This window comes from Bifidobacterium sp. LH_424 (assembly GCF_056356895.1).
In genome coordinates, this window is the sequence record NZ_JBKEVC010000009.1 from 1 (window position 1) to 57671 (window position 57671).

Annotated in this window: 46 protein-coding genes (1 of these 46 running past the window's edge); 28 read left to right on the plus strand and 18 right to left on the minus strand. The window is 65.2% G+C overall.

All coding sequences use genetic code 11. The features are described from left to right. Nucleotides 1-141: 141 nt before the first annotated feature. The 3 genes from AC1AYP_RS07865 to AC1AYP_RS07875 form a co-directional block, all read right to left on the minus strand. The gene (locus AC1AYP_RS07865) at nt 142-2361 is read right to left on the minus strand and encodes a M13 family metallopeptidase (RefSeq protein WP_476502798.1); all 2220 of its coding nucleotides are present in this window, start codon (nt 2359-2361) and stop codon (nt 142-144) included. 145 nt (nt 2362-2506) lie between these two features. Beyond that, a complete protein-coding gene (locus AC1AYP_RS07870; RefSeq protein WP_476502797.1) occupies nt 2507-2863 on the minus strand; it encodes a hypothetical protein in 357 nt (118 codons plus the stop codon). 133 nt (nt 2864-2996) lie between these two features. Continuing rightward, on the minus strand, nt 2997-3737 hold the full coding sequence (locus tag AC1AYP_RS07875) for a 3'-5' exonuclease (RefSeq protein ID WP_476502796.1): 741 nt from the start codon (nt 3735-3737) through the stop codon (nt 2997-2999). A 693-nt stretch (nt 3738-4430) separates the two neighbouring features. Here AC1AYP_RS07875 and AC1AYP_RS07880 point away from each other — a divergent pair. Next, nucleotides 4431-6803, plus strand: a complete 2373-nt coding sequence (locus AC1AYP_RS07880) for a GTP-binding protein (RefSeq protein ID WP_476502795.1) — start codon at nt 4431-4433, stop codon at nt 6801-6803. Between the two features lie 43 nt (nt 6804-6846). On the opposite strand, the gene AC1AYP_RS07885 is transcribed toward AC1AYP_RS07880, so the two are convergent. Beyond that, nucleotides 6847-7509, minus strand: a complete 663-nt coding sequence (locus AC1AYP_RS07885; RefSeq protein WP_476502794.1) for an alpha/beta hydrolase — start codon at nt 7507-7509, stop codon at nt 6847-6849. Between the two features lie 221 nt (nt 7510-7730). On the opposite strand from AC1AYP_RS07885, the gene AC1AYP_RS07890 reads away from it, so the two are divergent. Continuing rightward, on the plus strand, nt 7731-8960 hold the full coding sequence (locus tag AC1AYP_RS07890; RefSeq protein ID WP_476502793.1) for a trans-sulfuration enzyme family protein: 1230 nt from the start codon (nt 7731-7733) through the stop codon (nt 8958-8960). A gap of 48 nt (nt 8961-9008) precedes the next feature. Here AC1AYP_RS07890 and AC1AYP_RS07895 read toward each other — a convergent pair whose 3' ends face one another. The 4 genes from AC1AYP_RS07895 to AC1AYP_RS07910 form a co-directional block, all read right to left on the minus strand. Beyond that, a complete protein-coding gene (locus tag AC1AYP_RS07895; protein WP_476502792.1) occupies nt 9009-10295 on the minus strand; it encodes a MalY/PatB family protein in 1287 nt (428 codons plus the stop codon). A gap of 134 nt (nt 10296-10429) precedes the next feature. Further along, on the minus strand, nt 10430-11362 hold the full coding sequence (locus AC1AYP_RS07900) for a LysR family transcriptional regulator (RefSeq protein WP_476502791.1): 933 nt from the start codon (nt 11360-11362) through the stop codon (nt 10430-10432). 63 nt (nt 11363-11425) lie between these two features. Then, complete coding sequence (locus tag AC1AYP_RS07905; protein ID WP_476547413.1) at nt 11426-12589, minus strand: ATP-binding protein; 1164 nt, start codon at nt 12587-12589, stop codon at nt 11426-11428. A 124-nt stretch (nt 12590-12713) separates the two neighbouring features. Continuing rightward, complete coding sequence (locus AC1AYP_RS07910) at nt 12714-13604, minus strand: alpha/beta hydrolase fold domain-containing protein (RefSeq protein ID WP_476502802.1); 891 nt, start codon at nt 13602-13604, stop codon at nt 12714-12716. A 1312-nt stretch (nt 13605-14916) separates the two neighbouring features. Here AC1AYP_RS07910 and AC1AYP_RS07915 point away from each other — a divergent pair. The 8 genes from AC1AYP_RS07915 to AC1AYP_RS07950 all read left to right on the plus strand — a co-directional run bounded on the left by AC1AYP_RS07915 (nt 14917) and on the right by AC1AYP_RS07950 (nt 24860). Beyond that, complete coding sequence (locus tag AC1AYP_RS07915) at nt 14917-15951, plus strand: ABC transporter permease (RefSeq protein ID WP_476502789.1); 1035 nt, start codon at nt 14917-14919, stop codon at nt 15949-15951. Continuing rightward, nucleotides 15948-16895: an ABC transporter permease gene (locus AC1AYP_RS07920; RefSeq protein ID WP_476502788.1), complete on the plus strand. Its 948-nt coding sequence runs from the start codon at nt 15948-15950 to the stop codon at nt 16893-16895. Before AC1AYP_RS07915 ends, AC1AYP_RS07920 begins: the two co-directional genes overlap by 4 nt. Next, entirely contained in the window at nt 16892-18601 is a 1710-nt protein-coding gene (locus AC1AYP_RS07925) for a dipeptide ABC transporter ATP-binding protein (protein ID WP_476502787.1), read from the plus strand. The genes AC1AYP_RS07920 and AC1AYP_RS07925 overlap by 4 nt, the downstream gene beginning before the upstream one ends. A gap of 168 nt (nt 18602-18769) precedes the next feature. Continuing rightward, nucleotides 18770-20446, plus strand: coding sequence for an ABC transporter substrate-binding protein (locus AC1AYP_RS07930; protein ID WP_476502786.1), 1677 nt, complete (start codon nt 18770-18772; stop codon nt 20444-20446). A gap of 21 nt (nt 20447-20467) precedes the next feature. Continuing rightward, nucleotides 20468-21805: an amidohydrolase family protein gene (locus tag AC1AYP_RS07935; protein ID WP_476502785.1), complete on the plus strand. Its 1338-nt coding sequence runs from the start codon at nt 20468-20470 to the stop codon at nt 21803-21805. Between the two features lie 223 nt (nt 21806-22028). Further along, nucleotides 22029-23219 carry a glutathione S-transferase C-terminal domain-containing protein gene (locus AC1AYP_RS07940; protein ID WP_476502784.1) on the plus strand — a complete coding sequence of 397 codons (1191 nt, stop codon included), beginning with the start codon at nt 22029-22031 and terminating at the stop codon, nt 23217-23219. 106 nt (nt 23220-23325) lie between these two features. After that, the gene (locus AC1AYP_RS07945) at nt 23326-23931 is read left to right on the plus strand and encodes a GNAT family N-acetyltransferase (RefSeq protein WP_476547415.1); all 606 of its coding nucleotides are present in this window, start codon (nt 23326-23328) and stop codon (nt 23929-23931) included. Beyond that, a complete protein-coding gene (locus AC1AYP_RS07950; RefSeq protein WP_476502782.1) occupies nt 23931-24860 on the plus strand; it encodes a glutathione S-transferase family protein in 930 nt (309 codons plus the stop codon). The genes AC1AYP_RS07945 and AC1AYP_RS07950 overlap by 1 nt, the downstream gene beginning before the upstream one ends. A gap of 399 nt (nt 24861-25259) precedes the next feature. Here AC1AYP_RS07950 and AC1AYP_RS07955 read toward each other — a convergent pair whose 3' ends face one another. Continuing rightward, nucleotides 25260-26657, minus strand: a complete 1398-nt coding sequence (locus tag AC1AYP_RS07955; RefSeq protein WP_476547417.1) for an ATP-binding protein — start codon at nt 26655-26657, stop codon at nt 25260-25262. A 111-nt stretch (nt 26658-26768) separates the two neighbouring features. Continuing rightward, nucleotides 26769-28130, minus strand: coding sequence for an ATP-binding protein (locus AC1AYP_RS07960; protein ID WP_476547418.1), 1362 nt, complete (start codon nt 28128-28130; stop codon nt 26769-26771). 311 nt (nt 28131-28441) lie between these two features. On the opposite strand from AC1AYP_RS07960, the gene AC1AYP_RS07965 reads away from it, so the two are divergent. Continuing rightward, a complete protein-coding gene (locus AC1AYP_RS07965) occupies nt 28442-29200 on the plus strand; it encodes an SDR family NAD(P)-dependent oxidoreductase (RefSeq protein WP_476547420.1) in 759 nt (252 codons plus the stop codon). Nucleotides 29201-29208: 8 nt separating this feature from the next. Here AC1AYP_RS07965 and AC1AYP_RS07970 read toward each other — a convergent pair whose 3' ends face one another. Beyond that, complete coding sequence (locus AC1AYP_RS07970; protein ID WP_476547422.1) at nt 29209-29418, minus strand: hypothetical protein; 210 nt, start codon at nt 29416-29418, stop codon at nt 29209-29211. A gap of 353 nt (nt 29419-29771) precedes the next feature. On the opposite strand from AC1AYP_RS07970, the gene AC1AYP_RS07975 reads away from it, so the two are divergent. The 5 genes from AC1AYP_RS07975 to AC1AYP_RS07995 all read left to right on the plus strand — a co-directional run bounded on the left by AC1AYP_RS07975 (nt 29772) and on the right by AC1AYP_RS07995 (nt 34084). Continuing rightward, nucleotides 29772-30464 (plus strand): amino acid ABC transporter ATP-binding protein, encoded by a 693-nt coding sequence (locus AC1AYP_RS07975; RefSeq protein WP_476547423.1) that lies wholly within the window; start codon nt 29772-29774, stop codon nt 30462-30464. 77 nt (nt 30465-30541) lie between these two features. Then, complete coding sequence (locus tag AC1AYP_RS07980; protein WP_476547425.1) at nt 30542-31384, plus strand: transporter substrate-binding domain-containing protein; 843 nt, start codon at nt 30542-30544, stop codon at nt 31382-31384. Nucleotides 31385-31475: 91 nt separating this feature from the next. Then, entirely contained in the window at nt 31476-32198 is a 723-nt protein-coding gene (locus AC1AYP_RS07985; protein ID WP_476532645.1) for an amino acid ABC transporter permease, read from the plus strand. Nucleotides 32199-32248: 50 nt separating this feature from the next. Further along, the gene (locus AC1AYP_RS07990; RefSeq protein ID WP_476547427.1) at nt 32249-32947 is read left to right on the plus strand and encodes an amino acid ABC transporter permease; all 699 of its coding nucleotides are present in this window, start codon (nt 32249-32251) and stop codon (nt 32945-32947) included. Nucleotides 32948-33052: 105 nt separating this feature from the next. Beyond that, a complete protein-coding gene (locus AC1AYP_RS07995; protein ID WP_476547428.1) occupies nt 33053-34084 on the plus strand; it encodes a uroporphyrinogen decarboxylase family protein in 1032 nt (343 codons plus the stop codon). 176 nt (nt 34085-34260) lie between these two features. Here the strand turns inward: AC1AYP_RS07995 and AC1AYP_RS08000 are convergent, their stop codons facing one another. Further along, nucleotides 34261-35028, minus strand: a complete 768-nt coding sequence (locus AC1AYP_RS08000) for a VOC family protein (protein ID WP_476547429.1) — start codon at nt 35026-35028, stop codon at nt 34261-34263. 48 nt (nt 35029-35076) lie between these two features. Continuing rightward, nucleotides 35077-35880, minus strand: coding sequence for a pyrroline-5-carboxylate reductase family protein (locus AC1AYP_RS08005; RefSeq protein WP_476532642.1), 804 nt, complete (start codon nt 35878-35880; stop codon nt 35077-35079). Between the two features lie 282 nt (nt 35881-36162). Between AC1AYP_RS08005 and AC1AYP_RS08010 the strand changes: the two genes are divergently transcribed. The 7 genes from AC1AYP_RS08010 (at nt 36163) to AC1AYP_RS08040 (ending at nt 45780) form a co-directional block, all read left to right on the plus strand. Then, nucleotides 36163-37212, plus strand: coding sequence for a uroporphyrinogen decarboxylase family protein (locus AC1AYP_RS08010; protein WP_476547431.1), 1050 nt, complete (start codon nt 36163-36165; stop codon nt 37210-37212). A gap of 50 nt (nt 37213-37262) precedes the next feature. Further along, nucleotides 37263-38432, plus strand: a complete 1170-nt coding sequence (locus AC1AYP_RS08015) for an ABC transporter substrate-binding protein (protein ID WP_476502771.1) — start codon at nt 37263-37265, stop codon at nt 38430-38432. A 112-nt stretch (nt 38433-38544) separates the two neighbouring features. Beyond that, a complete protein-coding gene (locus tag AC1AYP_RS08020; RefSeq protein WP_476547433.1) occupies nt 38545-40359 on the plus strand; it encodes an ABC transporter permease in 1815 nt (604 codons plus the stop codon). A 9-nt stretch (nt 40360-40368) separates the two neighbouring features. Further along, the gene (locus AC1AYP_RS08025) at nt 40369-42195 is read left to right on the plus strand and encodes an ATP-binding cassette domain-containing protein (protein WP_476547435.1); all 1827 of its coding nucleotides are present in this window, start codon (nt 40369-40371) and stop codon (nt 42193-42195) included. Beyond that, nucleotides 42192-43433 carry an amidohydrolase gene (locus AC1AYP_RS08030; protein WP_476547436.1) on the plus strand — a complete coding sequence of 414 codons (1242 nt, stop codon included), beginning with the start codon at nt 42192-42194 and terminating at the stop codon, nt 43431-43433. Before AC1AYP_RS08025 ends, AC1AYP_RS08030 begins: the two co-directional genes overlap by 4 nt. A gap of 86 nt (nt 43434-43519) precedes the next feature. Then, the gene (locus AC1AYP_RS08035; protein ID WP_476547438.1) at nt 43520-44815 is read left to right on the plus strand and encodes an O-acetylhomoserine aminocarboxypropyltransferase/cysteine synthase family protein; all 1296 of its coding nucleotides are present in this window, start codon (nt 43520-43522) and stop codon (nt 44813-44815) included. A gap of 176 nt (nt 44816-44991) precedes the next feature. After that, nucleotides 44992-45780, plus strand: a complete 789-nt coding sequence (locus AC1AYP_RS08040) for a YggS family pyridoxal phosphate-dependent enzyme (protein ID WP_476502765.1) — start codon at nt 44992-44994, stop codon at nt 45778-45780. Between the two features lie 5 nt (nt 45781-45785). On the opposite strand, the gene AC1AYP_RS08045 is transcribed toward AC1AYP_RS08040, so the two are convergent. Continuing rightward, entirely contained in the window at nt 45786-46337 is a 552-nt protein-coding gene (locus AC1AYP_RS08045) for a type 1 glutamine amidotransferase domain-containing protein (RefSeq protein ID WP_476502764.1), read from the minus strand. A 429-nt stretch (nt 46338-46766) separates the two neighbouring features. Here AC1AYP_RS08045 and AC1AYP_RS08050 point away from each other — a divergent pair, with 429 nt between their 5' ends. The 3 genes from AC1AYP_RS08050 (at nt 46767) to clpB (ending at nt 51193) form a co-directional block, all read left to right on the plus strand. Continuing rightward, entirely contained in the window at nt 46767-47492 is a 726-nt protein-coding gene (locus AC1AYP_RS08050) for a DUF4190 domain-containing protein (protein ID WP_476547440.1), read from the plus strand. Nucleotides 47493-47563: 71 nt separating this feature from the next. Then, nucleotides 47564-48385: a fumarylacetoacetate hydrolase family protein gene (locus AC1AYP_RS08055; RefSeq protein WP_476547442.1), complete on the plus strand. Its 822-nt coding sequence runs from the start codon at nt 47564-47566 to the stop codon at nt 48383-48385. A gap of 111 nt (nt 48386-48496) precedes the next feature. Next, on the plus strand, nt 48497-51193 hold the full coding sequence (clpB, locus tag AC1AYP_RS08060) for an ATP-dependent chaperone ClpB (RefSeq protein ID WP_476547444.1): 2697 nt from the start codon (nt 48497-48499) through the stop codon (nt 51191-51193). Nucleotides 51194-51385: 192 nt separating this feature from the next. Here clpB and AC1AYP_RS08065 read toward each other — a convergent pair whose 3' ends face one another. The 4 genes from AC1AYP_RS08065 to upp all read right to left on the minus strand — a co-directional run bounded on the left by AC1AYP_RS08065 (nt 51386) and on the right by upp (nt 55509). Next, nucleotides 51386-52501, minus strand: coding sequence for a glycerophosphodiester phosphodiesterase family protein (locus AC1AYP_RS08065; protein ID WP_476547445.1), 1116 nt, complete (start codon nt 52499-52501; stop codon nt 51386-51388). A 206-nt stretch (nt 52502-52707) separates the two neighbouring features. Then, nucleotides 52708-54102: a glutamate--tRNA ligase family protein gene (locus AC1AYP_RS08070; protein ID WP_476547447.1), complete on the minus strand. Its 1395-nt coding sequence runs from the start codon at nt 54100-54102 to the stop codon at nt 52708-52710. Nucleotides 54103-54279: 177 nt separating this feature from the next. Continuing rightward, a complete protein-coding gene (gene rlmH / locus AC1AYP_RS08075) occupies nt 54280-54759 on the minus strand; it encodes a 23S rRNA (pseudouridine(1915)-N(3))-methyltransferase RlmH (RefSeq protein ID WP_476532632.1) in 480 nt (159 codons plus the stop codon). 108 nt (nt 54760-54867) lie between these two features. After that, entirely contained in the window at nt 54868-55509 is a 642-nt protein-coding gene (gene upp, locus AC1AYP_RS08080; RefSeq protein ID WP_034529067.1) for a uracil phosphoribosyltransferase, read from the minus strand. A gap of 287 nt (nt 55510-55796) precedes the next feature. On the opposite strand from upp, the gene urtA reads away from it, so the two are divergent. After that, a complete protein-coding gene (urtA, locus tag AC1AYP_RS08085) occupies nt 55797-57134 on the plus strand; it encodes an urea ABC transporter substrate-binding protein (protein WP_476547448.1) in 1338 nt (445 codons plus the stop codon). Between the two features lie 25 nt (nt 57135-57159). Beyond that, nucleotides 57160-57671 carry the 5' portion of an urea ABC transporter permease subunit UrtB gene (gene urtB, locus AC1AYP_RS08090; RefSeq protein WP_476502757.1) on the plus strand. Its footprint extends 373 nt past the window's final position, so 512 of the gene's 885 nt are visible here — the first part of the coding sequence; its start codon is at nt 57160-57162; its stop codon lies off the right edge, out of view.

Consider the following 57671-nt stretch of genomic DNA (forward strand, 5'->3'; position numbering starts at 1 on the left):
GAACACCAAACGACGCCAGAAACGACTCGGGGGACACACCCCGGAGGAATTCCGGAACATGTCCCCCACAGCCTGATCAGGTACCCTTAATAAACCACGTCCAGCAATCGGGGCGCAGTTCAGTCAGAGGGAGCCTAGGAATTACCAGATGCGCACGCGCTCTTCCGGTGCGAGATACATCTCGTCGCCCGGCTTCACGTCGAAGGCCTTGTAGAACAGGTCCACGTTCCTCACGATGCCGTTGGTGCGGCACTCGGCGGGGGAGTGGGGGTCGATCTGGAGGTACTGTTCGGCGAGTTCGTCGCGGTTCTTGGTGCGCCAGATCGAGGCGTAGCTCAGGAAGAAGCGCTGCAGGCCGGTGAAGCCGTCGAGCTCCGGCGCAGTGTCGAGCGACGCCGAGATCGCCGCGGCGGAACCATCCTCGGGGCGGCCGGCGGCCTTGTCCAGCGCGAACGCATACGCCTTCAACGCGATGTTCACGCCGCCCAGATCGCCGATGTTCTCGCCGATCGTCAGCGCGCCGTTCACATGCGGGGCCTTATCCGGCTCGTCCGCGTACTTCTCGGCGAGCTGCTTCGGCACGAACGCGTTGTACTGCTCGATGAGCGCCTTCGTGCGCTGCTCGAAGTTCGCCTTGTCCTCCGCGGTCCACCAGTCGTTGAGCTTGCCGTCGCCGTCGTACTGCGCGCCCTGATCGTCGAATCCATGACCGATCTCATGGCCGATCACCGCGCCGATGCCGCCGTAGTTGGCCGCATCCTCCGCATCCGGGTCGAAGAACGGGGGTTGCAGGATCGCCGCCGGGAACACGATCACGTTCATCGTCGGCTCGTAGTAGGCGTTCACCGTCTGCGGGTTCATCAGCCACTCGTCCTTGTCGACCGGCTTGCCGGCCTTGCCCAGCTCGTAGCCCATCACGTACAGGGCCACGGCCTTCATGTTGTCGGCGAACACCGCATCTTCGTGCACGTCCAGCGCCGCATAGTCGCGCCAGTGGTTCGTGTAGCCGATCTTCGGCGTGAACTTGGAGAGCTTCTCCAACGCCTTCGCCTTGGTCTCCTCGCCCAGCCAATCCGAATTCCTAATCGACACGCGGTACGCGTCGATCAGGTTCGCGACCAGCTGCTCCATGCGGCGCTTCGAGCTTTCCGGGAAGTGGCGCTTCACATACTCGCGTCCCACGTCCTCGCCGCAGACGCCGTTGACCATGCTCACGCCGCGCTTCCAACGCGCGCGCTGCTGCTTCTGGCCGGACAACACCTTGCCGAAGAAGTCGAAGTTCGTCCTGTCGAACTCATGCGACAGGTAGGAGGCCGCGCCGACAATCATGTGGACGCGCGCCCACAGCTTGAGGTCCTCCAGGTCGGCGGCCTCCCAGAACGCGTCGAGTCCCGTCAGGAAGCTCGGCTCGTGCACGATCACGCGGCCGAAGATCGCGCGGAAGTCGAGCGGCTGCACGCTCGCCGCGGGCTTGGCGTCGTAGCCGGCCTGGCAGGCGTCGATCCACGCACCGATGTCGAAGTGCTTGAGCATCGCGGCCAGATCGGAGAAGTCGGTGGGATTGTAGGTCTTCACCGAGTCGCGCGTCGCCACGTTGTCCCAATGGTTCGCGGCGATGCGGGTCTCCACGTCGAGGAAGCGGCGGGCCATGTCGAGGGCGGCCTTGCTTGGCGTCGGAATCGGCGTTTCGTCGGTGTCGACGGCATCCTCGTCGGAGACGTCGCCGTGCGTCGGAATCTCGTCGTCGACGTTCGGATTGTCCTCGGCGGCCGGCGCGTAACCGGCGTTCACGAGCTGGGTGGCGACCATGCGCACATACGCCTCGCGCACCGGCGCGTAATGGTCCTCACGGTAGTACGCCTCATCCGGCAGCAGCAGACCGGCCTGCTCGATGTGCAGGATGTTGTGGTCCGGGTCGCCCGGATCGCCGTAGACGGCGACACCGAGGATGTCCGAGCCGCCCTCGGCATTGAGCTCGCCGAGCGCGCGCGTCATCCCGGCCTTGCTCGTCACGGCGTCGATGATGTCGAGCGCCGGGCGGATCGGCGCGATGCCGGCCGCCTCGATTGCCTCGGTATCGAGGAACGAACGGTACAGGGCGCGCGACTTCGCGGCCGGCGCAGGGGATGCCGCATCGCCGTTCGCGTCCTCGTCCTCGTCTTCGAGGATGTCGCGGATCTGGTTCTCCGCATCCTCGGCGAGCTTGTCGAACGAGCCGTAGCGGGAACGGTCGTCGGGCAGACGGTACGTGTCGATCCACGGACCGTTCACGTAACGGAACAGATCGTCGGAAGGCTTGACGACGCCGGAGAACGACGCCGGATCGATGCCGGACTTGCCGGCCACAGATGTTTCACTCATGCTCACCACAGTAGTCGTTCCTCCCGCCGGGGCTTCGGCGGGGTCTTGAGGCGGGAATTCAAGGCGGGGGCTCTCCCTCCGGCGCTGCGCGCCACCTCCCTCGTCAGAGGGAGGCAAGAGCGCGCGGGCCGGAGGCCGGCGGATGTCAGGCCTTGCCGAGCGGCTTGACGACGTCGGCTTGTCCGAGACGCGCAGAGGCGGCCTCAACGATCTCGTTCACGTTCTTCTTGTTCCTGCCGTGGTCGGCGAAACCGAAATCGAGCTTCGACGTGACCGTGACCCACGTGCGGCCGTCCTGGCCCTGCGTCACCTGCGCGACCGCCTTCTCACCCCACGAGGCGAGGCTGATGCCCTTGACGAAGGTGACCGTCCACGAACCCGGATCGACCGTGCCCGGCTTGAAGCCCTTCAACGACTGGCTCAACTGGGCGAACGCGTCGAACACCTCCTTCGGCTGCTGCGTGAACGCCACCGTGATCGACTTACCTGCTCCCCATCCCATGAGACACGCTCCTTCGTCTTTGTCGTTGCCGCACCGACTTCGTGCGTACCTTCACTATCCCATGGGACTACGTACCGGCGGGGATGCAGGCCGGTACGGAAGGTGAACAGCAGATGAAGCCTTGGGACGCCTGTTACAGGAGGACGATCTGGCGGTTGAGGATCGCGTCGTTGTTCTTCGTCGGCACCGTCTTCCAATCGATGTCACCGAAATCGCCATGGCCCGCGTGACGGTCCACGTACTTGCGCATCCACTCGAAGCACTGCTGCGTCTGAATCGCGTCGCTCAACGCGCGATGCTCCTCGTTCTCGGCGATGTCGAAGCGCTGGATCAGATCAAGCAGACGGTGATGACGCTCGCGCGCGAACAGCGCGCGGCTGATCTGCATCGTATCGAAATCCACGCAGGAGAACGGGCTGTCCAGCACCTTGCGGGCGTTCCAGTCGAGGAAGCTCAGATCGAAGCGGATGTTGTGGCCGATCAGCGGCTCCGCCACGGCGACGCCGGACGCGTTGCCGGATGCGGTGTTCTCCGAGCTGTCATCCGCGCCCTGCGCGAGCCAGGCGACGAACTCGGGCAGTACATGGTCGATCGGGTCGAGGCCGGCGACCATGTCGTCGGTGATGCCGGTGAGCTTCACCACCGCCGCCGGAATCGGGCGCAACGGGTTCACCAGACGCTGGAAACGGTCCACGATGCGACGGTCGCGCACACGCACCGCGCCGATCTCCGTGATCGCGCAGCTGTTCGGGTAGAAACCGGTCGTCTCCAAGTCGAGCGCCACGTAATCGGACGGGAAGCCCGCCACACGGGAGGAGGCGACGGTTTCGAGATCGGACTGCTGGTCGGAAACGGTGGTGCCGGAAACGGTCACGGCTGCTCCTTACTCACAAGGTCGTATTCATCAAGTCGTATGCACTGGGCAGGCCGTTCACGTCATCACGCACGCCTGCACAGTCGTGGGCCATCCATCAACTAACGGCCCGTCATGCGCACTCTATGGTAGACGAGCCACCGGGACACGGAACATCCGCACCGGTTCGCGTCGGTGCCGCGTGTCGCGGAGGTCGTCGCCGCCGGCTTATGCGGCTTATGCGGCTTATGCGTCGAATGTGCACGGTTCAAGACATAACCTGTATGGTTCTGGCCGCAACGTGCATGATTTCGGGGGCTTTGTGCAGGTCGTCGGGACGAATGTGTGGGGTGCGGCGCTGAAGAACGCCGTATTGGTGGGGAATTCGTCCATGCAAAAGCCTGGAATTCCGCCAGTCTGGATTTCGTCTGCCGATGCGCGGGCACCGCTCTTCAGCACCACACCATGCAGGTTGCCTCCATCGGTCTACACGTTCGCCACGGAATCATGCACGTTCGTGCCGAAACCATGCAGGTTGGCCCCTCGACCATGCACATTCGCCTCTGAACCATACACATTATCCAGCGCTATCCGGGCCGTATGGCCTCGACGGCAGGCACCGTGATGCGATGGCTCCTATAGTTGGAATGTCGCACCGCCGTCACCGGCGGCATGCGACGCGCAAACGGAGACGGCCAAGGCGAAAGGCGGGCAATGAAACGGATTGTGGCGGGAATCGTGGCGCATGTGGACGCCGGCAAGACCACACTCTCCGAAGCGCTGCTCTACCGCACCGGCGAGATCCGCAAACTCGGCCGCGTCGACCACGGCGACGCCTTCCTCGACACCGACAGTCTCGAAAAAGCGCGCGGCATCACCATCTCCGCGCATCAGGCGCTCGTCGACTACGGCGACCTGCAACTCACCCTGCTCGACACCCCCGGCCACGTCGACTTCGCCGCCGAAACCGAACGCGTGCTGCGCGCACTCGACTACGCGATTCTCGTCGTCTCCGGCACCGACGGCGTACAAGGCCACACCGAAACCCTCTGGCGGCTCCTCGCCCGCTACCACGTGCCCACGTTCATCTTCGTCAACAAATGCGACGCCGCCGGATTCGACCGCGACACGGCGCTTGCCGATCTGCGCCGCCGGCTCGGCGACGGCGTGTACCCGCTGCCGTTGCCCGGGGCGGATGGCGGCGACTCCGCCGGCGACGGCGATTCCGGCGGTGTTCCGGATGGTGTCCCCGCTGGCGTTCCCGACACCACCCCCATCGACCTCGGCGACGTCGCCGAGGACATCGCCACGCTCGACGAGTCCGCGATGGACGAATACCTCGAGACCGGCACACTGACCGTCGGCACGTTGCGCGGCATGATCGCGCGGCGCGAGCTGTTCCCCGTGAGCTTCGGCTCCGCGTTGAAGCTCGACGGCGTGAAGGAGCTCCTCGACTCGCTCGACGCGTACACGCGCGAGACCGCGTGGCCGGACGCGTTCGGCGCGCGCGTGTTCAAGATCTCGCATGATGACAAGCACAACCGGCTCACCTGGCTGCGCGTGACCGGCGGCACGCTCAAGGCCAAGTCGATGGTCGCGCTCGGCGATGGCGACGGTGATGGTGACCATGGCGGCGCGGCCGATTCCACTCCCGAGAAGATCGACCAGGTGCGCGTCTACAACGGCGCGCGCTTCGAGATTGCCACCGAACTGCCGGCCGGCGCGGTGTGCGCGGTCACCGGTCTCGAACGCACGTTTCCCGGTGCCGGGCTCGGCGCGGAACCGGCGGCGGGCAGCCCCGAGATGCAGCCGGTCCTCACCTACACGGTCCTGCCGCCGGACGCCGCCGGCGACGGCAAAACGGCTGGTGCCACTGGTACCGTCGGTGCGGCCGCCGCGGACGAGGAGAGGGACGCCAAGGACGTCGCCAATCCCGCCGCCGCGACCTCGCGTTTCGACGACCTCACCCTGCACAAGGTGATCGCCGCGCTACGCGAACTCGAGGACGAGGACCCGCTGCTCCACGTCGTGTGGGTGGAGCGCCTGCAGGAGCTCCACGTGCAGCTGATGGGCGCCGTGCAGCTCGAGATCATCCAGCAGACCCTGCACGACCGGTTCGGTCTCGACGTGGCGTTCGGCCCCGGTTCAATCCTCTACCGCGAGACCATCACCAAGCCCATCGAAGGCGTCGGCCATTTCGAACCGCTGCGCCATTACGCGGAGGCGCACATCCTGCTCGAACCGGGCGAGCCGGGCAGCGGCATCACGGTGGCGTCCGCGTTGAGCGTCAACGAGCTCGACCGCAACTGGCAGCGGCTCATCCTCACGCATCTGACCGAACGCGAGCACTTGGGCGTGCTCACCGGCTCGCCGCTTGCGGACGTGAAGATGACTCTCGTCGCCGCCCGTGCGCACCTGAAGCACACGGAGGGCGGCGACTTCCGGCAGGCCACCTACCGTGCGATCCGGCAGGGGCTGATGGAGGCGCGCGCCGGCGTGACCGGCCGTCCGGTCATCGGCGAGGATACGGCGCGGCCCGCATACGAGCCGCCGGAGGAGGACGAAACGGACGGCGGCGAGAACGGCAAGACCCGCGGCGATTCCGGTGCGAAGACGAACGAGGCGACGGCCGGCGACCGCGACGTCGTCGCCATGGTGAAGTCCGTCGCCGCCGACCCGGGCAACTGCGTGCTGCTGGAACCGTGGTACCGGTTCCGTCTCGAAGTGCCGTCCGACATGATCGGGCGCGCGATGGCCGACATCCAGCGCATGTCCGGCACGTTCGAGGCGCCCGCGGATGACGGCGACTATGCGGTCGTCGAAGGCGAGGCGCCAGTGAGCGAGATGCGCGACTACGCGATGGACGTGAACGCGTACACGCATGGCCGCGGGAGGTTCTCCGCGACGTTCGGCGGCTACAAGCCGTGCCATGACGCGGCGCGCGTGATCGAGGAGACCGCGTACGATCCGGAATCCAACTTGGAGAACACGCCCGATTCGGTGTTCTGCGCGCACGGCGCCGGCTACCCGGTCAAATGGTACAAGGTGCCGGAATTCGCCCACGTCGACTATGCGACTTCCCTGTAGACCCCTTTAGACCCCTTTCAGGATTCCTTGTCAGGCTCCCGCACTACCAGATCTGCGGCCGCACGAACCCGTGCCGCTCGAGGAACCGCTGCACGTCGCGCAGCTCGTCCATGTTGATGGAATGTGCCATGCCCGGGTACACGTGCTCGTCGAGCGTGCCGTGCGTGCGCCAGAACGCGCTCATCGCCGCCACATCCGACTTGGGGAAGATGTCGTCGATCGCGCCATGGCCGTAGAAGACCGGCGGCTTCGCATCCGCACCCGCGCCCGCGAGCGTCGCGTCGCCGGGCAGGTCGCCGGGGGCGAGCCAGCCGGAGAAGCTGACGGCCGCCGCATAGCGCGCCGGGTCGAAGCGGAGCATGTGCGCGGCGAGCAGGCCGCCCTGCGAGAAGCCCATCGTGACGACCGTGCGGTCGGCGGGGATGTTCTCGTGCACCCAGTCGTCGATCGCCTGCGCCGCCTCCTTTGCCTGACGGGTCAGGGATTCGCCTTCCGGCACGCCCTCGTGCGCCCAGTCGCCGAACCAGGTGCCGCCCATGCCGTAGGGGATTGGGGCCCTCAGGCTTGCGTAGTCGGCGGAACCCGCGCCGCAGTAGCGCAGCAGGTCGGGCAGATCGTATTCGTTGGACCCCCATCCGTGCAGCAGCACGAACACGGGGGAGTCGGAGGAACCGTTCAGACGCGTCAAAGCCTTCGTGATCTTCATGCCTCCCAGTGTAGGCCGGGATGCCAGCGCGATAACAACCGCGATAACACCCCATAAGGAAGGCGTATAGCAACGCCGTATGTTTTCCGGACGACGTTGGTTATGCTCGGTACCAGCCGCATGGGGAACGGCCTCATGCCGATGCCGGTCGCGATACGCGCAAGCGATACGCGACACGGCGATACGCAACACGCAACACGCAACACGATAGGGGGTGCGCAATGACCAGGTTCAACACTCAGCTCGTCCACGGACTGCCGCTCGGAGACAACTCCACCGGAGCCGTGAACCCGCCGATCTACAACTCCACGACATATGCCTTTGAGAAGGTCGAGTCCATGCCCCGCTATGATTACGCGCGCAGCGGCAACCCGACCCGCGAGTTCCTGGAGAACCAGATCGCGCAGCTCGAGCACGGCACGCGCGGTTTCGCGTTCGCGTCCGGCCTGGCCGCCATCCACGCCGTGCTGAGCGTGTTCAAGCCGGGCGACCGCATCGTCGTCGGCAAGAACATCTACGGCGGCACCTATTCGATGTTCCACGAGTACTTCGCCGACCGTGGCCTCGAGTTCGTCACGGCCGACACGCATGACTACAAGGCGCTGGAGAAGGCGATCGCCGGCGACGTCGCGGAGGGCCGCGAAGCCGCGAAGGCCGTCTACTTCGAAGTGCTCACCAACCCGCTGCTCGACGTGAACGACGTGCGCGGCATCGCGAACATCGCGCACCGCTACGGCACGAAGGTGATCGTCGACAACACGTTCGTCACCCCGTACCTGCAGCGTCCGCTCGATCTGGGCGCCGACGTGGTCCTCCACTCCGCCACCAAGTATCTCGCCGGCCATTCCGATGTGAACGCGGGCCTCGTGGTCACGCTCGGCGAGAAGATCGGCCAGCAGATCTACTTCGCGCAGAACCGTTTCGGCGGCGTGCTCGCGCCGGCCGAATGCGACGCGGTGCGTCGCGGCATCCAGACGCTCGCCCTGCGCATGGACCGTCAGCAGGCGAACGCGAAGGCCATCGCCCAGTACCTGCTCGCGCATCCGCTCGTGAAGACCGTCCACTACCCGGGGCTTCCCGGCAACGAGGCGGAGCTCGCCGCCAAGGGCCTCAAGGGTGCGGGCGGCGTCCTGAGCTTCGAGGTCGTGCCGGGCGTCGATCCGGCCGACGTGCTCGACAACCTGCACATCTTCCGTCTGGCCGTCTCGCTCGGCGCGGTCGAAAGCCTCGCGGAGCTTCCGTGTCGCATGACGCATTTCGAACTGCCGCGTGAGGAGCGTCTCAAGGTCGGCATCACCGACGAGCTGGTGCGCCTGTCCGTCGGCATCGAGGATGCGGCCGACCTGATTGAGGATCTCGGCCAGGCGTTCGACATCGCCTACGACCGTTACATCAAGCGTCACGCCGGCGCCGACGTCTTCAGCGAACTCACCGCCGGCGTGCTCGCGTAAGGCTCGCGTAAAACCTGTCTAAGGCCTGCGTAAGACCCGCCTGATTCCTCAGATTAGCCCATCCTCCTCAAGCGCGGCCGCCATGCGGTCGAACGCCTCGACGAGCAGCGGGCGCGGCATCGCGACGTTGAACCGCACGCAGCCGCGCCCGGCCTTGCCGCATTCGCGCCCGTCGGTGAGCGCCACGTGCGCGCGCTCCAGGAAATACCCCGCCGGGTCGTCGAGCCCGAGCGGCGTGAAGTCGAGCCACGCGATGTACGTGCCCTGCGGCCGCGCATACCGCACCGCCGAGAGACGCCCGCGCATCGCGGCATCGACCACGTCGAAATTGCCCTTCAGATAATCGAGCACGCCGTCCAGCCACGCCGAGCCGCCGTCGTAGGCGGCGACCGCCGCGAACGCGCCAATCGTGGCCGTCTGATGCTCGGACATCTCCGCGTCGCGGAGCCACATCTCCATATCCGCCGGATTCGTGAGGATCACCTGCGCGCATTTCGTGCCGGCGATGTTGAACGCCTTCGAAGCGCTCGTCGCCGTGAACGCCTGCATCGCCGTGCGTTCGTCGATCGACGCGAACGGCACGTGCCGCGCGCCATCGTAGACGAACGGCGCATGGATCTCGTCGGAGAAGATACGCACGTCGTACCGCTCGGCGAGCGCGGACAGCCGCAGCATCTCGTCGCGCGTCAGCACCTTGCCGATTGGATTATGCGGGTTGCACAGCACGAATGCGTGGCAGCCGCCCGCGAACGCGCGTTCGATCGCGTCGAAGTCGAACAGCCATCCCGCGCCGCTGCCGTCGCCGCCGTCCTCGCCGTCGCGCAGCATCGGAATCTCGATCACGTCGACGCCGCACAGTCCCGGCACGCTCAGGAACGGCATGTACGCGGGCGTCGGCACAACGATCGAGCTGCCCTCGCCGACGATCTCGTTCAGGAAGACCTCGTACGCCTCCATCACGTCCGGCACGGTGCGGATGACCGCCGGGTCGACGGTCCAGTCGTAACGCAGCTGCCATGCGGCGCACGCGCGCGCCACCTCGCGCTTCAACGGGTCCGACAGGTAGCCGGTCGCGCCGCGCGTCGCCGCGTCGGCGATCGCGCGTGCGACGCACGGCGCGAGACCGAAGTCCATTTCCGCGATGAACGCGCCAATCGCGCCCGGGAACCGCGTCCACTTGTCCGAGCCGATGCGCACGAGGTCGTCCGCCGTGAGCGCATCGATCGCCGCCGCGTCGAACGCCGGCGTGGCGGCGCCGCACGTGCGTGCGCGCGCGCCGCAGCCGGCGGTTTCGGTGATGATGGTCTCGTCGATGATGGTGCCAGTCATGCTCATGGCGTCCATTGTCCGCGCGACGGCATCGCCGCTCAACGCCGCGGCACCACGAAATCGTGATGGCGTCCGTCCATTTGCTTATCGCGACGGACGCGGCGAGGCGGCGGCCATGCCGCGCCGCCGTCGCCGCGACGTCACTGCGCGGTCAGATACGTGACCGCCGTACGCTGCATCTCGCGCACCAACGCGTCCACCGCCGGACGATGGTCGCCGGCGCGCGTCACCACGCCCACCTCGCGCGTCGCGTAATCGTCGGCGATCGGGCAGGCGACCAGGTCCTCGCCCAGATTGATGTGCGTGTCCAGTTCGGGCACGAGCGAGACGCCCATGCCCACTTCGACCAGATTCTGCGTCGCCCAGTAGTCGTCCGTCGCGTGGACGACGTCCGGCGTGAAGCCGGCGCGCGAGGCGAGTTTGACGAGATTCGCGCGGCAGGTCGGGCAACCGGCGATCCATGACTCGTCCTTCGCGGCCGCCAGCGAGACCGGCTTGTGGTCCTCCTCGTAGCGGCGCGCCACGTCGCTCGACCGGCGCACGAGCAGACGCAGCGGATCCGAGCCGAGCGAATGGAACGTGAGATCGTCGCCCAACGGGAGGAACGACGGGATGGAACTGTAGCGGAACACGGCCGCCGCGTCCGCCTTGCCGCGCGACACCTGCACGATCGCCTCCGGCGGCTCCATCTGCGTGAGACTCAGCTTCACGTCGGTGAACATGCCCAGCTTGACCACCGTGCGCGCCGCGATCGTCGAACAGATCGACGGCGGGGCGATCAGCGACAGGTGCGAGTAGCGGCGCTCGCGGTAGTCCTCGAGTTCGCGCGAGGCGTGTTCGAGCCGTTCCGCGATCGACTCGCCGTGACGGGCGAGCATCGCGCCCGTGGCCGTCAGCCGCACGCCGTGCGACGTGCGCTCCACCAGCGTCGTGCCGCACTGCGTCTCCAGCTTCTTGACCTGCTGGCTGATCGCCGGCTGCGACCAGCCGAGCGCCTTCGCCGTGGCCGAGAACGAACCGTAGCGTTCGATCTGCCACAGGGTGACCAGCGACTGCGGGTTCAGTTCCGTCATAAGCGACTCGATTCGTTGAGGGTGGGTGGATGATGCGGTGCGTGGAATGGGTGATGCCGTCGGCTAGTTTTCGTTCGTCAGATAGGTGCGTGCGGAAATGAACGAGGCGTGCTTCCCTCGGAAATCCACATCTCCACGATAGACCACGGAACGCTGTTCCGGCGGGATGCCGAGTCCGTCTCCCACGGGCGTGAGGTTCTTGCAGAAATCGTCGCGAGCCGTCTGTCCGGATTTGATTTCGATGAGCCGCGGATGCAGGGCGTCGGTCATGTCCATGAGGTCGATCTCCACGCCGTTGGCGTCGCGGTAGAAGAACAGGCGAGGCTCCTTGTCCGCGTTGAAGTACCGTTTGATGGTCTCCCCGATGATGAGGTTCTCGAACACTTCGCCGCGCTGTGGATGATGGATGAGCGTCTCCGCGCTGTCGATGCCGAGCAGGTAATTCAGCAGTCCGGTGTCGTGGAAGTAGAGTTTCGGCGTCTTGATCAGACGTTTGCGCGCGTTCGACGCGTATGGTGCTAGCAGGAAAACGATGTAGCTGGATGTGAGAATGGATAGCCACGCCTTCGCGGTTTTACTGCTGACACCGGCTTCCGCCCCCAGTTTGCTGAAATTGACGAGCTGACCGGCGCTCTGCGCGCACAGGCGCAGAAACGTACGGAACGATTGCAGGTTGCGTACGTCGAGGATATCCGCCACGTCGCGCTGTATGTAGGTGGTGATGTAGCTGCGGTAATACACGGATTCGGGGATGTCCACCTCGTACAGGTGAGGGTATCCGCCGCGGAACATGAACGCGTCGACGGTAAGCGAGGGGTTGTCCTGAGTGGCTTCGGCATAGCTCAACGGCAGCAGCTGCATGATGCCGACCCTGCCGGCCAGTGATTCGTCCACATGCTTGAGCATGAGAAAATTCTGGGAACCGGACAGGAGATATTGGCCCATGTCATGTCGTTCATCGGATGCGGCCTGAATCTCCGAGAACAGGTCGGGAGCGTATTGCGCTTTGTCGATGAACAGATGCGAGGGGCGGGATCGGATGAATCCCACCGGATCCTCCTGTGCGCCTGTCCGGATGTTCCTGGTCTCCAGATTGAGATAGTCGTAATCGGGGAACGCATGGCGGAGCAGCGTGGATTTGCCGCTTTGCCTTGGGCCCATGACCGATACCACGGGGAACCATGTCGCCATCTGGCGGGCGCGTGCCGTAAGCGTGCGTGGGATCATCGCTGATGCCTTTCCTGCAGGTTCGTCGATCGCCGAGAATGGATATGTAGATTCGGAAGTAGGACTTATGATAATCGGGAAGTGGGACTTATGATAATCAGGAAGTGGGATTGCTGATGATTCATCAGTGGAAAGCATGCGGATTCATCAGTGGGCCGATGAAGGCGAAGATCTCGTCCAGCACGGCGCGGCTCCAGAAGTCGTTCTCGTGTTCGGCGCCGTCGACGAGGACGAGCCGCGCATCGTAGCCGTGGGTGACGAGGCGGTCGCGCATCTTCACCGACTGACGGTAGGGGACGACGGTGTCGCCCGTGCCGTGCAGCAGCAGCGTCGGCGGGTAATCGCGGCCGTCCTCCACCTGCAGGAACGGACTCATCGCGGCGGCGCGCTCACGCACCTCGTCGGTGATGCCGGTGGCGGGCGTCGCGCCCACGACGGCGGCGAACGGGCCGAAATAGTAGAGGCGGAACGGGTCGTCCTCGTGGCCGAACGCTTCGACTGCCTCCGTCAGGTCCGTGGGCGGGAAGCAGCTGACCACGAAATCCACGGCGTCGCTTTCGTCCGGCCAGGTGCCGTCCTCATAGCGCGGATCGTTCGCGGTCATGCCGACCAGCAGCGCCGTGTTGCCGCCCGACGACGTGCCCCAGATGCCGAGTCGGTCCGGGTCGACGTGCCATTGCGCGGCATTCGCGCGCAGATAGCGGATCGCCGATTTCACGTCCTCGAGATATGCGGGGAACACGTGCTCCGGATTGCGCGAGGCGTTGCGATGGTTCACCGTGGCGACCACGTAGCCTTCACGCGCGAGCTCGGCGAGCTGCGGCAGCTCGTAGTCGCGGTCCGGCGTGGTCCACGCGCTGCCCTGCACGAACACGACGGCGGGGTAGCGGCGGTCGTCACCCTCGCCGAACGTCTGCGGCGCGATGATGTCCATGACGAGATCGTCCGATCCGGTCTTGTATGCGACATTGCGTGTGACGCGAGCGAGTCCCAGCCGTTGCGGGTTCGCGGGAATGTGGACGGTGGGTGCGGTTTGCGCGGTGGGTTGCGACGGGAGAGAAGCGGTTTGCGATGATACGTTTTGCGATGATGCGGTCGGCATAGGATGCGCAGCTTTCGGTCGGAGTGGGTTGGGTGATGGGAAAGAGGTACGGATTGCTGCCCATGGTAGGCGACGCACAGCCGCCGTTCCCGTAACGGTTCATAAAGGATGGATATAGCAGGGATAGCCGTTCATAAGGAGGTCGTATAGCCACGCCGTGTTTTCGTCGATTCCGGCATGGTAGTTTCTAGGTACACGCGGAAAACGTGTGGAAATACGAGGATTCCGACCGGTGGGGGAACATCCGGGCGGAATCACGAATCAGGGGGGCACCATGGAAGGTACGAACCGTATCGGCATATTCGCCATACCACGTCGCACTGTACGAATGTGATGGCCTGCGGCCAAGGATTCAGCTAGGCCGCGGGCGGTAAACCAATCAATCTTCAAGCATGGAACGGGATTCCCGGCAATAGGGGAGCCGGAATGACCATTCCCATTCCGTGTGCGGGAACCGGCATCGTGAGAAGGGGATTCACACGACGATTCCGATTCCCATTCCAGCCGTGTACGCTACAAGGCCCTGCGTGAGCCATATCTCCAGGGCCTTGGCGTGGGGAGCAGTGGACCATGTTCGGTTTATCCCAAAACAGTGATGTCGAGCGTCATGGTCGATTTGTCCAACTGCTGACAAGGTAGACGTCAGGTTGGCTTATAAGGGGGACACCGACCTTGCCGGGGAGCAGAGATACCGTTCTAATCTCTTTCAGGTAAGCGAAACCGGATGCTCTGGAGATAAGCTTGCGACTTCGGTAATCGGAAGTAATTAATTGGAGCGGCTCGTCTATTCATATGGAACGGCCTCCGTTGCAGAGAGACATCTGCATTCGTCATGCTTGAACACAGATGTCTTGACGTTCAGTCGCCAGAGCCAATCAATTCCACCATAGCGACAAACCTTCGTTTATAGCGCGTCATAACGTCGGCCGATAAGGGCTTGAATCCTATTGGGCGACGTTATGACGCGCTATTGGCGTTAGGGATTCCAACGCCTGACGAACCGCGCGACGACGTGCATAACCGATGCTTATGTCTTGCCCTAATCAACGGTGATAGAAAACCCGTGGTGGGCGCTTCCGATGCCGTGTATAAACGAAAACAACGTTGGGGAGATCGGGAAACCACAAGTGGAAGACCCCCGCGCAGCACACATGAAACGTCATTGGACACGTCGCATCACGATCGTCGTATCGGACTGCATCGGGGAAGAGAAGGACAAACAGGCATGAGCGTCGCACAATCTGTTCAGCTGGACGGGGTCTCTCCGGCCGTCCGGCGCGAAAGCCGCAGCGAGAGGTCGACGAGGGCGCTGTGCTTCCTGCGCTTCGTCGGCGCGCGTCTCGCCCAGGCGGTGTTCGTCGTCTGGAGCGCCGTCACCCTCGCGTTCGCGGCCATCCATCTCGCTCCGGGCGATATCGTCGATTCGCTGTTGAGCGAGGCTCAGAAGAACAATGTGGAACTGCGCATGAAGGTCGTGCAGGACTGGGGATTGGATAAGCCCGTCATCGTGCAGTACGTCGGTTACCTATGGCGTCTGCTCCACGGCGATCTGGGCGTATCCTACGCGCAGAAGAAAAGCGTGAACGCGATCTTTGCAGACCAGTTCCCGGCCACCCTGCAACTCGCCCTGACCGCTTTCGTCATCGCCGTGGTCGTGGCGTTGCTCGGCTCCCTGCTTGTCAACGGACGCTTCGGTGGTTTCGGCTCCTCCCTGTACAAGGGATTCGAGCTGACGCTCCTGTCCACGCCGCCGTTCTGGTTCGGCATCCTGTTGCTGTCGATCTTCTCCTTCCGTCTCGGTTGGTTCCCGGTCGCCGGTGATACCGGCATCCGTTCGCTCATCCTGCCGGCGCTGGCCATCGGCATCCCGGTCGGCGGCAATCTGTCGCAGATTCTGCGCCAGGGCATCGAGAAGAGCTCGGAACAGCCCTATACCGTCACCGCACGCTCCCGTGGCCTGTCTCCGATGGCGATTCGCATCCATCACTCGCTGCGCCATGCCAGCATTCCCGCGCTCACTGTGGGCGGCATGATGTTCGGCGGCCTGCTCGGCGGCGCCGTCATCACCGAACAGGTCTTCGGTCGTCCCGGCCTCGGTCAGATCGCCGTCAACGCGATCAACACCAAGGATCTTCCGGTGCTGCTGGCCGTCGTGTTCGTCACCTCGCTCGTGTTCGTCACGGCCTCCACATTGCTGGATGTGCTGTACTACATCGTCGATCCCCGTCTCAAGGTCATTCGTTCAGGAGAGCAGTCATGACGCAAAGCAACGCCAATGTCATCGATTCCAAAGTCTTCCAGTCGCTCGTCTATGAAAAGGAGCGCGTCGCGTCGGTCTCCCGCACTGCGTCCGCCTCACGTACCGCGGCCATCGCCCGTGTGCTCAAGTCCGTCAGGCGTGTGCACATCGGCACGTTGCTGGCCGGACTCTATGTCGCACTGATCGCGCTCATGGTCATCGCGCCCGGTCTCTTCACGAAGGCCGATCCGCTGGAGAACGACCTGCTGTCCGTCAACCAGGCGCCGTCGGCCGCCCACTGGGCCGGCACCGACTATCTGGGACGTGACCTGTTCGCCAGAATCATCTATGGTGCCCGCTACTCCGTCGGCATCGGTCTGGCGGTCACGGTGTTCGCCCTGGCGTTCGGCATCCTCTTCGGTGTGCTGGCGGGCACCAGCCGCTCCCGGTTTGTCGATGCCGTCGTCATGCGCGGCGTCGATATCCTCTCCTCCTTCCCGTCGGTCCTGCTGGCTCTGGTCATCGTGGGCATCACCGGCGCCGGCGTGCAGAACCTGATTCTGGCCCTCGGCATCGGAGCCATCCCCTCATTGACACGACTGATTCGCGCGGAGACGAAGAAGGTGCTCACCTCCGAATACGTCCAGCAGAGCAAGACCTTCGGTCTGTCCAGGACCACTATTCTTCTGCGTCACGTGTTGCCCAACTCTCTGGGAGTCATCCCGTACATGGTCACGATGAGCGTCGGCGAAGCGATCATTGGCGTCTCCGGCCTGAGCTTCCTCGGCGTCGGTCCGCAGCCGCCCACCCCGGAATGGGGCACCATCATCGCCGAATCGCGCAACTATCTCAACGCCGCTTGGTGGACCGGTGTCTTCCCGGGCATCGTGCTGGTGCTCGCCGTGATCTCGTTCACCGTGCTGGGCCAGGCCTGGCAGGCCAAGTTCGAAAGGAGGAGCCGATGACCGCGACCGCAACGGCTGTAAAAACCGCAACGACCGTCAAGGCGGATGCCTCCGCTCCTCTGGTACGTGTGCGCAATCTCAACGTCGGCTTCGATGGTGACGAGGGATTCAAGAAGGTCGTCAACGACGTCTCCTTCACGATTCACCCCGGTGAGGCGGTCGGCCTCGTCGGTGAATCCGGTTCGGGCAAATCGGTCACCGTGCGCACGCTGCTTGGTCTGTTCGATCGAGGCGAGCGTCTCAATGCCGAAGAGTTCGAGCTGTTCGGCAAGCCGTCGCTCGGCAATACCGAGAAGGATTGGCGTGCCATCCGCGGCGAGAAGATCGGTTTCGTGCTGCAGGATGCGCTCACCTCCCTCGATCCGCTCAAGACCATCGGATATCAGGTCGACGAGGCGCTGAAAGTCCATGGTTCCGCATCCAAGACCGAGCGCGACCATGAGGTCTCCACATTGCTGTCCGAGGTGGGCATTCCCGAGCCGGATATCCGCCGTGACCAGTATCCGCACGAGCTTTCCGGCGGCCTGCGCCAGCGCGCGCTCATCGCCGGCTCCATCGCCAACTCGCCGTCCCTGATCATCGCCGACGAGCCCACCACCGCGTTGGACGTCACCGTGCAGCAGCAGGTGCTCCAGCTCCTGCGCGACCGCAAGGACTCCGGCAACGCCCTGTTGCTCGTCTCGCACGATCTGGCCGTCGTGGCCTCCGTGTGCGACCGCATCCTGGTCATGAGGCACGGCGAATTGGTCGAATCCGGCACGTCGGATCAGATTCTCAACCATCCGAAGACCGAATACACCAAGCTGCTGCTGGCCGCGGTGCCGTCCGCCCGCTCGCGTGGGCGTCGACTTTCCAGCATCGAGCATGAGCCGTTGCCTGCCAGGAACGTCGATCTCGACCATGTGGTGCTTCGGGGCGAACATATCCACAAGACGTATGCCGGTCGCCACAGCGGCGTCGTCACAGCCGTGAACGACGCGACGATTGATCTGCACCGTGGAGAGACGCTCGGCATCGTCGGCGAATCCGGCTCCGGCAAGAGCACCTTGGCCCGCATTCTGGCCGGTCTGATCGAGCCGGATTCCGGAACCGTGGAATTGGACGGCGAAGCGTGGTCTCCGCTCCCCGAACGTCGCAGGAGGAGCCGCAGGCGTGACATTCAGGTCATCTCGCAGGACCCGATTTCCTCGTTCGATCCCCGTTATAGCGTCGGCAAGATCATCGCCGAACCACTCAAGGCGTTGAAGACGTACGACCGCAAGCAGATTCGCGAACGCATCGATGATCTGCTCGACCTGGTCCAGTTGCCCCGCACCGTCATCGACCGCAACCCCCGCCAGCTTTCCGGTGGACAGCGTCAGAGGGTGGCCATCGCCCGCGCGTTGGCGACGGACCCCAAAGTGCTGATCGCGGATGAGGCCGTCTCTGCGCTCGACGTGTCCATTCAGGCGCAGATTCTCGATCTGCTCGCCGACATCCAGTCCAAGACGCAGGTGAGCATCCTGTTCATCTCCCACGATCTGGGCGTCATCCATCACATCTCGGATGCCGTCGTCGTGATGAAGAACGGCGTGATCGTTGAACAAGGCGATCCCGACCGGGTGTTCACCCATCCCGAGCATCCGTACACGAAGAGGCTGCTCGCTGCGCTACCGACCGTTCCGGTCCAAGGCGGGGAGCGAATGCCGGAAACGGCTGCCGACTGATTGACATTGCCGGCCCCGCAAGGGGCCGGGCCCACTTGATTCCCATCACTTCGACGATGCCGATTCCCGGCACCGTTTCCACCGTCTTTTCATATCTTCTTCGAATCGTTTCGTAGATTCTTGTTTTTCCATTTTTGCTTTTCGCAACACACAGAGAGGGGAACCCATATGTTCATCAACCGCATCAACCGATTGAGGACCGCGGCGGTGGCCGCCGTGCTGGCCGTCGGACTGACGCTGTCCGGCTGCGGCAGCTCCGGCGCCGCGTCTTCGGCTTCGGCCACCGACACGGCCGGCGAACCGGTCAAGGGCCAGACCATTACCTGGGGCATCGAGAAGGAGCCCACCACGCTGAACCCGCAGCTCAACAGCTCCGACGCCGCCATCCCGATCCTGCGCAACATCGCCGACTCCTACCTGTACCTCGATGACAACGGCAAGTACGAGCCGTGGCTCGCGGAAAGCTACAAGCAGAGCGACGACCTCAAGACCATCGACCTCACCCTGCGCCAGGGTGTCACCTTCTCCGACGGCGAGCCGTTCAACGCCGACGCGGTGATCGCGAACTTCGACTACTTCAAGTCCGACAAGAACACCAACCCGGGCACTTGGCTGCAGTACCTGGATTCCTGGACCAAGACCGGCGACTATTCGGTGCGCTTCACCCTCAACGCCGTCTACCCCGGATTCCTCGCGGTTCTGGCCGACACCGGCACGGCACCGATCTCCCCCAAGTCCCTCAAGGAATCCAAGGAGCTTGAGACCGGCGGCAAGTCCGTGGCGCTGACCGGACCGTATACGATCGAGGACTACCAGCAGGGCAGCCAGTTGACCCTCAAGGCCCGTTCCGACTACTCCTGGGCGCCCGAAGCCGTCACCAAGACCCTCAAGGGCAAGGAGTCTGTCCCGTACGCCTCCAAGCTGGTGTTCCGCTTCCTGCCCGAGGCCGCCACCCGAACCGGCGCCCTCACCTCCGGCCAGGTCGACATCATCAACGGCGTGCCCTCGCAGGACATCGCCCAGATCAAGTCCAACTCCTCCCTCACCTACGGCCAGGTCATCAACTCCGGCACCGCGTACACCCTGTACTTCAACACCACCAAGGCACCGTTCGACGATGCCAACGTCCGCCGCGCCTTCCAGCTCGGCGCCGACTACCAGGCCATCGTCAAGAGCGTCTACTACGGCACCGGCACGTGGGCCGACCAGTCCTTCTCCCCGGCCAGCATCTTCTACGACAAGTCCTTCACGAGCCTGAAGTTCGACAAGGCCAAGGCCAACAAGCTGCTCGACCAGTCCGGATGGACGAAGCGTGATTCCGAAGGCTACCGCGTCAACGCCAAGGGCGAACGACTGTCCATCTCCCTGTACTCCGACGCCCCGTACGTGCGTGACTCCCGTGACGTGCTCAACCAAGCCATCGCCTCCGAGCTCAAGAAGAACGTCGGCATCGAGTTCACCTTCAAGGCGCGCGATACCGGCACCGTCACCGAGACCTGGAACAAGAACACCAACGACGCCTTCGACAATTCCATGAGCGGACTCGACATCTCCACCTCCATCGACTCCGCGTACCTGTGGAAGGCCGAGCCGAACCGCGTGTTCCTCAAGAACGACCCGAAGGTGCTCGAATACGTCAAGGAAGGCCAGAACGGCGCCACGACCGAAGCCCGCAAGACCGCCTACTCCAAGCTGCAGAAGTACGTTATCAACGATCAGGCGTACATCCTTCCGCTGTACTTCCCGCGCGACAACTGGGCCGCCTCCAACAAGGTCCACGGTTTGGTGATCAGCAAGAGCGGCGGCCACATCTTCAACTCGGCCACCCTGTGGAAGCAGCAGTGAGCCAGGAACGGAGCAAGCGACATGACCACCACGCAATCCGACGTCCATGACCCCATCGGCGTCGCCGGCGCCAGGAGCAATCCCGCCCGCCGAGTGATCGCCGCCGCGCATCTGCTTACCGGGCGTCCCGGGGAACAGCTCGACGACCATGCGCTCGCCATCGACGGCAGGCATATCGTGTGGGTCGGCCCCACCGCCCAACTGCCCGCGGAGTACGCCGATTGGCCTCTTGAAAACCATCCCGGTGCGACCATCCTGCCTGGGCTGGTGGAGACCCATGCCCACTTCGGACCGCGTCCCGGCGACGAACCCGCCGTCTCCTACCCGGAACTCCACGAACAGGCGTGGAACGCGCTGCACTCCCTGCACTGGGCGCGCAGAATCGCGTCGGTCGGCGTCACCTCCGCGCAGTCGCTCGGAGCGAACTTCTACACCGATGTGGCGCTGCGCGAGGCCATCGACAAGGGGTATGCGCAGGGTCCGCGCATCGTCGCGGCCGGCCCGATGATCACCACGACCGGAGGCCACGGTTGGCGCGAAGGCGGTGAAGTGGACTCGCTCGACGATATCCGCCATGCGGTGCGTGAACATCACAAGGCCGGCGTCGACGTCATCAAGGCGGCGGCCACCGGCGGATTCTTCACCCCCGGCACCGCCCAGTGGAAGGCGCAGTTCACCGTCGAGGAGCTTCGGGTCCTCGTCGAGGACGCGCATCGTCTCGGCCATCGCGTGGCCGTGCACGCCCACGGCACGCAGGGCATCCGCCGCGCCGTCGAGGCCGGAGTCGACTACATCGCCCATGGCACCTTCATCTCCGATGACGGGACCACGCGCTTCGAGCCCGATTTGGCCGATGAAATCGCCCGCAAGGGCATCTACGTCGATGTGGCGGCACCGCCGTCCTATCCGCCGGTGGAAGGCGAGACCATTGCTCCCAGGGCGCACGATCTCTACAGCCATGGCGTGCGGATCGTCACCGGACATGACATCGGCGCGGTCATCCCGCCCGAGGCGTATCTGTATGGGCTCCATCAGCTTGAGGAGGCGGGCATTCCGCGTGCCGAGATCCTGGTCGCGGCCACATCCCGCGCCGCCGCCGCCATCGGACTGGCCGGCGTGACCGGTGTGCTCGAGGCCGGGTACGAGGCGGACCTGCTGGTCGTGGACGGCAATCCGCTCGACGACCTGTCCGCGCTGGAACGCAAGCTTCGGATCGTCATCAGGGGCGACGACTTCCACCCCGACTACGTACCCGAATACGCGGGGCGCGATTCCTCGGCATCCGAACACAAACCCACCGGAAACGTACTCGCCGAACGGCTCGAGCGCGTCCGTCGCGCCTCGTTGCAGCAGTGGTGAGGGACGTATAAGCCGACATTATCGGGGGCAACAACGAAAGGCGATATGCACGCCGACGTGTTGCCCCCGAACCATACGCATAATAATCCACAACATCGGCCGAACGCCATCCACAAGAAGGCCGGTCGAACGGCGGCGAATCGGGGGACACCATACCGCCGACCATTCACCTAATCGAAACGGACCTTGCATGTCCGTCAGCACCAACAAAGGGGAAACCATCATGGCACTCACTGTCTCGCCCATCTCGCTGAAGGCGTCCGACGTCGCCGCCGACGCTTGCGGCGTCCGTTCCGCGCAGCCGGCCGCCACGCCGCGTCCCGGCCATGACAAGCTCGACCGCCCGTTCGAGGAGACCACCGTCGAACAGACTCCGGACGGCGCCTTCCGCCGCCAGCGCAACGCCTTCACCGTGCGTTTCGGCGACCAGCCCGGCCAGGCGCCGGTGGAGGCCGGGCGATACCACATCCTCGGCGCGCTCGGTTGCGGCTGGAACCGTCGCCAGCGCATCGTCATCCGACTGCTCGGCCTGTGGGATGCGTTCACTCCGGAGATCATCTACGGCCGTGACCAGGACGGCTGGAAGCTCACCAAGACCCCGGGCGGCGTCGCTGAGAAGTTCGGCTATGATCGTCTCAACGACTTCTACCGCCGCACCGTGGGGGACCGATTCACCGGACGCGGCACTTCGCCGACCGTCATCGACCTGACCAACGGCAAGGTCGTGACCAACAACTACCACATCCTGAGCAACGATCTCGAGACCGCATGGGCGCCGTTCCACAAGCAGGGCGCGCCGGACCTGTACCCGCAGGAGCTGCGTCAGGAGATCGACCTGCTCAACCAGCAGCTGTTCGACGACATCAACAACGGCACCTACAAGGTGAACTTCGCCACTTCGCTCGGTGCCGCGAAGGCCGCCTACACGATCTTCAAGGCCCGTCTCGCCGACTACGACTTCCGTCTCGCCTCCCGTCGCTACCTGTTCGGACCCAACTTCACCGACTCCGACGTGCGCCTGTTCCAGACGCTCGAATCGTTCGAGTTCGGCTACCGTCCGGGCTTCGTCCGCACGCTCGGCACCGAGGACATCGTGCACGTGTGGGACTACCCGAACCTGTGGGCCTACGCCCGCGACCTGTTCCAGACGCCGGGATTCATCGACGACCCGGAGCTGTTCGAACTCGGATACGTCCCGGACGAGGACGGCAACTACACGCGCGACCCGTTCACCCGCGACGAGGGCACCACGCCCCAGTCCGTCAAGGACGAGCGCAAGGCCATCTACGAACGCTGGCTCGAGCCCGCCGGTCGCGAGAACCTCACCGGTTCCCCGTTCTACTCCGGCCCTGGCGTCGGCGGCTCCTACGAGCTGTGGAAGTTCGGCGCGTTCAACAACTACTACGAGGCCTGAGAAGGACCATTCCATACACATCTCCGCCCTTGTCCCGGAGCCGGTCGGCCGGAGTCGGACAGGGCGGATGGTGACATCCTGGAACGACGAAAGGGAGAATCCCGATATGACGACCGTTGCGACGCTGCCCGACGCGCTGCTCGTCGAGGATCTCGGCGACGGCTTCACCCTGCGCATCGCCCGTGAGGACGAGTATGGGGCCGTGGGCGACGCGTTGACGGCGGCATTCACGGATGGATGCTGGGTCACCCCGGAATATGAAGCGGGGCTGCGTCGTATCGCCGAACGCGCCGAAACCTCCGACGTGTGGGTGGTCGTCGGCGCGGATGGCGTAGTGCAGGCCGCGGTGCTCACTCCGAAGCCGGAACACCATCACGAGGAGCGGTACACGTTCAACATCCTCGGCGTCGCACCATGGGGGCGTGGTCATGGTTTCGGCCGAAAACTGGTCGAGCATGCGCTGGCGGTCGGTCGTACCTACGGCTACCGGACCTTCGAACTGCACTCCAGCCCGCAGATGACGCACGCCCACCGGTTGTACTATTCGTGCGGGTTCCACCGGCGTCCCGACTGGGAGACCATCATCGTGGATCGGGGGCAACGCCTGCTGACCTTCACACGAACCGACTACGCATTCGCCGATACCAGCGTGAAGACGGGTGCTCGGCCGGAAGCGGCATCTGCAACGCAACGGAAAGGAAACGAACAGTAATGTCGCAAGCGACGCAATCGACAAAGGCATCCGTGGTGTTCACGCCGTCCGACATCGCACGCAGACTGCCCGCCGGCGAAGTGGACGAACTGGGATTCTTCGCATCGCGTTGTCCGGCGGCACCGATTGTCGTGGAGGACGGTGCGTATCGCACCTCTGCCGAGCTCTCTTCGCCGATTCTGTCGGCGAGCCCGCTCGACCCGCGTGCATGGTCGTCTTTGATCGCCGCGCGGTGGGGGAGCGGAGATTCCATTCCCACGCGTTCCGCGGAATCCAAGTCGGTATCGGTGGGAGTTTCGGTTCCCGAAGTCCTGTTGCTCGATGCCCGTGATCGTGACTCGTCCGCCGTGACGGTCAGCGACGACTGGCGTCGTCTCAGCCGATGGGTCGAACAGTCGCGTGCCGCCGCATCCGAACTGTATCCGCGGGAACTTGCCGCGCGTATCGACGCCCTCGATGACGTGATTGATCGGGACCTCGTCGACACCTTGTTCGCCGTCGTGCATTTGTCCGCGGATGCCGGCGACGAGCAGTTGGATCGACGCGACTTCCTGCACGGCGCACAGGGGCATGCCGTGTTGCGGCGCGTGTTCTACGCGCGTCTCGGATGGTTCGACGATATTCTGTCGCGCAACGAGTTCGTTCTCGGAGACCGGTTCACCGACGTCGACGCGCACTTGTTCGGCGTGCTGCTCACATTCGACATCGGTTATCGCAACGCGTTCCCCGTACCGGACGCTGCGGTCGTCGATTATCCGCATCTATGGGAGTACGCGAAACGCATCTACGCGATCGAAGGTCTGGTGTCCGATGCAGACAAGCGTGCCATCGGACTGCTGCCTCAGGCGGATGGCACCTATGCTGCACCATGGGGTGCGCCTGCATTCACCGAAACGGTGGACGACATCCGAGCCGCCTGGAACGCGTGAGATTTCGACGTCAAAGTGCCATAGCGATTGATGGCGAAATAAGTCAGGTTTTCTCCACAATCCGTAGAGACGGCCGGCCGCAAGAGTAGCCGATGGGCATCACGTGAACGTGGTGCCCATTATGTTTGCCGGACCGCAGATTTTGCCGTGTCCGCTGCGGGGCTTCTTCGTCATATCGGCACGGGTTCCCTCCATATTCGTCACGCCTCGCTCCTCGCCAGTCACGCTTCGCTCCGGGGTCAGCCACGTTTTCGCGTGGCAAACCCCGGAGCGAACCGTATGCAATCGGGAGCGAACCGTATGCAATCGGGAGCGGACCGCCGTAGACCGCTGCGAACCGACCGTGAGGGCGATGCGGCTGCCGGTGCCGGCATTGCTGCCGACCCGCACCTGCACCGATCATTCGGCCATGTCCTCGAACGGGACCAGTTGCAGTGCCTCGTCCTTGTCGGCCAGACGTCTGAGGTCGTCGGTGAAGCCGCTTTTCGAGAACAGGATGTAGTGCTTGTCGGGGTACGGCAGCAGCAGGCCGCGACGCCGGAGTGTGTGGTATTCGGCCTCGCCCATGGGATTGTTGCGCCATTTGCATTCGCAGAAGATCGCCTGTGAAGGATCGTTTCCGGTGGCGATGATGTCGATTTCCTCCTGCTGCCGGGTCTTTGGGTCCGAGCCCCACCAGCGTCCGGCCTGCAGTACCGGGAACGGCAGCTGGTCGTATCCGCGTCCCCACAGCCATTGCAGGCTCATGTCCTCGAATACCTGTCCCATGAATCGTGGCAGATCGTCCATGACCATGTCGGCCACGAGGTCGAGTCTGCGGGCCTGCAAGGCGGACATGCTGCGCGGAACGTACCGGTACCAGAAGCGGAAGAACGAGTCCTTGATCCGGTAGATGGTCTTCCGGTGGCTCTTCGCGCCGAATGGCGTCTCCTTGTCGAGGATGCCGAGGTCGATCATGTTGGTCAGATATGCCTGCGCCTGTCCTGTCGGCATGTGGCTGGCCGAAGCGATTTCGCTCATCCGTGATGAACCGGTCACGATGCTGTCGATCATCGCATTGTATTCGGCCGGTTTGCGCACCTCCTGCTGCAGGAGCATGTAGGGTTCGTCGAACAGGTTGCATGAGGGGGAGAGCATCCTGTCCCTGATCGTGGCGCGGATGTCGTCGGTGGGGTCGAGCCATTCGAGGTATTGGGCCACGCCGCCGGTCAGCCCGTAGGCGATGGCCGAGTGCTCCTTCGTCAGCTCATGCGTGTATTCGCGCGTTTCCTCGAAGGTGAACGGGTTGAGTCTGATGGATCCGGTCCTTCGGCCGTACAGGGGGCTTTTGTAGTCGAGTACCTGTCGTTCCATGAAGGACATGCTCGACCCGCAAAGGATGAGCATCAGGTGGCTGTCGTCCTTATGGCGATCGATGGCATGCTGCAGTATCGACGACACCGACCGATCGGCCTGTGCGAGGAATGGGTACTCGTCGATCACCCATACCAGGCGTTGGCTCTTCGCCATGTCGAAAACGGCGTCCACCGCGCTTTGGAAGTCACGGTAGATTGGAGCGTTCGTCTCCAGTCCGCCGCCGTTGCGGTAGGCGCCGATGGCATTGCTGAGCGCGATGAGGTTTCCCTGCATGGTGGACTCGATCGCCGAGTAGAAGATGCTGGGCTTGTCTTCGAGGAATCGGTTGATGAGCGTGGTTTTGCCGATTCGGCGACGGCCGTATACGACGATGCATGCGAACCGTCCTGAATCGTATGCCTGCTCGAGTTGACGCTGTTCCTCGCTTCGCCCTACGAACATGGCCCGCATCCTTTCTCAATTAGGTATATTGCAATATAGTATATTGCAATATACTAGTATACGTACTGCGGAATCACCGATGATGAACCTCTCGACCCCGCCTGATGGCCGCTACAGACAGTGCGCCATGTACAAGGGCAGTCTCACGCGTTCCCCTTCGACTTCCATCTGCCGGGGATGCAGTACGTACTCCTTGCCGAGCCGGTTGCCGTACAATGCGCGGAACTTGTCGAGTGACGACGTGCTGTACCGTTTGGTGGATTTCACCTCGATCGGGCTGATGCGTGGCTTCATGGCCGCGTTGTCGTATTCGCGCACGATGAGGAAGTCGATCTCCATGGTCTTGCGCGCGTCCTCGCGGTTGTTGCGCGAGAAGAAGAACAGCTTGCGGCCGTTCGCCCGGAATTGTTGTGCGACGGCGTTCTCCACCAGCATGCCCTCGTTGAGGGAGATCCGGTCGAACAAGATATCGCGGTAGACGTCATCCGGTGTGGTGTCGCGGTCGGCGAACGCATGGGAGACCAGCAAGCCGGTATCCGCCATATAGCATTTGAACGAGGCGTTGTCTTCGTATAGGGCGAGTCCGATTGTCGGATCGGTCGCGTTGCGGCAGATGTTCACCAGACGTGCGTCCTCCAGCCAGAAGAACGCCGCATCATAGTCCCGTGAGCGTGCATCCTTGTCGATGGAAGCAAGGGTGAAGCGTTTCTCATGTTTGGAAAGCTGACCGGGGATTTGCGCGAAGATGCCGCGTACCCGTCCGGCGTCGCCGTTGGCGAATTTGCCGATATCGTCGCTGTACAGTTGCAGAATGCCGCGTTTGACGTCGTCCACTTCGCCGAAGTCACGATGCTCCACATAGGAGGAGACCGCTTGCGGCATGCCTCCGACCAGCATGTATTCGCGCCACAGTCGCGCCGCCCGCCGGTGCAACGCGGCCGGCAGAGGACGTAGATGGTCGAAGGCGTCGCGGATTCCGTCGGCGAGGAGTTCTTCGTCCATCGCCCAGCAGAATTCCTCGAAATCCATGGGGCCCATATCCATCTTCCGCTCTTCGGAGGGGATGACGATGTCGGCCACGTTCTTCTTGATGGAGATCAGCGAGCCGGTTTCCACGTAGTCGTATCTGCCGTCCGCAACCAGATATTTGATGAGCTCGCGTGCGGCCGGGTAGCGTTGCACCTCGTCGAAGATGATGAGCGATTCCCGACGGTACAAGCGCGTGCGGTAGTAGGCGGACAGCATCATGAAGAACGTGTCGAAATCATCGATCTGGTGCTCGAACAGATCACGGACGTCGCGGGGCAGTCGGGCGAAGTCGATGAGGATGGACGAGCGGTACTGTGTGCGCCCGAATTCCTCGACGATGGTGCTTTTGCCCACTCGTCGTGCGCCTTCGATAAGCAGGGCCTCATGTCCCTGGGCCTTGTTCTTCCACTCGACCAGCTTGTCCAACATCTTGCGTTTCAGCATGTTCCACCACTCTGTACACGAAATCAACGGTATGGCACTTCATGATTTTACACGAAATCAACAGTATGGAGTTGCCGATTTCTACACGAAATCAACGGTGTGGCCGCAGATTCCGGCATCTTCCCCACCTCCCCGCCCCATCGCCCATAACCGGTTCCTATAGACGCGTTCCGCCAATCGCGATACCGGCGCGACGGGTCGTGAGCCGGATGCCTGATAGCATGCGTGCAGTGCCGCCGCAGGTGGCGGTCGCGAAGGACTCGAATCGTCGTGGCATGCGATCGCGGCGATACGCATGAAGGGGAATGACCATGGCCGATACATCGAATACACCAAATACGCCGAATACGCCAAACGCAACGAATCCGCGCACGGCGGTCGTCACCGGGGCGAGCGGCGGCGTGGGTGGCGCGCTGGCGCGGTTGTTGGCCGCGCGCGGATGGCGCGTGATCGCGCCGGTCCGCGCGCAGGCCGCGTTGTCCGAACTCGACGCGATCGACGGCGTCGAAGCCGAACGACTCGACTTGTCGGACGGCGAGCAGGTGCGGCGGTGGGCGGAGCGGACCGCCGCACGGCTCGACCGGCTCGACCTGCTGGCGCACGTCGCCGCGGCCGGTCCCACCGGCAAGGCGGTGGACGCCGGCCTCGACCTGTGGGAATCGACGTTCGCCGTCAACGTGATCGCGCCGGCGGCACTCACCTCGGGATTGATCGCGCCGATTCGCGCGGCGCGCGGCACCGTCGTGTTCGTGAACTCCGGTGCCGGGACGCGCGGTGTGCCGAACCACGCCGTCTACGCCGCGAGCAAGCACGCGCTTCGCGGCTATGCGGACACGCTGCGTCTGGAGGAGTCGGCGAACGGCGTGCGCGTGAGCACGGTCGCGCCCGGTCCGATGGATACGAGGATGCTGCGCGAGGACGACAGTTGGGGCGCGTTCCGCCACGAGGACGTCATCGATCCGGCGAGCGTCGCGAACGCGATCGCATGGATCGCCGACGCCACCCCGGACGTGCAGATCACCAACGTCGACGTCCGCCCCCGCCAGGAGCTGTCCATCAAGGTGAAGTGATGGACCCGTCACCCGCGGCCGGCGTGGGGCGCAGGGAAGTGGATGATGAGCGGTTGGGCGGCGGCGCATTGGCCGACGGGGACGAAGACGGGCGTGGCCTGCGGCGCGCCCGTCTTCGGCGTATCGGGGCGTCGGTCCAGTCCCAGCAGCCGCAGCAGCGTCGTCAGTCCGGATGATTTCGTCGGATCGTGTGATTCCCTATTGCGTTGCGTCGCCATCGTTCCCCCGTTGCCGAATGTGCGCGCCCCGCGCGTCACGTTTGAAAACCAGCGTATCCGGCCTGCGGTCGAGCCGTTCCGGCACCGTTACGCGGTTTCGCTATGGACGGTCATCCATCGAATCTATGACTCTGCCGCGCACGCCCTGCGCCGTTGCGGCGCGCGGGTCTGATAGTCGCGTATAGGCAACGGTTATACGTGACGGCGCATTTCCGCGTTCGTCGTGCCGTATATTCGCTGTCGTCCGCGATTCGTCGCGGGCAGGTTGGGGAACATCGTGGGGGATGGCGGATGACGGGAACGTCGTCCGCCATGGTCCGCGGCATCATCGCATGATTCGGGGGAATCGGAACATGACTTTGCGGCTTAAGGGGATCGGCTACCGCGTCAAGGGGCGCACCATCCTGGACGGCGTCGATCTGACGGTCGAGGCGGGGCGTACCGCCGTGATCCTCGGCCCGTCCGGCGTGGGCAAGTCGACGCTGCTGAAGAACATCACGTTCCTCAAGCCCCCGGCCCAGGGCAGCGTCACGCTGGACGACCGCACGGTCGCCGCCGGCGAGGCGAAACCGGCCGACGTGGCGTGGCTGCGCCGCACCATCGCCACCGTCTTCCAGACCTACCCGCTGTTCAACCACCGCACGGTACTGGAGAACATCGTCGAGCCGTTGCGGCTCGTGCACGGGCTCAAGCGCGAGGAGGCGGAACGGCTGGCGAAGACCAATCTCGAGCAGCTGCGTCTGGGGTCGAAGTTCGGCGCCATGCCACGCGAACTGTCCGGAGGCGAGAAGCAGCGCGTCTCCATCGCGCGCGCCCTCGCCGCCAAGCCGAAGGCCGTGCTGTTCGACGAGCCGACCTCGGCGCTCGACCATGCGCTGGTCGGCGAGGTCTGCCAGACGATTCGCGATCTGGAGGGCAAGGGCATCGCGAACGTCGTGGTCACGCACGACATCGACTTCGCCCGGCGCCTCGACGCGGACGTGTACGAGCTCAACGGCACGCTGCGCCCGCTGAGCGGTGTCGACGAGTTCATCGCCGGCCGCTGAGGCGCCGCGCAATCCGCGATATCGCATATCGCATACCAACGCATACCGAACAGACGTCAAGAAGAAGGGGAACCACCATGCCTAAGACCACCATCATCCGCAAAACCATCGCGCTGGCCTGCGCCGCCGCGGCCCTCGCCTCGCTCGCCGCATGCGGGTCCGGCACCGCGTCCGGTTCGGGCGACGCGAACGCGAAGACCATCAGCATCGCCGTCGCCGCGAACTCGAAGCCGCTGAGCTACACCGACGACAACGGCCAGCTCGCCGGCTACGAGGTGGACGTGCTCAAGGCCATCGACGAGGACCTCAAGGATTACAAGTTCACCTACGAGGCCGTCGCCGACGACGCCGAGACCGTCGGCATCGACTCCGGCAAGTACGCGCTCATCACCGGCGGCTACTTCAAGACCGACGAACGCGTCAAGAAGTACCTGATCCCGGACGAGACGACCGGCATCTCGCTGATGAAGATCTACACGCTGCCGGGGGAGAAGGACATCAAGTCCCTCGACGACCTGCACGGTAAGAAGGTCGCCCCGATCTCCCCGGACGGCGGCGTCAACAAGCTCGTCACCAAGTACAACGCGGCCAATCCGGACAAGGCCATCACCGTCACCCACCAGGACAACGTGACGATGGCCCAGAACTTCCAGGGCCTCGTCGACAAGAAGTACGACGCGGTGATCGAACCGGAGCAGAGCTTCGACGTGAACGCCATCAAGAAGAGCCTCGGCGTCGACTTCCGCGCCACTGAGCCGGTGGAGGTCGACCAGCAGTACTTCCTGGTCTCCAAGAAGCAGCCCGAGTTCTTCAAGGCGCTCAACAAGTCCATCACCAAGCTCAAGAAGGCCGGCACGCTGAAGCAGCTGTCCATCAAGGACTACGGCGAGGACGTCTTCAAGTACGACACCCAGCAGTGACGTCGCCGACGCCGCCGGCATCGCCATGACGTCGCCGACGCCGCACGCACCGCACCATCATCGACGATCATCGACAAAGGACCCGCATCCCGTGGATTTCGCATACGTACTCACGCTGCTGCCGGCGTTTCTCGTGAAACTGCCGTACACGCTGGCCATCGTCGCCGGCTGCTACGCCGTCGCGTTCGCGCTCGCGTTCCTGATATTGCGGGCCCGCGTCGACCGGATCCCGGTCCTGTCCGCGATCCTCGACGTGTACGTGTCGTTCGTGCGGTGCGAGCCGATCGTGCTGCTGCTGTTCCTCATCTACTTCGGCCTGCCGCAGCTGCTCGGCAACTTCGGCATCGACATCACGTCGCTGAGCAAGACGACGTTCGCATGCGTCACGCTCGTCTTCTTCAACGCGGGCTGGCTGAGCGAGATCCTGCGCGGCGCGTACCTGAGCGTCACACCCGACCAGTTCGAACTCGCCGACTCGCTCGGCTACACCAAGGGCCAGCTATGGCGGCACACGCTGCTGCCGCAGATCGTCGGCATCGCGATCCCCGACCTGGGCAACGCGGCCGTCGACCTGCTCAAGGACACGTCGCTGCTGTTCACAATCGGCGTGGTCGACATGATGGGCCTCGCCTCGATCAAGGTGGCGAACAACTACGGCGTCAAACAGTCCGAGGTGTATCTCGCCGTCGCGCTCATCTACTGGGTGGCGGCGCTCGTCATCGAAGCCGTCGTCCATCTCGCGAAACGTTCCAACCGTTACTACCGCGTGGTCGACGAGGCCTCGCGCGCCCGTCTCGCCGCGGACGCGGCCTGACGGACGCGACCGGAAGCCCGCAAACGAAGGAAGAACGAAGGAAATCACCCATGCCGGCATTACTGGACTACCTCATCAAGATCGCCGTCATCGTGCCGTCCGTGCTGCTGCACGCGCTCGTCATCCTCGCGCTCGGACTGCTGTTCGCGATCCCGGTCGCGCTCACCTTCCGCGCCCGCGTGCCCGTGCTCTCGCAGCTGCTGCGCCTGTACACGTCGTTCTTCCGCGGCACGCCGATCCTCGTGCAGCTGCTGTTCTGGTACTACGCGCTGCCGCAATGGTCGTCGGCGATGCTCGGCACGGTGGGCATCCACGTGAGCAAGAACTCGGTGAACGCGACCGTCGTGCTCATCTTCACGTTCGTGCTCGTCTACATCGCCTACCTGCAGGAGACCGTGCAGGCCTCGCTCGCCTCCATCGACCCGAACCAGCTGGAGCTCGCCGACTCGCTCGGCTACACGCGCTGGCAGAAGGCGATCCACGTGATCGTCCCGCAGGCCGTCGTCTACGCGTTGCCGAACCTGTTCAACATGTTCATGAACATCATCAAGGCGCTGTCGATGGGCTTCACGATCGCCGTGATCGACATCTTCGCGCAGGCGAAGCTCATCGCCGGCCTCAACGGCGACTACATGACCTCGTACACGGCGGCCGCGCTCGTCTACTGGGCGTTGTGCGGCGTGCTGTTCGTCCTCATGAACCTCTACCTGCGCCGCCGCGACGCCTCGCTCACCGGCGTGCGCCTGTGACGTGACACGCGCGTCCGCCATCCATTCTTACCCATCGAACAACACCGTCGCCGCCACCGCCGCATGACGACGACGCCACCCACGCGGCAAACGAAAGGCACCATCATGACCCGCGACCGCAGACAGGAATTCCACGACCTCGCCAAGGGGGAGGGCAGCACGCCGTACCTGACCAGCGCATGGCAGCATTTCGTCGGCGACGAATACGACGTGGAGCGGCAGGCGCAGGCGCACATCGACTTCGTGCGCAAATGGGACTGGGACTACGTGAAGATCAACCCGCGCTCCGCCTACTACGCGGAAGCGTTCGGCGCGCACTTCGCCCCGGACGACTACGGCACCGGCCGCTCCCCGCGCCTGCTCGACTACCCGGTGAACGCTCCGGAGGACCTGGCGAAGATCGCGCCCGTCGACCCGACCGCGAGCAAGCCGTTCGCCGACCAGATTGCCTCCGCGCGGATCATCCGCAGGGAGCTCGGCGACCGCGCGATCCTCGAGACCGTATTCTCGCCGCTCACCGTGCTCCTGTTCGTCGCCGGCCTGCCGCGCATCAACGGCAAGCCGCTCTACGGCGCCGCTCCGAAGCTCGACAAGGACACGCTCCTGTTCACCGACAAGGAGGCCACAGCCAAGGCGCTCGACGCGATCACCGAGACGCTCATCGCCTACGTGAAGACCGTGCTTGCGCCGGTCGAACAGGGCGGTGCCGGCCTCGACGGCATCTTCTACGCGGAGACCGGCATGGCCAGCCGCGGCTATTTCACGCACGAGCAGTTCGAGGAGCTTGCCCGTCCCTACGACGAGCGCATCCTGGCCGCGGTCGGCGACGGCGTGAAGCTGCTGCACACCTGCCGCGACCATGCGAACCCCGACTGGTTCGCCGACTATCCGATCGACTTCCTCCAGTGGGATCCGTACGTGCCCGGCAATCCGCCGATCAGCGACGACTTCAACGCCGTACCGGTCAGCGGCCCGGACGCCGTGCTCATCGGCGAAGGCACCGACATCGACGAGCTGAAGCGCCAGGTCACGGACACGGTGAAGGCGCGCGAGGGCAAGCCGTTCCTGCTCGCCCCGAGCTGCACCGTCCCGCCGAAGCCGGACGACGCCCACTTGCGCGTGCTGCGCGAGGCGTGAGCGGTCGCGCGGCAGGGTGCGCACGTGCGCCCCTGCCCGCGCGGGTCCGGTTCACGCGGGTCCCGGCACGAGAACGCCTCCCGTACCGTCTGGTACGGGAGGCGTTTGTCGTTTCGTTTCGTATCGTCGTTTCGTCGCCGTCTTCCGCCACGTGACGGAAGACGGCGACGTTCCGGCTACAGGCTGCGGTAGCGCGCCTTGCCGATTGTCACGTCGAAGGACTTGCCGGCCGGCGCCTCGTACTGGAGTTCGGTGATGGCGTTGCGCCCGCCGCGCACGAACCGCCACACGCGGCCCTCTCCCACGTTGAGGTCGATGTAGCCGTCGCCGTCGGTGCGTTCCAGGTCGAACACGTCCGACCAGTGGGCGGCCACGGCCTCCGGATCGGGCACCTCGAACAGCGCGCGACGCGTGTTCACCTCGCCGATCGCGTGTTGGTGCAGCAGCCCGCTCTTCTCGTAGCGTTCCAGCTGTTCGGCCTCGCTCGCGCCCCAATCGATGACGAACGGGTAGCGCAGGCCCTGGTCGTCGCCCTTGATCCACAGCAGCTGCCAGCGGATCTCCTCGCCTTCGGCGGTGGTGCGGTTGCCCGGCACGATCTCGCCCAGATCGAGGCCCTTGGCGCGCAGACGCTCGGCCGCCGCCTTGATGCCGTGCACGTGCAGCGCCGGGCGATAGAAGCCGACGAAATCGGGCAGCAGCTCGCCCGCCTCGTGGAAGATCAGGCCGCGGTCCGGCGTCTCCGCCAGCGCCTCGTCGCGGCTGTAGAGCGTGAGGAACTCGAGGTAGTTGTCGGTGAAGTAGGCGAGCGAGTTCTCGGTGCCGTGCCCGACGTGCTTGCCGCCGTAGCGCGCGGTGAGCCCCGCCTTCGCGAAGCGCTGCTCCGCCTCCTTCAGGTCGTTGACGAATTCGACCGTGTGGTCCCAAGTGAATTGCTGTGCCATGTGTCTGCTAGGTCTCCTGTCCCTGTCCTTGTTGTCCGTCCTCTTGCGTCACTTCGCGTTCGCGCCCAGCGACGTGGTGCGCTCCACGGCGGCGAGCACGGCCGTCTGCACGGAGGCCGCAAAGCCCGTCTTGTTGAGCGTGTACGCCTCGGTGATGCCGACGCCGCCCGGCGAATTGTTGATGTTGAGCAGCACCTGCGGCAGCACGTCCTTCTGCTTGAGGAACTCGGTGCCGCCGATGATCGTGTCGAGCGCGATCGCCTTCGCCACGTCGCGCGGCAGGCCGGCGAGCACGCCCGCGTCCACATAGGCGTCGATGAAGTGGTAGACGATGTTCGGCGGGTAGAAGCCGGTGATGATGTCGATCAGACGCTCCTCCACATACAGCACCTTGCCGAACGTGTTGAGGAACGCGTCCACGTCCTCCTTGCGCGCGTTCGCGTTGAGCGCGGCGCCGCTGTAGCCGTAGTCGACGGTGGTGAGCGTGTTCGGGATGATGCGCACGACGCGCCAGCCCTCGCCGAGGCTCTGTTCGAGCTTCTCGATCGTGTACCCGGCGACGATCGAGACCACGGTGGTCTTCGCCGGGTCGAAGCGCTTCGCCACCGACGCGGCGACGCCGGCTACGTCGTCCTGCGGGCGCACGGCGATCACGACGATGTCCGCGTCGGGCGTGTCCGTCGGCTTGGCGGGCTCCACGCCGTACGTGTCCTTCAGGAACGCGGCGCGCGCCTCGGAGATCTCCTCCACCCGGATATGGTCCACCGGGTAGGTCGCCTCCTTGCGCCTCACCGCCTCGATGATGGCGGTCGGCATGTTGCCGCCGCCGATGAAATACAGGTTCGCTCCCATGATGATTCCCCTTCCGTGGGCTCGTGGTCGTTCGCGGTTTTCGATATACACATCCCGTCATACCGGATGATCCCGCGCGCCGCAGCCGTTCGACCGCCAAACGCCTATAGGTGTTATCGATAGGGAATTGCAAATCCCAGCAGCCGCCGGGCGCGGATAAGACGCTATAAGAAAAGCGAGTAATGCAAAGGTGGGTTTCCGTTTGACAGCGCCGCCGCGCATCGGTTTCGATGGTTGGCATCGGGGAACACCATCCACACCATTCGAGACAGGGAGGGGACCATGACGGATCGTCGCAGCGTCTTCCATGACATCATCAACCACAAGCCGACCGACGTGCCGTACCTCGTCGGCGCATGGCAGCATCTCGTCGGCCACGAATACGGCGCCGAGGGGTTCGCCTCCGCCTACGTCGACTTCGTCAAACGCTGGGACTGGGACTGGGTGAAGATCAACCCGCGCGCCGTCTACTACGCGGAGGCCTGGGGCTCCCGCTACGACAAGGACGACTACGCCGGATTCGTGCTGCCCAAGCGCGTCAGCTCCGCCATCGAGACGCCCGACGACGTGAAGAAAATCAAGGAGTTCGACGCCGCCGAGAACGAATACTTCGCCGAGGCGATCGCCGCCGCGGCGCTCATCCGCAAGGGCCTCCAGGACCGCGCCGTGCTCGAGACCATCTTCTCGCCGCTGAGCGTGCTCCTGCAGATCGCCGACCTGCCGCTGTACCCGGGCGACGACTACGCGACCGGCACGCTCACCGTCAAGGAGCTGATCTTCGACCAGCCGGAGGTCGCCAAGCTCGCGCTCGCCAACATCGCCCACACGCTCGCCTCCTACGCGCGCGCCCTCGTCAAGCCCGTCTCCGAAGGCGGCGCCGGCCTCGACGGCGTCTTCTACGCGGTCACCGGCACGGTGAGCGAGGATTACTTCGACGCGGCCCGCTACCAGGAGTTCTCCGAGCCCTACGACCGCATCGTCATCGACGCGGTCAAGCGCGCCAACCCGGACGCCGTCGTGCTGCTGCACACCTGCCGCGCGCACTCGCACCCGAACTGGTTCGACGTGCATGGCGTGGACGCGCTGCACTGGGACCAGTACCTGCCCGGCAACCCGAAGGCGGACGCCGACCTGACCGCCGTGCCGGTCGCCGGCGCCAACTACGAGCTGTTCGCCCCCGGCGGCGACGTCGACCAGCTGCGCCGCGAGCTCAAGGAGAGCATCGCCCTGCGCGAGGGCAGGCCGTTCCTGCTCGCCCCCAGCTGCACGGTGCCGACGCCCGCCTCCGACGAGGCGTTGCAGGCGCTCGCCGACGCCCGCGCGACCCGCTGAGCCAAGACTTCCAATCCGAACGCATGGTTTTCAGGAGAGAGGACAACACCATGAAGACATCACTGATCCGCAAGGCCGTCGCCGGCCTCGTGGCCGCCGGCACGCTGCTGGGCGTGTCCGCCTGCGGCCTGCAGGGCGATTCCGCCAGCTCCGGTTCGGGCTCCGGCTCCGACACCGTGAACATCGGCGTCATCTACCCGAAGACCGGCCAGTACGCCGAATACGGCAAGCTGTTCCAGCAGGGCTTCGACCTGGCCGTCGCCAAGGTGAACAAGGACGGTGGCGTCAAGGGCAAGAAGCTCGGCCTCAAGTACTTCGACACCCAGTCCGACGCCAAGCAGGACGCGGCCGTCGCGCCGAAGCTCGTGGCCGACAAGTCGATCATCGCCGTGGTTGGCGACTACGCGTCCCCGGCCTCCGCCGCCGCCTCGCCGACCTTCCAGCAGGCCGGCCTCGTCCACTACGGCTTCAACAACTCGGCCCCGACCTTCACCGACACCGGCGACCACGTGTGGACGCCGCAGATCGGCCAGGACAAGTACCAGAAGGCCAACGCGGACATCGTCGCCAAGAAAGCGAAGAAGATTTCCGTCGTCTACATCGAGAACGACTGGGGCAAGCAGGCCTACCAGTACTTCAAGCAGGAGGCCGAGAAGAACGGCACGCAGATCGTGTACGAGTCCAGCTACCTGCCCGACTCCACCGACCTCTCGCCGATCCTGATCCCGGCGCGTGATGCCAAGCCGGACGCGGTCGTCGACATCGGCTACGGCCCGGACGGCGCGCTCGTCATCAACACGCTGCGCGACAAGCTCGGCTACACCGGCCCGTACTACGGCGGTCAGGAGACCAAGGAGTTCCTCGACCTCGCCGGCAAGAACGCCGAAGGCTCGATCATCACCGGCTCGTTCTCCGCCACCGGCACCAAGGACGCCAAGGCCCAGCAGTTCGTCAAGGACTTCAAGGCCAAGTACGGCAACAACCCGGGCAACTTCGAAGTGACCGCCTACCAGGCGATCATCGACCTCGCCTACGCGGCCAACAAGACCGAGCCGACCCGCGAGGGCATCCAGAAGGCGCTGCAGACCGTGACCGACTTCCCGCTCTACCAAGGCAATGGCGGCACGTTCAAGTTCAACCAGAAGACCCGCCGCGCCGACAACATCGAGCCGATCCTGCTCATCGCGAAGGACGGCAAGTTCCAGCAGTACGAAGGCTGATCTCCGCGGCCTTCCCGTATCCCGCCACCCCGGCCGCGCCATCCGCGCGCGGCCGGGGTCCGGCGGGTCTCGGGAGGGCCATCGTAGATCGAGGATGAGATAGGACACAACAATGTTTGATGTGCTTTTCGCCGGCGTGATTCACGGCAGCGCCTACGCGCTGGTCGCCGTCGGCATGTCGCTGATCTTCGGCGTGACCAACGTGGCCAACTTCGCGCAGGGCTCCATCGTCGCGGTCGGCATGATGGTCGCCTGGTGGCTCGGCACCACGGCCGGCTGGGGCATCGTGCCCACGTTCGTCGCCGTGGTCGTCGTCACCGGACTGCTCGGCCTCGTCATGAACGTGGCCGTCATCGCCCCGCTCGAAGGCCGCAAGCCGATCGCCGCGCTGCTCGCCACGATCGGCGTCGGCCAGGTGCTCGACAACGGCCTGCAGATGATCTTCGGACCGCAGACCCGCCCGTTCCCGAAGCTGCTGCCCACCTACAACCTCCAGTTCGCCGGCGTGCGCTTCGGCACCTCCGACGTGGTGATGGTCATCCTCGCCGTCGTCTCGATGCTCGGCCTGTGGGCGTTCCTCAAATACGGCAAGTCCGGCCAGGCGATCCGCTCCACCTCGCAGGACCCGGAGGCGGCTCTGCAGATGGGCATCCCCGTCAAGGCGATCCGCAACCTGTCCTTCGTGATCGGCTCCGTGCTCGCCGGCGTCTCCGGCATCTTCGTCGGCCTGTTCAACGCGAACATCAACCCGATGAACGGCGGCACGATCGGCATGACCGCGTTCGTCGCCGCCACAATCGGCGGCCTCGGCTCGATCCCCGGCGCCGTGGTCGGCGGCCTCGTGCTCGGCGTGGTCGAGGCGTTCGGCATCTCCCTGTTCGGCGACGGCGCGCACGACCTCATCACCTTCGGCGCGCTGCTCATCATCCTCATCCTCAAGCCGCAGGGCCTGCTCGGCCCGAAGAACGACGTCAAATCCGAGCCGCTCACCGGCACGTTCCTCGGCGGCGGCCGGCCCATCCAACTGCCCTGGTGGGGCAACCTGATCGGCGCGGTCGTGCTGCTCGCCACCCCGTTCTTCTTCTCCGACTACCTCGCCGGCATCGGCACGCAGGTCGCCATCTACGCGATCGCCGCCGTCGGCCTCACCATGATCTCCGGCTCCGCCGGACAGACGATCCTCGGCATGGCCGGACCGTTCGCCGTCGGCGCCTATGCCTCCGCGCTGCTCACCACCGAAGCGCACTGGCCGTTCCTCGCCGCCCTGCTCGCCGCAGGCGTGATCGCCGCCGTCGCCGCCAGCATCCTCACGTTCCCCGTGTGGAAGCTCTCCGGCCACTACGTCGCGATCGCCACGATCGGCGTGGGCGCGGTCATGGTCGCGATCATCCGCCTCGCCGAGCCGATCACCAAGGGCTCGCTCGGCATCCAGGGCATCCCGTTCCCCAAGGTGTTCGGCTTCACCCTGTACACGCAGCAGATGATGTACCTGCTCGACGTCATCGTCCTGCTGCTCACGCTCGTCATCGTCACGCGCCTGCGCGCCACGCACCTGGGACGCGTGTTCGAGGCCGTCGGCTCCGACCGCGAGGCCTCCGAGGCGCTGAGCATCCGCACCGGCGCGTACAAGGCGCTCGCCTACGCGCTCGCCACGTTCTTCGCCGGCCTCGCCGGATCGCTCCTCGCGCACCAGTACACGTACATCGATCCGACGATCTTCAACTCGAACATGTCGATCCTGATCCTCACGATCATCGTGCTCGGCGGCATGAACTCGCCGGTCGGCGCGGTGCTCGGCTCGATCATCCTCATCGGCGCGCCCGAACTGCTGCGCTTCGCCACCGACGCGCGCATCCTCCTGTACGGCGTGCTGCTCGTCCTCGTCATCCTGTTCCGTCCGCAGGGCCTGTTCGCCCGGAAAGCCTGAGTGGTAGCCATGACCGACTCCGAATACTCCACCGTCGACACCGTCACCGGCATCGACATCGACAACGAGCGGCTCACGAACCCCGAGGCGCTCGCCGAATACTCCGCCAAGCACCGCAAGGCCGTGCTCGAGGCGCCCGTCGTGCTGCGCGTGCGCGACCTCGACAAGTCCTTCAACGGCCTGCACGCCGTCAACAAGGTCTCGTTCGACCTGCATCGCGGCGAGGTCATCTCGATCATCGGGCCGAACGGCTCCGGCAAGTCGACGACCATCAACCTGATCTCCGGCTTCCTTGACCCGGATTCCGGCATCATCGACCTGGACGACGAGCCGGTCGCCGGCTACCCGTCCGCCGAGATGTCCGAACGCGGGCTCGCCCGCACGTTCCAGAACGGCCGCGTGTTCGGCGCGCTCACCGTCGACGAGAACATCAACCTCGGCTACCACAAGCGCCTGCGCGCGCTGCGCCCGTTCAAGAACCTGCAGCGCTACCCGATCGTGCGCTGGCTGCCGCTGCTCGCCGAGACCGGCGTCGCGCTCATCCCCGGACCGAAGGCGCGCAAGGAGGCCAAGGAGGTCGACATCCGCGTCGGCCGCGAGATCGACCGCTTCCGCGAACGCCTCGGCTCCCGCCGCAACGACTACGCGTACACGCTCTCGTACGCGAACCGCCGCCGCACCGAGATCGCCCGCGCGCACATCAGCGAACCGAAGATCCTGCTCCTCGACGAGCCGACCGCCGGCATGAACCAGTCGGAGACCGCCGAAGTGCTCCAGCAGCTGCAATACCTGAAGGCGCAGGGGCACACGATCCTGCTCGTCGAACACAAGATCGAGCTCGTCACCGCCCTCTCCGACCGCGTCATCGCGATGGACGGCGGCCGCATCATCGCCGAGGGCGCGCCGGACGACGTGCGCAAGGCTCCGCAGGTCGTCGAGGCGTATCTCGGCAAACGCCGCGAGATCAACCACACGCGCGTCTCCGGCCAGAGCAACGTGCTCGCCATGCAGAACGCCATCGAATCGGACGACGCGTCCGGCTCCCTCGCCAAGGTCGAGGAGCACGACGCCGACCTCGAACAGGACAAGGCCGCGGCGCGCAAGGCCGACGAGTCGGCGCTGCTCGCGCTCGACGACGTCAACGTGTTCTACGGGCAGGTGCACGCGCTGCAGAACGTGTCCATCCGTGTGCCGCAGGGTGCGATCGTCTCGCTGCTCGGCGGCAACGCGTCCGGCAAATCCACGACGATGAAGACGATCCTCGGCATCAACCACCCGAAGACCGGCTCCCTGTGGTACCAGGGGCAGGACATCACCAAACTGTCCACGCGCAAACGCGTCGAGACCGGCATCGCCGCCGTGCCGGAGGCCCGCCGCGTCTTCCCGCAGATGACCGTCGAGGAGAACCTGCTCTCCGGCGCGTACACCCGCAACGACAAGTCCGGCATCGCCACCGACCTCGAAGCCATGTACGAACGCTTCCCGCGCCTCAAGGAACGTCGCACGCAGCAGGCCGGCACGATGTCCGGCGGCGAACAGCAGATGCTCGCATTCGCCCGCGCGCTGATGAGCCGGCCGAAGATCATCTGCATGGACGAGCCCACGATGGGCCTGTCGCCGAAACTCGTCGAGGACGTGCTCGAACAGATCGCGAAGCTGCGCGACGAGCTCGGCGTCTCCGTGCTCATGGTCGAACAGCAGGCCGAGCTCGCGCTGTCCATCGCCGACTACGGCTACGTGCTGCAGAACGGACGCATCCGCCTGCACGGCAAGGCCGCCGACCTTCTCGGCAACGAACAAGTGCAGGAAGCCTATCTGGGAGGAACGAAACAATGACCGAAGCCGCGACCGAAAAAGCCACGACCGAAGCCACGCAGGCCGCGACCGCGCTGGAGGCGGAACTGCTCGACCACTACCGCTGGTTCCACCGCCACCCGGAACCCTCCTACGAGGAGCACGCCACCACGGCGAAACTGAGGTCGATCCTCGAAGCGCACGGCATCGAGATCCTCGACTCCGGCCTGAAGACCGGACTCGTCGCCATCGTGCGCGGCGCGCTGGACGGCCCGGTCGTCGCCATCCGCGGCGACATCGACGGCCTGCCCATCACCGAGAACACCGGACTGCCGTACACGTCCGAGAACGTCGGATACATGCACGGCTGCGGCCACGACTTCAACATGACCGTCGCGCTCGGCGCCGCCATCCTGCTCCAGTCGCGCAAGGACGAGCTGCACGGCACGGTCAAGGTGATTCTCCAGCCCGCCGAGGAAGGCAAAGCCACGAAGGAACGCCCCACCGGCGCCGTCCAGGTGCTCGACACCGGCGTGCTCGACGACGTGCAGGCGTTCTTCGGCACGCACGACGCCCCCGGCGAGACCGGGGCCATCGCCATCCGCGAAGGCGGCATCTCCGGCGCCGTCGACAAATTCCAGGCGGCCATCCACGGCACCGGCTCGCACGCCGCCGAACCCGACCGCGGCATCGACCCGATCGCCGCGCTCGGCGCCGTGCTGCAGGGCCTGCAGACCGTGACCGCACGCAGCCTCGACCCGGTCGACCCGCGCGTGCTCTCCGTCACGCACGTCGAAGCCGGCAGCACGTGGAACGTCATCCCGCAGGACGCGTTCCTCGAAGGCACGGTGCGCACCACCGAACCGAAGGACCGCCACCTCGCCAAGGACAAGGCCGTCGCCATCATCGAACGCACCGCCGAGGCGTACGGCGCCACCGCCGACGTCAACTGGTTCTTCGGCTCGCCATCCGTCGTCAACGACGGCGCATGGGCCGCGTTCGGCCGCCGCGTCGCACGCGACGAAGGCCTCGTCGTGGCCGACGATCGCCCGCAGCTCGGCGGCGAGGACTTCTCCTACTATCTCCAGCGCAAGCCGGGCCTGTTCGTGCACATCGGCGCCGGCGACGCCGGAGCCGCGCACACGCCCGCGTTCCGCCCCGATCCGGCCGGAATCTGGCCGGGGGCTCGCTTCCTCGCCGCGCTCGCCTTCCGCGCGTTGGACGAATGGGACGACGCCGCTCCCGCCGGCCGTATCATCCATGCTGATACCGAACGATAAACAACGCCTGTATCGGCAGGTACGTGTCGCTGCGACTACGTTCCTACACTGGTGACCATTCACGACTTCAAGGGGAGAATACGCACATGACGCAAGCCTTCGCCACAGCGGCCATCCATGCCGGCTATGACCGACTCCAGCACGACGACGCGGTGAGCACGCCGATCTACGCCTCGGCGGCGTTCGACATGGAAAGCGCCGTCCGTGGCGACGCGCTCGCGGCCGGCGAGACCACGGGATTCTCGTACTCGCGTGTGGCCAACCCGACCGTCGACGCGCTCGAGCAGCGCATCGCGGCGCTCGAAGGCGGCACCAGCGCCGTCGCCGTCGCCTCCGGCATGGCGGCCGTCTCGTTCGCGCTGCTGTGCGCGGCCGAGAACGGCGGACGCATCATCTCGCCCTCCAACCTGTACGGCGCCTCGGTCGACGCGATGGAGAGCTTCTTCCCGCACTTCGGCGTGCACACCGACTTCGTGAAGAACATCAACGACCTCGACGAGGTCGCCTCGAAGATCGGTCCGGACACGCGCGCCATCTTCGCCGAATCCGTGGCGAACCCGTCCACCGAGATCACCGACCTGGAGCCGCTCGCCGAACTCGCGCACAAGCACGGCATCCCGCTGATCGTCGACAACACCGTGCCCACGCCCTACCTGCTGCGCCCGTTCGACTTCGGCGCCGACATCGTCGTGCACTCCACGACGAAGGGCATCACCGGGCATGGCAATGCGATCGGCGGCGTCGTGGTCGACGCGGGACGCTTCGACTGGGCGAACGGACGCTTCCCGCAGTTCACCGAGAACGAGCAGGTGATCAGCGACGAGCGCAACGGCGTCGAGCACAGCTTCGCCGAGCGCTACGGCAAGGACGCGTTCATCCGCCGCATCCGCATCAAGTACCTGCGCACGTTCGGCGCCGTGCCGAGCCCGTTCAACGCGTACCTGTCGCTCGTCGGCGTGGAGACGCTGCCGCAGCGCGTGCGCCAGGAGGTCGAGACAGCCACGGCCGTCGCGCGCCACCTCACGCGCACCCCGCACGTCATCAAGGTCAACTACTCCGGACTCGGCAACACGCCGCAATTCGACCTGCTGCCCAAGTACTTCCCGAAGGGCGTCGGCACGATCCTGTCGTTCCTCGTGGACGGCGACGAAAGCAACGTGCGCCGCATCCTCGACGGCACCAAGGTGTTCTCCTACGTGCCGAATATCGGCGACGCGCGCTCGCTCATCGTCGACCCGGCCCGCATCACCCACCGCGAGGTCCCGGCCGAATACCGTCTCGCCGCCGGCGTGACCGACAACCTGATTCGCCTGTCCATCGGCCTGGAGGACGCCGCCGACCTGATCGCCGACCTCGACCAGGCCATCGCCGCCGCCTACTGACGCCTCGCCGCCGGGCCGTGCGCGCGCGTTCCGCGCCGTGAAGCCGCCCGTGACGCACGTCGTGCGTACGGGCGGCTTCACGCGTACAGTATGCGTACGGGTGACGCGCACGTCGCGTGGAGCGTGTGTCGCGTGAACGAAACGAAACGGATGATGACGAGGGGAGCGTGGCAGGCATGACGGCATACATGGACCACAAGGATCTGGCGAACGAGACGATTGACGAGACGCGCACGCGCGAGATCGCCGACGGCGTCAAGCGCGTGCTTGACGGCATCGCCGAGGCGGAGCAGGCGGCCGGACGCGACGCCGGATCGGTCAGGCTGCTCGCCGCGACGAAGACGCGCGACGTGGGCGAGATCATGGCCGCGATCGACGCGGGCGTGCGCATGATTGGCGAGAACCGCCCGCAGGAGGTGCAGGCGAAGGCCGAGGGGTTGGCGCGACAGTGCGCCGCACGCGGCCTCGAACTCGGCCGCGACGTGCCGTTCCACCTGATCGGGCAGTTGCAGTCCAACAAGATCGGCAAGGTGCTGCCCGTCGTCAACACCATCGAATCGGTGGATTCGATCGAACTGGCGGAGAAGATCGCCCGCCGCGCGGTCATGCGCGACATGACCATCGGCGTGCTGCTCGAAGTCAACGAATCCGGCGAGGAATCGAAGTCCGGCTGCGCGCCCAGCCACGCCATCGATCTCGCCAAGCGCATCGGCGCGATGGGCGGGCTGGAGCTTCAGGGACTGATGACGATCGGCGCGCATGTGGACGACGAGGCGACGATCCGCGCCGGATTCGCCCACCTGCGCCGCACCCGCGACCAGATCCTCGCCTCCGGCGCGCAAGGCACCGAAGGCTGCAAGGAACTGTCGATGGGCATGACGCAGGACATGGCGATCGCCATCGAGGAAGGCTCCACGATCGTGCGCGTAGGCACCGCCATCTTCGGCCCCCGCGCCTTCATCTGAGTCGATTAGGCCTCCAGCGCTTCCTTGATCGCGCCGACGAAGTAGTCGAGGTCGTCGGGCTTGCGGGAGGTGATGAGCTTCCAGCCGTTGTTGTCGTCCACGTGCAGCTGCTCGTCGACGTAGTGGCCGCCCGCGTTCTCGATATCGGCGGCGATGTAGCGGCACGGCGCGGCGGTCTTGCCGGCCACGAGGCCCGCGTTCACCAGCAGCCAGGCGCCGTGGCAGATCGCGGCGATCGGCTTGCCTTCATGCGCGAACTCCTGCGCGAGCGTGATCGCGTCCTCGTTCACGCGGATGCGGTCCACGTTGCAGGTGCCGCCGGGCACGACCAGCAGGTCGTAGTCGGCCGCCTGCACGTCGGAGAGCGTCGTGTCCGGGGTGAGCGTCTCGCCCTCGTAACGGTCGTGCTGCACGGTCTCGCACTTGTCGAGCGTGGTCGCGGCGAGCGTCACCTGCGCGCCCGCGGCCTTCAGATCGCGCAGCGGACGGGTGAGTTCCGTCTCCTCGATGCCCCAGTTGTTCACGATGATGAGCACCTTTTTGTCCGCGATGGCCATGGTTCCTCCTTGGAATGCCTTGGTGATGCGCCGGCCGTCCGGACGGACCGGAACGGCCGGCCGCATATGTGGTTGCTTGCCGTACCCCATTATGCCGCGGGCCGCGTCGCGCGCGTCGGTTCAGCGCGCGCTAAGCTGAGGGAGATACGTCGAGCCATGCCCGCGGGGCTTCTTCCCGACAACAGGCTGACGGAGGACGACCTTCCGGGGCATGGGACATGTGCTCGGCCCCTCTGGCGAGGGAACTCCGGGGAGACCGGGAAGCCGCTGGAAAGCCTTCGCTGGTGCCGTTTCGGCCCCCTCTGATGAGGGGGCTCCCGCGGAGCGGGTGGGGGAGAGAAAACCGTCATTCGGAATTACGCAGGATGAACCGATGATCCTGCGAACCGGCACACTGACGCAGCCGACGCAATCGGCGAGGAGGACGCAATGAGCGAACCATACAATACGAATCCCAATCCCTATACGAATCCCAATCCGGTCGATCCCAATACAAACCCCGCCGGCGTTCCGGCGCAGGAGCCGTACGGCGCGACGTCGTCCGACCCGTATGAGCCGGCGACGCCCGCGAACCCGTATGCGCAGGCCGTGCCGGAACCCGCCGCTGGTAGCGCGCCGTACGGTGCGTACGCGCCGGCCGGCGCGGCTGTGCCGCCGGTGCCGCCGGCACAGCCCGCGTACGGCGTCGCTTCCAGTGGCGTTCTGGGCGGCGTGCCCGGCAATCTGTATGCTCCGGGCGCCGCGTACCAGCCGTACTACCAGCCGGAACCGCGCTGGAACGCGATGGCCATCGCCGGGTTCGTCGCGTCGTTCATGGTCTCGATCGTCGGTCTGGTCCTCAGCATCATCGGTCTCAACCAGATCAACAGGACCGGCGAGAAAGGCAGGGGACTCGCCATCGCTGGCATCATCGTCGGCGCGCTGTCCACGCTCGTGTCCGTCGTGTTCGTCGTCCTGTTCGTCACGGCCGTCGTCGACGCGTCGTCGCACGGCTACGACTATTCGTACGATGACGGCGGCGACGGCTACGACTATTCCGACGAAGGCGACGATACGACGAACGCCGCCGACCGTCTCGCCGCCGCACCGGACAGCGCGACCGCGCGTCTCGATGCGATCGTCGCCGCGACCGCCGCGACACTGCCGACCCGCTGACTGCCGCATACGCCGGAACGCACGCCGGAACGCGCCGGACGGCGCGACGGCGTGCGGCTAGACTTAGCAGCATGAGAATCGCACGTTTTTCATTGAATGACACGCCGCGATACGCCTTCGTGCAGAAGGACGAATCGGACGGCAAGGATTATCTCGTCGAACTCGACGGCCACCCGCTGCTCGGCGGCAAGGTCGCCCCGACCGGCAAGCGCTACGCGCTCGACGCCGACGGCATCCGTCTGCTCTCGCCGGTCCTGCCGAGCAAGGTGTACGGACTCGCCAAGAACTACGAGGCGCACGCGCAGTACATGCACGAGGCCGGCCACTCCGAGATCTCGCACGCCCCGGAGGACATGGTCATCTTCACCAAGCCGTCCACCTCGGTGATCGGCCCGGACGATCCGATCGTGTACCCGGCCTGCTCGAAGGACATGAACTTCGAGCCGGAACTCGCCGTCGTCATGGGCCGCGTCGCCAAGAACGTGCCGGTCGAGAAGGCCATGGACTACGTGCTCGGCTTCACCTGCGTCAACGACGTGACGCTGCGCGACCTGCAGGGCCTCGACCCGACGTGGACGCGCGCCAAGGGCTTCGATACGTCCTGCCCGCTGGGCCCCTGGATCGTCACGCGCGACGACGTGAACTGGAAGGACGCGAAGATCTCGTTCACGCTCAACGGCGAGGACGTGGCGATGGCGTCCGGCACGACCGCGAACCTCATCCACGGCATCCCCGAGCAGATCGCCGCGATCAGCTCGTTCTCGACGCTCCTGCCCGGCGACGTCATCATGACCGGCACGCCGAACGCGTCCGGCCACCTCGAACCCGGCGACGAGACCATCGTCCACGTCGAAGGCGTCGGCGACCTACGCAACGTGATCGTGCGCGCGTAAGGTCGAAATGAAACTTGAGCCGACGGCGCTCAAGTTTTGGGAATAGAATGTCCTCCAGGTCGGTTGAACGTGTCAGAACACGAACAACCTAGAGACTTGGAGGACAGACTTATGGAACAGAAGTTCACGACCATGGCCCAGGAGGCCATCGGCGACGCCATCCAGAGCGCTGCCGCCGCAGGCAACGCGCAGGTCGAGACCCTGCACGTGATGGACGCGCTGCTGCGCCAGGAGCAGGGCGTCGTGCGCGGGCTCATCCAGGCCGCGGGCGGCGACCCGCAGGCCATCGGCGCGGCCGTGCGCAACGCATTGGTGGCGCTGCCGAGCGCGTCCGGCTCGACCACGTCGCAGCCGCAGGCGAGCCGCCAGCTGACCGCCGCGCTCGCGCAGGCCGAGAAGGAGATGCAGCAGATGGGGGACGAGTACGTCTCCACCGAACACCTGCTCATCGGCATCGCCGCATCGGCCCCGAACCAGTCGGCCGAGATCCTGAAGAAGAACGGCGTCACGCCTGAGGCCCTGCGCAAGGCCGTGCCCGGCGTGCGCGGCGGCGCGAAGGTGACCAGCCCGGACGCGGAAGGCAGCTACAAGGCGTTGGAGAAGTACTCCACCGACCTGACCGCCGCCGCGAAGGAAGGCAAGCTCGACCCGGTGATCGGCCGCGATCAGGAGATTCGCCGCGTCATCCAGATTCTGAGCCGTCGTACGAAGAACAACCCGGTGCTGATCGGCGAGCCCGGCGTCGGCAAGACCGCCGTCGTCGAAGGCCTCGCGCAGCGCATCGTCGCCGGCGACGTGCCGACCACGCTGCAAGGCAAGAAGCTGATCTCGCTCGACTTGGGCTCCATGGTGGCCGGCTCGAAGTACCGTGGCGAGTTCGAGGAGCGTCTGAAGGCGGTCCTCAACGAGATCAAGAACGCAAACGGCCAGATCATCACGTTCATCGACGAGATCCATACGATCGTCGGCGCCGGCGCGGCCGAAGGCTCGATGGACGCCGGCAACATGTTGAAGCCGATGCTCGCCCGCGGCGAACTGCGTCTGATCGGCGCGACCACGCTCGACGAGTACCGCGAGAACATCGAGAAGGACCCGGCGCTGGAGCGTCGTTTCCAGCAGGTGTTCGTCGGCGAGCCTTCCGTGGAGGACACGATCGCGATCCTGCGCGGCCTGAAGCAGCGTTACGAGGCACACCACAAGGTGACGATTGGCGACGACGCGCTCGTGGCCGCCGCGACCCTGTCCAACCGGTACATCTCCGGCCGCCAGCTGCCCGACAAGGCCATCGACCTAGTCGACGAGGCGGCCGCGCATCTCAGGATGGAACTCGACTCCTCCCCGGAGGAGATCGACGAGCTCCAGCGCAAGGTGACCCGCTACGAGATGGAGGAGATGCAGCTCAAGAAGGCCGAGGACCCGGCCTCCAAGGAGCGTTTGGAGAAGCTGCAGGCCGAAATGGCCGACGCGCGCGAGAAGCTCGCGGGGCTCAAGGCCCGTTGGGACGCGGAGAAGGCCGGCCACAACAAGGTCGGCGACCTGCGCGCCAAGCTCGACTCGCTGCGCGTCCAGGCGGACAAGTTCACCCGTGAGGGCAACCTCGCCGAGGCGAGCCGCATCCTGTACGGCGAGATCCCGGCCATCCAGAAGGAGCTCGCCGCCGCCGAGAAGGCGGATGCCGAGTCGAAGGAAGGCGGCGAAAACGCGAACAAGCCCGAGCCGATGGTCCCGGACCATGTGGACGCCGACTCCGTCGCGGAGATCGTCTCCGACTGGACCGGCATCCCCGTCGGCCGCCTCATGCAGGGCGAGAACGAGAAGCTGCTCCACATGGAGAACTACCTCGGCAAGCGCGTGATCGGTCAGAAGGAAGCCATCCAGGCCGTGTCCGACGCGGTGCGCCGCTCGCGTGCCGGCATCTCGGACCCGAACCGTCCGACCGGCTCGTTCCTGTTCCTCGGCCCCACCGGCGTCGGCAAGACCGAGCTCGCCAAGGCGCTCGCGGACTTCCTGTTCGACGACGAGAAGGCCATGGTGCGCATCGACATGTCCGAGTACATGGAGAAGGCCTCCGTGTCTCGTCTGATCGGCGCCGCGCCGGGCTACGTCGGCTACGAGCAGGGCGGCCAGCTCACCGAGGCCGTGCGCCGTCGCCCGTACTCCGTCGTGCTGTTCGACGAGGTCGAGAAGGCGAATCCGGAGATCTTCGACGTGCTGCTGCAGGTGCTCGACGACGGCCGCCTGACCGACGGTCAGGGCAGGACCGTGGACTTCAAGAACACGATCCTCATCATGACCTCCAACCTCGGCTCCCAGTTCCTCGTCAACGAGGATATGGACGCCGACGCGAAGAAGAAGGCCGTGATGGACGCGGTGCACATGAACTTCAAGCCGGAGTTCCTGAACCGTCTCGACGACATCGTGATGTTCCACCCGCTCACCCGCGAGGAGCTCGGCGGCATCGTCGACATCCAGGTGAAGAGCGTGGCCGCGCGTCTCACCGACCGCCGCATCAAGCTGCATGTGACGGCCGCCGCCCGCGAATGGCTCGCCAACACGGGCTACGATCCGGCGTACGGCGCCCGTCCGCTGCGCCGCCTCGTGCAGACCGAGGTCGGCGACCAGCTGGCCCGCATGCTGCTCGCCGGCAAGGTGCACGACGGCGACACGGTGCTCGTCGACCAGACCGGCGGCGAACACCTGGAGCTCACCGCCATGCCCGAGGACCCGCTCGCGGGTTCCGGTGCCGGTGACACGTCCGCGCCCGACGACCCCGACGTCAACGTCGAGGACGTCAAGACCGACGAGTGATCGCACGGTCTGTGGCGCTCTGTGATAGGTGAGGAGAGCGCATAAGCTCCATCTCCTGCGCCCCCTTCAGGGGGAGCTGGCGAGCGTAGCGAGACTGAGGGGGTGTCCGGCAGGCATAACAAGCCGCCGGGCCCCCTCAGTCGTCCTTCGGACGCCAGCTCCCCCTCAAGGGGGCGCAACAAGGCTCAGGAACTAGCGGTTGTCCGGAACGAACGCTTCGAAGATGTGGTGGTCGAAGTACCGGTCGCACTGCGCGAGCTCGTCGCTGGAACGCACCGTCCACGAGACGGCGATCGCGCCCATCGAACGGGCGAGACGCACCTGCGGCAGCGCGCCGCCCGTCCAGTCGTAGGCGATGAAGTCGGGGCGGGACAGCCAGTCGAAGGCGAGCAGACCCGCGGCGAACTCGGCGGGGCCGTTCTTCGTGAGCGACGCGGGCCAGCTGAGCTGCCCACGGCACACTTCCGGATGATGCGCCTTATACCAGTTCACCGCACCCGGGTTGAACGATTCGATGACGTACGGCCCCGCATACGCCTCCAGCAGCGCGTGGCCCTTCTCCATCAGCTCGGTCTCGCGCTCGCCCCACGCGGCGTTGTCGTTGAACTTGTATTCCACGATGAGCGGCGCGCGTCCCGCCACCACCTTGAGCACGTCGGCGAACAACGGCACATGCTGGTAGTAGCCTTCCGGCGCGGTGGCCGGCGTGACGACCAACGGCGGATTCTCGTCCGCGCCCGGCAGCGGATGCGCCTTGAGGTCCCCCGGCTTCGAACCGCGGGAGGCGGGGAACAGGGGGATGCGCGTCAGCTCGTCATAAGTGAGATCCTCGATGCGACGCGGATCGCCCGCCACACGCAGAAGATCCGCGTCATGCACGACGACCACCTGGCCGTCGAGCGTCAACTGCAGGTCGAGTTCGATGCCGTAGCCGGCCTCGCAGGCTGCGGCGAACGCGGCGAGCGAGTTCTCCGGCGCGATCGGCCCGGTCTCGTCCGCCGTGCCGTACCCGGCCTTCAAGGCCATGCGCCGGGCGAGCGCCACATAATCGGCGTTCTCGGCGATCGAGGCGTCGGTCGTGTCCGCCTCCGCGCTGACCGGATTGTCGCCGCCGTAATCGGGGATATCCGTGACGTTCACAAGTCCCGAACCCGCGTCGTGCAGACCGCGGTGCGCATACCAGACGTCGGGGATGACGGGCACGTAGTTGCGGCGTTTGTCGTTGAACGTGCGCGGCGCCATGGCCCACGCGGCGGCTCCCGCGGCCGCGATGCCGCCGATCAGAACGTTTCTCAGGGCCTTCGACATGGCAATCCTCCCATACGTGTGACGTGACGCCGGCGGGGAGCGGTGCGCGAGACGGTGCCGTGGGACGTTGCCGCGAACCGCCGTCACGCCGCTCCCGTGCCGGATGCTGCACCCAGACTACACCGCGCGAATAGGCGGCGGGTCATATCGCCCGCGCAGGTGGCGATGGTCTGCACGGGGCGTGTCGTGGTCGTGTTATGGCCGTGTTATGGCCGCAGCGCGTCGGCGAGCCACGTGGGCATCAGCGGATCGTCCGGGTCGAGGCGTCGGTCCGCATGTTCCGCGCGCAACGGCTTCCAGCCGTCCGCGCGGAACACGTCGAGCAGGTCGCGTGCCGTGCATGGTTCCGGCGTTTCGGCGAGACGCAGCAGCCACGCGCACACGCCCGTCACCTGCGCCGCCGTCACGCCGCGCTCCCGCAGCGCGCCCATGTCCAGCGAACGTTCACGCTTGGCGAGCCGACGGCCCACCGCGTTGTCGATGAGCGGGATATGCGCGTAGGCGGGGCGCGCGGGCGTGGGGTGGTCTGGTTGCGGGTGATTGGCGGGTTGCGGGCGATCGTATGCGTGATTGCGGGGGATTGCGGATTGGCCGGTGATTGTGGAGTGCGCGGACTTCGCGCGGGCGGTCTCTCCCCCAGTCAGCCTACGGCTGACAGCCCCCTCGTCAGAGGGGGCCGAAGAGATGCTCGAACAGTCGTTCGGCAGTGCGCGAAGGCTGGCGGCCCTCTTGTCAGAGGGGGCCGAGGACTCGTGTGAGGAGAGTGCGATGTGCCAGCCGGCGGCGATGAGGCGCTCGCGGATGTAGATTTGCAGGGCGGTGGAGCGTAGCAGGTCGCGGCCGCGCACGATCGAGTCGACGCCCATCATGAGATCGTCGACCGTGACGACGAACTGGTAGCCGAACAATCCATCCGACCGGCGGATCACCGAATCGCCGATTTCGCATGCAAGATTGAACGACTGCGGCCCGAACACCGCGTCGTCGAACGTGCGTACCCCGTTGCCGGGGACGGTGTGGACCGGTGTCGCCGTAACGGACCGTCCAAGCGCCGTATCGGGCGCCGATCCGCCGGTCGCGGCTGGGGTGCGGCAGGCGATGCCCGTTGCCGTGTCGTCGACATCGACAGTGCCGTCCGGCATCGCGATGCGCAGGGAGTGGCGGTCACCGCGCGTGAGGCGTGCGCGCACCTCGTCGGGGCGGTCGCGCATGAGACGGCGGCAGGTGCCGGGGTAGATTTGGAATCCGTCGCCCTCCTGCGGCGCGGACGCGGCGCGGATGTCCGCGCGCGAACAGAAGCACGGATAGATGAGCGGAATGCCGTCGATGGTCTGCGATTCAAGCAGTCGCAGCGCCTGTTCGTACAGGTCGATGCGCTGCGACTGGTAGACGGGGTCGCCGTCCCAGTCGAGGCCGAGCCAGTCGAGATCGTCCATGATCCACCGGTCGGCGTCCGGCAGCACGCGCGGGGTGTCGATGTCCTCGATGCGCAGCAGCATGCGCTGGCCGCGCGCCCGTGAGTCGAGCCACGCGGCCAGCATCGCCGTCATATTGCCGATATGCATGCGCCCCGAAGGCGTAGGTGCGAACCGTCCCGTCATGCGACCCAGCCTACACGCGGCACGGGCGGGCGGGGCATATACACCCCCCCTCAGTCGTACTCCGCACGACAGCTCCCCCTAGAAGGGGCGCACAATGCACGGTCATATGCGCCCCCTTCAGGGGGAGCTGGCCGCCGCAGGCGGACTGAGGGGGTTCCGGGCGCCCCGAGCCCACCCCTACTTGTGGTACGGCTCTCCCGCGTTGATCTTGTAGGCCCGGTAGATCTGCTCCAGCAGGATGACGCGCATCAGCTGGTGCGGGAACGTCATCTTCGAGAAGCTCAACTTGAAATCGGCCCGGCGCAGGATCGCGTCGTCCAATCCGATCGAGCCGCCGATGACCAGCTGGATGTGGCTGGTGCCGCGCAGCCCGAGATCGTTGATCTTCGCGGCGAGTTCTTCGCTGGACAATTGCTTCCCGTCGATCGCCAGGGCGATGACGAACGCGTTGTCGCGCAAGTGCTTGGCGATGCGCTCGCCCTCCTTCGCCTTGATCTGGCGTTCCACGCCCGCCGAGGCGTGTTCGGGCGTCTTCTCGTCGGCGACCTCGATGATGTTCAGCTTGCAGTAGCGCGACAGCCGCTTCGAGTATTCGTCGATGGCGTCGCGCAGGTAGCGTTCCTTGACGCGCCCCGGCGCGATGATGTCGATTTGCATCGGTCAGACTTTCGTTGTGGGGGATCGATAACGCGTGTGTCGTCAAGGCGCACCGAGGGAAGGCGTACGAAGGTACGTCGACCGAGGGGCAACGCCGACGACACTCCGTCAGTCGATCACCCCGTAGAGGCGGTCGCCGGCGTCGCCCAGTCCCGGCACGATGTAGCACTTGTCGTTGAGCTTCTCGTCGACGGCGCAGACCACGACCTTGAAGTCGATGGACGGGTCGATGTGCTCCTCGACGTACTTGATGCCTTCCGGCGCGGCGATGATGTTGATCGCGGTGACGTCCTTCGCGCCGCGCTCGGCCAGATAGTGCGTGGCGGCGACGAGCGTGCCGCCGGTGGCGAGCATCGGGTCGATGAGGAAGCATTGGCGGCCGGTCAGGTCGTCGGGCAGACGGTTCGCGTACGTGATCTGCTGGGTGGGGTGGTCCTCGTCGCGCTTCATGCCGAGGAAGCCGACCTCGGCGGTGGGCAGCAGGCGGGTCATGCCGTCGAGCATGCCGAGTCCGGCGCGCAGCACGGGTACGATGATTGGGCGGGGTTCGGCGAGCTTCTTGCCGGTCATCGGCGCGACCGGGGTCTCGATCGGCGTGGCCACGACGGACAGGTCGCGTGTGGCCTCGTACGCTTCGAGCATGACGAGTTCGGAGACGAGCTCGCGGAAGGTGGAGGACGGGGTGTTCTTGTCGCGGAGCACGGTCAGCTTGTGCTCGACGAGCGGATGATTCAAAACGTGAAGTTCCATGCCTCCCAAGCCTACCCGCCCCACGCGTCCGCATGGTGGATACGCGTGGCGGCGGGGCGGTCGTCTCCGGGGCGGAATCGCCGGAAAACCACGCGCCCGCGCGATGCCACGCGCGTGTAACCGTCATGTCACGGGGGATATGGAATCGAAACACGGGGGCAATTTGCCGTCAACTGGGCGCTGCCATTCTTGCGTCTTACGGAATCGCTTCTGCGGAACCGGTTTCACTGAATCATCGAATCGGACAAACCCGAACGTTCGGCATACGTGAAGAGGGAGAAGGACGTATGGCCATATCACATCGACTGAAGGCGGCTGCGGCGTGCTGCGTGACGGCCGCCGTGCTCGCCACCGGCGGCTGCGGCTGGGGCCGCACCGTCGCCGAGAAGGAGGCGCAGGAATCCGGCGCCTCCACGGCGAGCACCGCGAGCTCATGCGTCGACACCTCCGGCGACACCATCAAGATCGGATTCGTCAACTCGCTGTCCGGCACGATGGCGATCTCCGAACAGACGGTCAGCGATTCGCTGCACATGGCCGTCGACGAGATCAACGCGAAGGGCGGCGTGCTCGGCAAGAAGCTCAAGGTCGTCCAGCAGGACGGCAAGTCCGAGCCGGCCGTGTTCGCCGAGAAGGCCAAGACGCTCATCGAGAAGGAATGTGTGGCCGCGGTGTTCGGCGGCTGGACGTCCTCCTCCCGCAAGGCCATGCTGCCCGTGTTCGAGGCGGACAACGCGCTGCTGTTCTACCCGCTGCAGTACGAGGGCATGGAGGCGAGCCCGAACATCTTCTACTCGGGCGCCGCCCCGAACCAGCAGATCGTGCCCGCCCTCGACTACCTCAAGGAGAAGGGCTACAAGAAGCTGTTCCTCGTCGGCTCCGACTACGTGTTCCCGCAGACCGCGAACCGCGTGGTCAAGGCGTACGCGGAAGGCAACGGCATGCAGGTCGTCGGCGAGGAGTACACGCCGATGGGCTCCACCGACTTCACGACGATCGTCAACAAGCTCAAGTTCTCCGGCGCGGACGCGGTGGTGAACACGCTGAACGGCGATTCCAACGTCGCGTTCTTCAAGGAGTACAAGGCGTCCGGCCTCAAGGCGGACACGGTGCCCGTGATCTCCATGTCGATCGCCGAGGAGGAGGTCTCCGCCATCGGCGTCGACAACGTGAAGGACCAGCTGACCGCCTGGAACTACTACCAGACGCTCGACAACAAGCAGAACACGACGTTCGTGAAGAACTTCAAGGCGAAGTACGGCCAGAACCGGCCCACCTCCGACCCGATGGAATCCGCGTACACGTCCGTCTACCTGTGGAAGGGCATGGTCGAGAAGGCTAAGTCGTTCGACGTGGACAAGGTCAAGGCGGCGGCCGACGGCGTCACCTTCGACGCGCCGGAAGGCCGAGTCAAGGTGGACGGCAAGAACCACCACATCTACAAGACCTCGTACATCGGCAAGATCGGCGACGACAAGCTCATCCACACCGTGTGGAAGTCCGACGGGCCGATCAAGCCGGACCCGTACCTGACCACCTACGACTGGGCGAAGAGCCTGAGCGCCGGGGCCAAGGACGAGGTCGCGTCGAGCACGTCCGGCGCGTCGAGCGCGTCAGACAAGTAACGAGAGCGGAAGGGAACACGAAACCATGGGTATGTTATTTCCACAGATCGTGGCGGGTCTGTCCAACGGATCGATCCTGCTGCTCGCCGCGCTCGGACTGTCTCTGACGTTCGGCCAGATGGGCGTCATCAACAACGCGCACGGCGAGTTCATGATGGCCGGCGCGTACACCGCCTACGTGATGAGCACGGTCATCGGCAACAAGGCCGTCTCGCTGGGCGTGGCGCTCGTCGTCGGATTCCTCGTCGCCGGACTGCTCGGCCTGCTGCTCGACGTGCTGCTGCTCGAACGCATGCGCACCCGTCCGCTGGACACGCTGCTCGTCACGTTCGGCGTCTCGCTCGTCCTCCAGCAGCTGGCGCGTGACATCTTCGGCGCGACCCCGGTCTACGCCTCCGCGCCCGACGCGCTCACCAACCCGGTGACCGTCTTCGGCTACAGCTTCTCCGCCGGACGACTGTTCATCTTCATCCTGTCCGTCGTGTGCGTGGCCGCGCTGTACGCGATCCTCAAGCTCACGCCGCTCGGCCGCCAGAT

Bases quoted from the DNA above. Each gene is read 5' to 3' on its own strand.
- AC1AYP_RS07885 (WP_476502794.1), bottom strand. From the start codon at position 7,509: ATGAAGATCACGAAGGCTTTGACGCGTCTGAACGGTTCCTCCGACTCC.
- AC1AYP_RS08010 (WP_476547431.1), top strand. From the start codon at position 36,163: ATGACGGATCGTCGCAGCGTCTTCCATGACATCATCAACCACAAGCCG.
- AC1AYP_RS07965 (WP_476547420.1), top strand. From the start codon at position 28,442: ATGGCCGATACATCGAATACACCAAATACGCCGAATACGCCAAACGCA.
- AC1AYP_RS07925 (WP_476502787.1), top strand. From the start codon at position 16,892: ATGACCGCGACCGCAACGGCTGTAAAAACCGCAACGACCGTCAAGGCG.
- upp (WP_034529067.1), bottom strand. From the start codon at position 55,509: ATGGAACTTCACGTTTTGAATCATCCGCTCGTCGAGCACAAGCTGACC.
- AC1AYP_RS07895 (WP_476502792.1), bottom strand. From the start codon at position 10,295: ATGAGCATGACTGGCACCATCATCGACGAGACCATCATCACCGAAACC.
- AC1AYP_RS07900 (WP_476502791.1), bottom strand. From the start codon at position 11,362: ATGACGGAACTGAACCCGCAGTCGCTGGTCACCCTGTGGCAGATCGAA.
- AC1AYP_RS07980 (WP_476547425.1), top strand. From the start codon at position 30,542: ATGCCTAAGACCACCATCATCCGCAAAACCATCGCGCTGGCCTGCGCC.
- AC1AYP_RS08045 (WP_476502764.1), bottom strand. From the start codon at position 46,337: ATGGCCATCGCGGACAAAAAGGTGCTCATCATCGTGAACAACTGGGGC.
- AC1AYP_RS08015 (WP_476502771.1), top strand. From the start codon at position 37,263: ATGAAGACATCACTGATCCGCAAGGCCGTCGCCGGCCTCGTGGCCGCC.
- AC1AYP_RS07955 (WP_476547417.1), bottom strand. From the start codon at position 26,657: ATGTTCGTAGGGCGAAGCGAGGAACAGCGTCAACTCGAGCAGGCATAC.
- AC1AYP_RS07920 (WP_476502788.1), top strand. From the start codon at position 15,948: ATGACGCAAAGCAACGCCAATGTCATCGATTCCAAAGTCTTCCAGTCG.
- AC1AYP_RS07970 (WP_476547422.1), bottom strand. From the start codon at position 29,418: ATGGCGACGCAACGCAATAGGGAATCACACGATCCGACGAAATCATCC.
- AC1AYP_RS07935 (WP_476502785.1), top strand. From the start codon at position 20,468: ATGACCACCACGCAATCCGACGTCCATGACCCCATCGGCGTCGCCGGC.
- AC1AYP_RS07880 (WP_476502795.1), top strand. From the start codon at position 4,431: ATGAAACGGATTGTGGCGGGAATCGTGGCGCATGTGGACGCCGGCAAG.
- AC1AYP_RS07865 (WP_476502798.1), bottom strand. From the start codon at position 2,361: ATGAGTGAAACATCTGTGGCCGGCAAGTCCGGCATCGATCCGGCGTCG.
- AC1AYP_RS08040 (WP_476502765.1), top strand. From the start codon at position 44,992: ATGACGGCATACATGGACCACAAGGATCTGGCGAACGAGACGATTGAC.
- AC1AYP_RS07905 (WP_476547413.1), bottom strand. From the start codon at position 12,589: ATGATCCCACGCACGCTTACGGCACGCGCCCGCCAGATGGCGACATGG.
- AC1AYP_RS07890 (WP_476502793.1), top strand. From the start codon at position 7,731: ATGACCAGGTTCAACACTCAGCTCGTCCACGGACTGCCGCTCGGAGAC.
- AC1AYP_RS07870 (WP_476502797.1), bottom strand. From the start codon at position 2,863: ATGGGATGGGGAGCAGGTAAGTCGATCACGGTGGCGTTCACGCAGCAG.
- AC1AYP_RS07915 (WP_476502789.1), top strand. From the start codon at position 14,917: ATGAGCGTCGCACAATCTGTTCAGCTGGACGGGGTCTCTCCGGCCGTC.
- AC1AYP_RS07940 (WP_476502784.1), top strand. From the start codon at position 22,029: ATGGCACTCACTGTCTCGCCCATCTCGCTGAAGGCGTCCGACGTCGCC.
- AC1AYP_RS07990 (WP_476547427.1), top strand. From the start codon at position 32,249: ATGCCGGCATTACTGGACTACCTCATCAAGATCGCCGTCATCGTGCCG.
- AC1AYP_RS08000 (WP_476547429.1), bottom strand. From the start codon at position 35,028: ATGGCACAGCAATTCACTTGGGACCACACGGTCGAATTCGTCAACGAC.
- AC1AYP_RS08050 (WP_476547440.1), top strand. From the start codon at position 46,767: ATGAGCGAACCATACAATACGAATCCCAATCCCTATACGAATCCCAAT.
- AC1AYP_RS08035 (WP_476547438.1), top strand. From the start codon at position 43,520: ATGACGCAAGCCTTCGCCACAGCGGCCATCCATGCCGGCTATGACCGA.
- AC1AYP_RS08065 (WP_476547445.1), bottom strand. From the start codon at position 52,501: ATGTCGAAGGCCCTGAGAAACGTTCTGATCGGCGGCATCGCGGCCGCG.
- AC1AYP_RS08055 (WP_476547442.1), top strand. From the start codon at position 47,564: ATGAGAATCGCACGTTTTTCATTGAATGACACGCCGCGATACGCCTTC.
- rlmH (WP_476532632.1), bottom strand. From the start codon at position 54,759: ATGCAAATCGACATCATCGCGCCGGGGCGCGTCAAGGAACGCTACCTG.
- AC1AYP_RS08020 (WP_476547433.1), top strand. From the start codon at position 38,545: ATGTTTGATGTGCTTTTCGCCGGCGTGATTCACGGCAGCGCCTACGCG.
- AC1AYP_RS07975 (WP_476547423.1), top strand. From the start codon at position 29,772: ATGACTTTGCGGCTTAAGGGGATCGGCTACCGCGTCAAGGGGCGCACC.
- AC1AYP_RS07950 (WP_476502782.1), top strand. From the start codon at position 23,931: ATGTCGCAAGCGACGCAATCGACAAAGGCATCCGTGGTGTTCACGCCG.
- AC1AYP_RS08070 (WP_476547447.1), bottom strand. From the start codon at position 54,102: ATGACGGGACGGTTCGCACCTACGCCTTCGGGGCGCATGCATATCGGC.
- AC1AYP_RS07945 (WP_476547415.1), top strand. From the start codon at position 23,326: ATGACGACCGTTGCGACGCTGCCCGACGCGCTGCTCGTCGAGGATCTC.
- urtA (WP_476547448.1), top strand. From the start codon at position 55,797: ATGGCCATATCACATCGACTGAAGGCGGCTGCGGCGTGCTGCGTGACG.
- AC1AYP_RS07995 (WP_476547428.1), top strand. From the start codon at position 33,053: ATGACCCGCGACCGCAGACAGGAATTCCACGACCTCGCCAAGGGGGAG.
- AC1AYP_RS07930 (WP_476502786.1), top strand. From the start codon at position 18,770: ATGTTCATCAACCGCATCAACCGATTGAGGACCGCGGCGGTGGCCGCC.
- AC1AYP_RS08025 (WP_476547435.1), top strand. From the start codon at position 40,369: ATGACCGACTCCGAATACTCCACCGTCGACACCGTCACCGGCATCGAC.
- AC1AYP_RS08005 (WP_476532642.1), bottom strand. From the start codon at position 35,880: ATGGGAGCGAACCTGTATTTCATCGGCGGCGGCAACATGCCGACCGCC.
- AC1AYP_RS07960 (WP_476547418.1), bottom strand. From the start codon at position 28,130: ATGCTGAAACGCAAGATGTTGGACAAGCTGGTCGAGTGGAAGAACAAG.
- clpB (WP_476547444.1), top strand. From the start codon at position 48,497: ATGGAACAGAAGTTCACGACCATGGCCCAGGAGGCCATCGGCGACGCC.
- AC1AYP_RS08030 (WP_476547436.1), top strand. From the start codon at position 42,192: ATGACCGAAGCCGCGACCGAAAAAGCCACGACCGAAGCCACGCAGGCC.